This window comes from Mesorhizobium sp. 1B3 (assembly GCF_050958605.1).
In the GTDB taxonomy this organism is placed as follows: Bacteria; Pseudomonadota; Alphaproteobacteria; order Rhizobiales; family Rhizobiaceae.
In genome coordinates this window covers 228,065-284,131 of record NZ_JBJHDO010000001.1, presented here as the reverse complement: position 1 = coordinate 284,131, position 56,067 = coordinate 228,065, and the positions used below count along the sequence as shown (strand labels likewise).

Genomic DNA, 56,067 nt, shown 5'->3' with positions numbered 1-56,067 from the left:
CCTGATCGGAGACACTGTAAGTGAGACATCGAAGAGGCTTCCGTCCTTGCGCCGACGTACGGTCTCATAGCTTTCGACCCGAATCCCTCGCCGGATACGCTCTATGATACTTACTTCTTCTTCCAGTCGGTCTTCCGGAAACAGTATCGTGACCGGCATCCCGACCAACTCAGCTGCCGTATAGCCGAACAGCTGCTCCGCGGCGCGATTGACGCTGATGATCTTGCCATCCAAACCCTTGCTGATGATGGCATCCTGGGACGACTCCACAATGGCGGCCAATCGCGCGTCCAATTCCTGGCTGTGTTTGACCTCTGTGAGGTCCACCAACATGTTGACTGCGCCGATGAGTTTTCCCGACTTGTCGAATATGGGGGTAGGATAGGGCATGAACGGGACGCGGCTGCCGTCAGGACGCTCTGCAACAGCCTCAACTCCTCTGACAGGTCGTCTTTCCTTCAGCGCTATGGCCATTGGGCATTCGTCGTGCGGAAGCGGCGTGCCATCGGGCCAATAGAGCCTCCACGTCACGCACCAGATGTCGGTGCCCAACTGCGGAACTCGACCGGAGAACTCAACGCAAGCCTTGTTGAACAGCGTAATTCGTCCCTCGGCATCGGTGGTGTAAACTGCGGCAGGCAGATCATCGATCACCGCACGCAGCCAATCTTGAGTCTGGCGGAGCTCCGCCGTTGCCGAGACCCAAGCCAATAGGTCCACAGCTTGGCCCGCATCGAGCGGCTTCTTGCCATCCAGAATGATGTCCTCGGAGCATGACAAGGTTCCGTGGCCGTTCGCGGGCCCTTTCGATTGCAGGCAGCTGATAGCGCCAATGATCTGGCCCAGGTCATCCTTCAGAGCGTCGATATTGGCGAGTGCAAGGACACGTGACCCGTCAGGGCGTTCGATCACAACTTCTTGGCCATCCGGCGAGATGCCGGTTCGCAGCGCAACTGCCATTGGACATTCGTCATGGGGAAGTGGCGTGCCGTCCGGGAAATAGAGCCGAAACGATCCGCAGAATCGCTGCGTCGGATCGCCCAACTGCGGCCACTGCCCCCAAAGTTCCGCTGCGCGCCGGTTATAGCGAATGATCAAGCCGTTGGCATCGCAGACGTATGCGGCTGCCGGAAGAAGGTCGAAGAGCCATTCTGGTTGGTCAATCGCAGCTTGAGTCGTCCTTCTGTCGAAGGCACCGGCCTTGGCTATCTCTATAGAAGCGTCGCTCATCGGTACTCCCGAAGGGTGGTCATCCCGTCAGTGAACGGGTCACAAGCAAACATTTATAAGTAGCGTCTCTTGATACAAATGCCAGTCCAGAAGTGTACCCGCGGTTGGGAAGTCGGTCCTGACGAACACCGCAGACGTGGGCCTAACTTTTGGCCACGCGCGGATTGGAAAGACATACCTACGACCGCAGGACACGTGGTCGCAGCCCCGCATAAGCAGGATCTGATGCACGGTGTTGTCGAACCCGGCGCAGGCCGGCAGGCTGGCAAGCGGGCTCGGGAGGCGCCTCGGCAGGCTTACACGCGGCGCTCCAGCCTCAAAAATCCATCCCTCCTCCCGGCATCGGGGGCGTCGGGGCTTCCTTCTTCGGCTTGTCGGCGATCATCGCCTCGGTGGTCACGAGCAGGCCTGCGACGGAGGCCGCATCCTCGAGGGACGCACGAACCACCTTGGCCGGGTCGATAACCCCTTGCGCAAAGAGATCGCCGAATTCTCCGGTCTGAGCATTCCAGCCATAGGAGAAGTCGTCTCGCTCACGCAGCTTGCCAATGATGATTGAGCCGTCGGCTCCGGAATTCTCGGCGATCTGGCGAGCCGGGGTTTCGATAGCGCGCCGCACGATCTCGATGCCCACACGCTGATCCGCATTGGCGCCGTTCAGCCCATCCAGTACCTTGGCGGTTCTTAGCAAGGCAACGCCGCCGCCGGGCAGGACGCCCTCCTCGACAGCCGCGCGGGTGGCGTGCAGCGCATCATCGACACGGTCCTTCTTCTCCTTGACCTCGACCTCGGTCGAGCCGCCGACCCGGATCACCGCGACGCCGCCGGCCAGCTTCGCCAGCCGCTCCTGCAACTTCTCACGGTCGTAGTCCGACGTGGTCTCCTCGATCTGCGCCTTGATCTGCGCGATGCGGCTCTGGATCTCCTCCTTGCGGCCGGCGCCGTCCACAATGGTCGTCGTCTCCTTCTCCACTTCGATTTTCTTGGCGCGGCCCAACATCTGAAGGGTGACGTTCTCGAGCTTGATGCCGAGATCCTCCGAGATCGCCGTGCCGCCGGTCAGGATGGCGATATCTTCCAACATGGCCTTGCGGCGGTCGCCGAAGCCCGGCGCCTTGACCGCCGCCACCTTCAGCCCGCCGCGCAGCTTGTTGACCACCAGCGTCGCCAGCGCCTCGCCCTCGACGTCCTCGGCGATGATCAGCAGCGGCTTGCCCGATTGCACCACCGCCTCCAGCACCGGCAGCATGGCCTGCAGATTGGACAGCTTCTTCTCGTGGATCAGCACATAGGGCTCGTCCAACTCGACCCGCATCTTGTCCTGATTGGTGATGAAATAGGGGCTGAGATAGCCGCGATCGAACTGCATGCCCTCGACCACTTCGAGCTCGGTCTCGGCGGTCTTGGCTTCCTCGACGGTGATGACGCCCTCGTTGCCGACCTTCTGCATGGCCTCGGCCAGGAAGCGGCCGATCTCGGTGTCGCCATTGGCCGAGATGGTGCCGACCTGGGCGATCTCGTCGTTCCGGGTGACCTTCCGAGCGTTATGCTTCAATTCTTCGACGATGGCACTGACGGCAAGATCGATACCGCGCTTCAGATCCATCGGGTTCATGCCGGCGGCGACGGCCTTGGCGCCTTCCCGAACGATCGCGTGAGCAAGCACCGTGGCAGTGGTCGTTCCGTCGCCGGCCACGTCGCTCGTCCTGGACGCGACCTCACGCACCATCTGGGCGCCCATATTCTCGAACTTGTCCTGGAGCTCGATTTCCTTGGCCACGGTGACGCCGTCCTTGGTCACACGCGGGGCACCGAACGACTTCTCCAGCACTACGTTGCGGCCCTTCGGACCCAGCGTGACGCGCACCGCATTGGCCAGGATCTCGACGCCCTGCAACATCTTGTCACGGGCGTCGGAATGGAAAAGCACTTCCTTGGCAGCCATCGTCCATCTCCTTCAAACAAATCCGCTCGGCGGCAAACACTCGCCTCCCGATACGGGCATCGGCCCATCGGACAGGAACAGGCGGAGGAACGGAACGTCCCCTCGTCCTCCTTCGAGCGGGTTCCTGGAGAGGACCGGCAGGCCAGCCGATCTCGGGCAACTCCATGAGCCACCGATTGAAATCTGGTTTGTGGAGGAGAGCTTTCAAGAGGATGCCCGAAGTTTTTTCGGGCATCCTCATCCGACTGATTTGGAAGGCTTATCGCCGGGCGCGCCGAGCGTCGATCAAGTCGTCAGTGATTGTCCCGCGGCACGCCTTTGCCCTGCTGGGAAACGCGCTGGTATTTCACAGCAGGCTTGAGGACCATGCCCTCGGATAGCTGGTCGACCATGCCGCGCTGGATCTCCTGCCACGGAGTTTGGTGAGCCGGATAACGATACCCTCCGCTCTTGTCGAGTTCGGCGCGTCGGCGCTGCAGTTCCTCGTCGCTGGCCAGGATGTCGGCGCGCCCCTTCCGCAGGTCGATGCGAACGCGATCGCCATCCCTCAGGATGGCCAATCCGCCTCCGGCCGCGGCTTCGGGCGAGGCATTGAGAATGGAAGGGCTGCCAGACGTGCCGGACTGCCGCCCGTCGCCGACGCAGGGAAGTTCCGTGATGCCCTTCTTGATCAGAGCCGCCGGCGGCTGCATGTTCACGACTTCCGCGGCGCCGGGATAACCGATGGCGCCCGTCCCGCGGATGAACAGGATCGTGTTCTCGTCGATGCCGAGTGAGGGATCTTCTATGCGGCTGTGATAATCCTCGCGGCCGTCGAAAACCACGGCCTTGCCTTCGAACGCATCGGGATCGGCGGGGTTCGACAGATAACGCTCCCGGAAGGCCTTGGAGATCACGCTGGTCTTCATGATCGCGGAATCGAAAAGGTTCCCCTTCAGGTTGATGAAGCCGGCATCGGCCTTCAACGGTTCCGCCGCGGAGAATATGACGTCACGGTTTTCGGTCGGCGTATCGCGGCAATTTTCCCCGATGGACCGCCCGTTGACCGTCAGCGCGTCGGGGTGCGGCAGGAGGTCCGCCTTCATGAGTTCACTCACCACGGAGGGCACACCGCCGGCCCGGAAGAAATCTTCGCCAAGATAGGCCCCCGCCGGCTGCATGTTGACCAGGAGCGGAATCCTGTGGCCGAGGCGTTCCCAATCGTCGTTGTCGAGCGAAACGCCGAGATGACGGGCCACCGCATTCAAATGGATCGGCGCATTGGTCGAGCCGCCGATTGCCGAGTTCACAACAACGGCGTTTTCGAAGGCTTCGCGCGTCATGATGTCGGAAGGGCGGATGTCCTCTTCCACCATCTCCACGATTCGACGGCCGGTATCGTAGGCCATCTGGCCGCGTTCGCGGTACGGCGCCGGAATAGCGGCGGATCCGGGAAGCTGCATTCCGAGCGCCTCGGCCAGCGAATTCATGGTCGAAGCCGTACCCATGGTGTTGCAATAGCCGACCGAGGGGGCCGAGGCCGTCACGGCGGCCATGAACTGCTCCTCGTCGATCTCGCCTGCCGCAAGACGTTCGCGGGACTTCCAGACCACGGTACCGGAGCCGGCGCGTTCACCATGGTACCAGCCATTCAGCATCGGCCCGACGGAGAAAGCGATCGCCGGTAGGTTCACGGTGGCAGCAGCCATCAGCAGCGCCGGGGTCGTCTTGTCGCATCCGATGGTCAGCACGACCCCATCCAGCGGATAGCCGTAGAGCACTTCGACCAGCGAGAGATAGGCAAGATTGCGGTCGAGCGACGCCGTCGGGCGTTTGCCTGTCTCCTGGATCGGATGGCATGGAAACTCGAACGCAACGCCGCCGGCGGCTTCGATACCGGAACGGATGCGCTTGGCCAATTCGACATGGTGGCGGTTGCAGGGCGAAAGATCGGAGCCGGTCTGCGCTATGCCGATGATGGGCTTTCCCGACTGGAGCTCGGCCCGGGTAAGTCCGTAATTCAAATAACGCTCTATGTAGAGGGCCGTCATCTCGGGATCGTCCGGGTTGTCGAACCACTCCTGCGAGCGCAGCTTCTTTTCTTTTTTCAGAACCGACATTGAGCCCTCCACAATTGAGCATCGGACCCGATATCGGGAACTGGTTTCGGGAGATCCGGTGCGAAACAGGTGCTGGAACAGCCGCCTCTTTGATCGGTGGATTCGCCGCTCCAGCACCCGCATGGTTATGACAAGGGAAGTCCGGCCGCAAGCCTTCGAAGCTATTTGTCTGACAAATAGAGCCGGCCCCGTACCCGCACTTTGGTGCGATGGACAGCTAACTGCTTATCGGCTACGCCTTCGGGCATCGTGGAGAGGAGGATCGCATGGCGCTGGTGATCGAAGGCGAGGAAAAGATTGCTGCTCCAGTACAGAAGGTGTGGGAGGCGCTCAACGATCCCGCCGTCCTGCAGGACTGCATCCCCGGCTGCCAGAGCCTGGAGAAGAAGTCGGATACGGAACTCGCCGCCACGGTGGTCCTCAAGATCGGCCCCATCAAGGCGACTTTCAACGGCGAGGTGACGCTGAAGAACCTCAACCCGCCGCACTCCTACACCATTGCCGGTGAAGGCAAGGGCGGCATTGCCGGTTTCGCCAAGGGCGGCGCCGACGTGACGCTGTCCGCCGACGGGCCCGAGAACACGGTGCTGAAATATGCCGCCAAGGCCGAGGTGGGCGGCAAGATCGCGCAGCTCGGCAGCCGGCTCATCACCTCGACCTCGAAGAAACTCGCCGGGCAGTTCTTCTCAAGTTTCAACGAGCGCGTGAGCGGCACCTAGCGCGGGCTGCGCCCGCCGAAGACGGCCGGGCGTTTCTGCAGGAAGGCGGCAACGCCTTCCCGGTAGTCGTCCGAGCGGCCGGCTTCGCGCTGCAGTTCCCGCTCGACCCGCAACTGTTTTTCGAGCGTGTTGCCGGTGGCGGCGTGGATCGCTTTCTTTGTCAGCGCATAAGCGTGGGTCGGCCCCTTGGCAAAAGCTTCAGCCAGGGTCGTGGCTTCGTGCATGAGCTTGTCGTCTTCGACGGCGCGCCAGATAAGGCCCCAGGATGCCGCCTCCTCCGCGGCGAGCGGTGCCGCCGTAAGGGCTAGGGCCTTGGCCCGGGCTTCGCCGAGCCTCTGCGTCAGCCACCATGTGCCGCCGGCGTCCGGAATGAGACCGATTTTGGAAAATGCCTGGATGAAGGTCGCGGAGCGGGCGGCCAGGACGATATCGCAGGCAAGCGCAATGTTTGCGCCGGCTCCCGCCGCAACCCCGTTGACGGCGCAAATCACCGGCTTTTCCAAGCCGCGGATCTGGAGGACGAGAGGGTTGTAGTATACCTCGAGTGTCTCGCCAAGGTCCGGATTTTCGCCCATAAGCGTGGGATCGCGGTCGGCCAGATCCTGGCCGGCGCAAAAGCCGCGGCCAGCACCGGTCAAAACGACGGCACGGCAGCGATCGTCGGCGGCACAATCTTGGAGCGCGGTCCGCAACGCCAGATGCTGCGCTTCGTTGAAGGCGTTCAATCGTTCCGGGCGATTGAGCGTCAGGACCGCGTAACCCTCGCGACGCTCATGCTTGACGGCGGTTTCGGTCAAATTTCCCCTCCCGGAGTAGCAAGCATGATGCTGCATGCGCCTCCCGGCGCAAGCCTTTTTCCTTCTTCCCTAATGGCTACGCGCTCTTCGCTTTCACTCGAAGACGATCGCCGGACCGGCTGAAGCTGCGCCGCCACGCTCCTCCCTCAAGCGGTCCCAGACTTTCGCCGCGATTTCGCGATAGATCTTCGCCTCCGCTCCATCGGGTTTCGAGGCCACGACCGGGGCACCGGCATCCGACGTTTCGCGGATATCCATGACAAGCGGGACTTCGCCAAGGAAATGAACGCCGAGGCGCTCCGCTTCTCTGCGCGCGCCGCCATGACCGAAGATGTCGTAGCGCTTGCCGGTGTCGGGAGCGATGAAATAGCTCATGTTCTCGACGATGCCGAGCAGCGGCACGTCGACCTTCCTGAACATGTTGAGCCCTTTTCTGGCGTCTATGAGCGCAAGATCCTGCGGCGTGGAGACGATGATGGCCCCGGCAAGCGGCACCTGCTGGGCCATGGTCAGCTGCGCATCGCCGGTGCCAGGCGGCATGTCGACGACGAGCACGTCGAGATCACCCCATTCGACCTCGCGCAGCATCTGCGTCAGCGCCGACATCACCATCGGGCCGCGCCAGATCATCGGCGTCTCCTCGTCGACGAGAAAGCCCATCGACATCACCTTGAGCCCGAAATTCTCCATCGGCCTCAATGTCTTGCCGTCGGCCGTCTGCGGCCTGCCATGGATGTTGAGGAGCCGCGGCATGGACGGCCCGTAGATGTCGGCGTCGAGAACCCCGACCTTCAAACCGTTGGCTGAAAGGCCCAGCGCGATGTTCACCGCCGTCGTCGATTTGCCGACGCCGCCCTTGCCCGAAGCGACGGCAATGATCGCGGCAATGCCGGGCACGCCGCGCTTGCCGCGGCTTTCCGACGGTGGAGCGTGGGGGGTCGGCCGGGTCGCCGGCGCAGGACGAGGCTGCGGCTGCACCGCCGGACGCGGCGGTGCATTCTCCATCCCGCCGCCCTTCTTTTCAGCGGTCAGCGCTACCACGGCGCCCGTTACGCCGGGAATGGCCTTCACGACGCGCTCGGCGGCCGCGCGCAGCGGCTCCATCTCCTGTGCCCGCGCAGCCGGTACGGTGATCGAGAAGAACACCTTGCCGTCGGCTATGAAGATTTCCGACACCAGGCCGAGATCGACGATATTGCCGGTGAAGTCCGGACCATTCACCGTCTTCAGCCTTTCGATGACGGCTTGCTTGGTGACCGACATGATGCCTCGCCCAGTTCGTTTCGTGACTCCAGATAGTGCATTGTGTCGCCGGAACCAAGCACCGCTCGAGACGATCGGGACATGACAAGGTCATCGAGCATATTCGTCGCGGCAGGTCAGACTGACAGGGGCCAACTCCAATTGCGGCATGGCGTCGATCTTGATCGGTGATATCTATCGTGGCCGAGGCGCCTGCCTCCGTCGCAATGGTATGTAGGCTATTGCCTGGATCGTCGGTTTGGCCGACCTTGAATGCCGTCTCAATCGCAACCCGGCATCCATGATCGACAAGCTCGAATTTTTCATCGCTCTCGCCAAGGAAGAGCATTTCGGCCGTGCTGCCGAGCAGCTCGGCATCACTCAGCCCACCTTGTCGGCCGCCATCAAGCAACTGGAGGACCAACTCGGCGTGATGCTGGTGCGACGCGGTTCGCGTTTCCAGGGTCTGACGCCGGAAGGAGAGCAGGTGCTCGCCTGGGCGCGGCGTATTGTCGGAGATACCCGCGCCATGCGCGAGGAAATGCGCGCCGCCCGCAAGGGACTTTCCGGGCGCATCCGCATCGCAGCCATACCGACTGCCCTCGCCATGGTGGCGAAACTCACCACCCCATTTCGGGAGAAGCACCCGGGCGTGACGTTTTCCGTCCTGTCGCGCACCTCGATCGAAGTGCTCTCATTGCTCGGCAATTTCGACATCGACGCCGGCATCACCTATCTCGACAACGAGCCGCTGGGGCGCGTCACCAGCGTGCCGATCTATTCGGAGCGCTATCAGCTCATTACCGCGGCCGGCAATCCACACTCGGACAGCGCGTCCGTGACTTGGGCGGAGGTTAGCCGGCTGCCGCTCTGCCTCCTGACACCCGACATGCAGAACCGCCGGATTATCGACCAGCATCTCGCCGAAGCCGGAGTGAATGTTCGCCCGACGCTCGAATCCAATTCGATGATCGTGCTCTTCTCGCATATCCGGACCGGTAAGTGGTCGTCGATCATGCCGCTCAATCTCACGGAGACATTCGGTTTTTCGGAACCGATCCGGGCCATTCCGATCGTCAACCCCGATGCGAGCCACGTCGTGGGCCTGGTTGCGGCACGCCGCGAGCCGCATACGCCGCTGGTCTCGGCGCTTCTGGAAGAGGCAATGACGCTGGCAAACGATTTCGGGATACGCCGCTGAGTTGACCCTAAGGCAGGAGGAAATCAATAGAAAACTTCTATCGTTCCACGGAACTGGCTTATTGATCAGGCCCGTTTGCTTTGTTTTGTTAAGCACTTAGGTGCTCGTCAGGCGGCACCGTCTTCAGGGAGGGCGCTGCATGGGAATGCAGGTTGCAAGTACCGAGATCGAGACTCGCACCACCGCAGTCGTCGAGCAACTCAAAGGGCTGGAGGGTCCGTTGTTGCCGATCCTGCACGGCATCCAGGAAGAATTCGGCTACGTCCCCTCCGAGAGCCTGCCCGTCATCGCCTCGGCGCTCAATCTCTCCCGAGCCGAAGTGCACGGCGTCGTAAGCTTCTATCACGACTATCGCAGGCACCCCGCCGGGCGGCACGTCCTGAAGCTCTGTCGCGCCGAGGCCTGTCAGGCCGTCGGCGGAGATGCAATGGCCGACCGGCTGAAGCAGTTGCTCGGCATCGGCTTCCATGAGACGACCAACGACGGATCCGTGACCTTGGAGCCGGTCTATTGTCTTGGCCTTTGCGCCTGTGCCCCCTCGGCCATGCTCGATGGCGAGGTGATCGGCCGGCTCGATATGGGCAAGATCGAAGAGATCGTCGAGGCGGTCAGGGCATGACAACTACGATCTACATTCCACGCGATTCCGGCGCCCTCGCACTCGGTGCCGAAAAGGTGGCCCAAGCCGTCGAAAATGAACTCGCCGAACGCGGCCAGAAAGCGCGCATCGTCCGGACAGGGTCACGCGGTCTTTATTGGCTCGAGCCAATGATCGAAGTGCTGACGGAGACCGGCCGCATCGCCTATGGGCCAGTGCGCCCAGGAGACGTCAAATCGCTGTTCGACGCCGGTTTCCTGACGGGCGGCCAACACGAGCGCCGGCTCGGCGAGCCGGAAAACATACCGTTCCTTGCCCGACAGACACGGCTGACCTTTGCGCGGTGCGGGATCACCGATCCGCTGTCGCTCGACGACTATGCCGCCCATGGCGGCCTCGCCGGACTGAAGAAGGCAATTGCCATGGCCCCGACCGAGATCGTGGCTGAAGTCACGGATTCCGGCCTGCGTGGCCGTGGCGGCGCAGGCTTTCCGACCGGCATCAAATGGAAGACTGTTCTCGATACGGCCGCCGACCGCAAATATATCGTCTGCAATGCCGACGAAGGTGATTCCGGGACTTTCGCCGATCGCATGATCATGGAAGGCGATCCCTTCGTGCTCATCGAGGGCATGGCGATCGCCGGCATCGCCGTCGGCGCCACCAAGGGCTACATCTATATCCGCTCGGAATATCCGCATGCCGCGGCGGCGATGAATGCGGCAATCGCCATCGCCCGCAAGGCCGGCGTTCTCGGCGCGAAGGTCCTAGGCTCGTCCTATGCCTTCGACTTGGAAGTCAGGGTCGGCGCCGGCGCCTATGTCTGCGGCGAGGAAACATCGCTTCTCGAGAGCCTCGAAGGCAAGCGTGGCCTGGTGCGCGCCAAGCCGCCCCTCCCCGCGCATAAGGGCCTGTTCGGCAAACCGACCGTCATCAACAATGTGATCTCACTCGCCTCGGTGCCGATCATCCTCGCCAAGGGGGGCGCCTTCTACAAGGATTTCGGCATGGGCCGCTCGCGCGGCACCATTCCGATCCAGATCGCCGGCAACGTCAGACATGGCGGGCTATTCGAGGCGGCCTTCGGGCTGACGCTCGCAGAGATCGTCGACGATATCGGAGGCGGTACCCGGAGCGGCCGCCCGATCAAGGCGGTGCAGGTCGGCGGCCCGCTGGGCGCCTATTTTCCCCGTGCCTTGTTCGATACACCCTTCGACTACGAGGCCTTCGCGGCCAAGGACGGCCTCGTCGGCCATGCCGGCATCGTCGTCTTCGACGACACGGCTGATATGCTGAAGCAGGCGCGCTTCGCAATGGAATTCTGCGCGATCGAGAGCTGCGGCAAATGCACGCCTTGCCGACTCGGTTCCATCCGGGGCGTCGAGACTCTGGACAAGATCGCCCTCAATATCGAACCGGAGAAGCAGATCGAACTCGTCGCCGATCTTTGCGACACGATGAAGTTCGGATCCCTTTGCGCGCTGGGAGGCTTTGCGCCGTATCCGGTGATGAGCGCGATGACGCATTTTCCGGAAGACTTTCGCCCCTCGCCCATCGCCGAAGCCGCGGAATAGGAGCGGACAGCCATGAACGCCATGTTCGATACCAAGACGCTCGTCGAAGAAACCGACTACGGCACGCCGGCATCGAGGGCCGAAAAGACGGTGACGCTCGATATCGATGGCCGCGCGGTCACGGTCCCGGAGGGAACCTCGATCATGCGAGCGGCGATGGAGGCGGGCGTAGAGATCCCGAAGCTCTGCGCGACCGACATGCTCGACGCCTTCGGCTCCTGCCGCATCTGCCTCGTGGAAATCGAAGGCCGGGCAGGAACGCCGGCCTCCTGCACGACGCCGGTCGCTGAAGGATTGGTGGTGAAGACCCAGACCGACCGGCTGGACAAGATCCGGCGGGGCGTGATGGAGCTCTATATCTCCGACCATCCGCTTGGCCTGAACGACGACGGCGCCGCGCGCGAAGGCGGAGAGCTCAAGAAGATCGCCGACGCGGTGGGCCTCTCCGAAATCCGCTACGGTCTCCACGGCCGCAACCACGTCCGGGACGGCGGGCTCAATCCCGACTATGTGCCGAAGGACGAATCGAATCCTTATTTCACTTATGACGCCTCACAGTGCATCGTCTGCTCGCGCTGCGTGAGAGCGTGCGAGGAGGTCCAGGGCACCTTCGCGTTGACGATTACCGGACGCGGTTTCGAATCCCGCGTCGCGGCAGGCATGTCGGAGAATTTCATCGACTCCGAATGCGTGTCTTGCGGCGCCTGCGTTCAGGCCTGCCCGACGGATGCGCTGCGGGAAAAATCGATCTTGGAGATGGGAAGCCCCACCCATTCGGTCGTCACGACCTGCGCCTATTGCGGCGTCGGCTGTTCGTTCAAGGCGGAGATGCGCGGTGAAGAGGTCGTGCGCATGGTGCCCTACAAGGACGGCAAGGCCAATCGGGGACATTCCTGCGTCAAGGGCCGGTTCGCCTGGGGTTATACCACCCACAAGGACCGCATCCTCAACCCGATGATCCGGGAGAAGATCAGCGATCCCTGGCGGGAGGTCACCTGGGAGGAGGCGTTCCGCCATGTCGCCAACGAATTCCGTCGCCTCCAGTATCAATATGGGAGGGGCGCGATCGGCGGCATCACCTCGTCGCGCTGCACGAACGAAGAGACCTATCTCGTGCAGAAGCTGGTCCGGCAGGGTTTCGGCAACAACAATGTCGACACCTGCGCCCGCGTCTGCCACTCACCGACTGGCTATGGCCTGAAGGCGACCTTCGGCACCTCGGCCGGCACGCAGGATTTCGATTCGGTCGAACAGTCAGATGTCGTCGTGATCATCGGCGCGAACCCGACCGATGGCCACCCCGTTTTCGCGTCGCGCCTGAAGAAGCGGCTGCGTCAGGGCGCAAGACTGATCGTCATCGATCCGCGCCGTACCGATATCGTGCGATCCCCGCATGTCGAGGCGCAACATCACCTGCCGCTGAAGCCCGGCACCAATGTCGCCGTCCTGACCTCGCTCGCCCATGTTATCGTCACCGAAGGGCTCTTCGACGAGACGTTCATTCGCGAGCGTTGCGACTGGTCGGAATTCGAGGATTGGGCGGCCTTTGTGGCCGAGCCGCAGCACAGCCCGGAAGAGGTGGAGAAGGTCTCCGGCGTGCCGGCCGAGCTGATCCGCGACGCCGCGCGGCTCTATGCCACCGGCGGCAACGGGGCCATCTACTATGGCCTCGGGGTCACCGAGCACAGCCAAGGCTCGACCACCGTAATGGCCATCGCCAACCTTGCCATGCTGACAGGCAATATCGGCCGCCCGGGCGTCGGTGTGAACCCGCTGCGCGGCCAGAACAACGTGCAGGGGTCTTGCGACATGGGCTCCTTCCCGCATGAGTTGCCAGGCTACCGGCATATTTCAGACGACGCTACGCGGGCGATATATGACAGTCTCTGGGGCGTAACGCTCGATCCCGAGCCCGGCCTGCGGATCAACAACATGCTGGATGCCGCCGTCGATGGCAGCTTCATGGGCCTCTATGTCCAAGGTGAGGACATATTGCAGTCCGACCCCAACACGACGCATGTCGCGGCCGGCCTCGCGGCAATGGAATGCGTGGTGGTGCACGATCTCTTCCTGAACGAGACCGCGAACTACGCCCATGTCTTTCTGCCCGGCTCGACCTTCCTGGAAAAGAACGGCACCTTCACCAATGCCGAACGGCGCATCAACCTCGTGCGCAAGGTGATGGCGCCGAAGAACGGCTATGCCGATTGGGAAGTGACGCAGAGGCTCGCCCAGGCCATGGGGCTCGCCTGGAATTACCAGCATCCGTCCGAGATCATGGACGAGATCGCACAGACGACACCGAGCTTCGCGTCTGTTTCCTTCGAGCTTCTGGAGCGCGAAGGTTCGGTTCAATGGCCCTGCAACGAGAAGGCGCCGCTCGGCACGCCCGTCATGCATATCGGCGGCTTCGTTCGCGGCAAGGGCAAGTTCATCCGCACTGAATACATCGCAACCGACGAAAGGACCGGGCCGCGCTTCCCGTTGCTGCTGACCACCGGGCGGATCCTGTCCCAATACAATGTCGGCGCTCAGACCCGGCGCACGGAGAACGTCGTCTGGCACAAGGAAGACCGCCTGGAGATCCATCCGCACGACGCCGAGAACCGCGGCATCAAGGATGGCGACTGGGTGCGTCTCACCAGCCGGGCCGGTGAAACGACGCTCAGGGCGCTGATCACCGAACGGGTCGCGCCGGGAGTGGTCTACACAACGTTCCACCACCCGAACACGCAAGCCAATGTGATCACCACGGATTTCTCCGACTGGGCGACCAACTGCCCCGAATACAAGGTGACGGCGGTTCAGGTCGGCCTCTCCAACGGGCCGAGCGACTGGCAGGAGGAGTATGATGCGCTCGCACGACGCAGTCGCCGTATCGAGGGGCGGCTCGAGGCAGCGGAGTAACGATGGGTGCGATAGTGGGCGGCACCACCCCCCTCTGGCCTGCCGGCCATCTCCCCCTCAAGGGGGGAGATTGGCTGTCACGCATGTCTTCGCCCAGCGTCGAGAAGAAGCGCCGACACCAAAGCTGCCAATCTCCCCCCTTGAGGGGGAGATGGCCGGCAGGCCAGAGGGGGGTACTTACCGGGAAAGGGATGTGCTAGTGGCTTCTCGCCCCGCTCTCACCCGCATATCCCGCATCGCGCACCGCACCGGCGGAACGAGCATCGCGGACCGCACCGTGCCGGAGGAAGTCCCGATCGCGCTTTCCTACGCCGGCACCACACATGCGGTGATGATGGCGAGCCCGGCTGATTTCGAGGATTTCGCCCTCGGCTTCTCGCTCACGGAGGGGATCATTTCGTCTCCTGGAGAGATCGAGAGCATCGAGATGGAGGACGTCGGGGCGGGCATCGACATCCAGATCCGGCTGAAGGATGCCGCCAATACACTCTTTCGGGCCAGGCGGCGCCGGCTCGCCGGCCCGGTCGGATGCGGGCTTTGCGGCATCGAATCCATTGAGGAGGCGATGCGCTCGGTCAACGCGGTCGGCCACTCACATCTGCCGATCTCGTCCAACGATATCGTCCGCTCGGTCCGCCTGCTCACCAAGGTGCAGCCGCTCCATGCCGAGACCGGCGCGGTCCATGCTGCCGGTTTCTATGTGCCGGAGATGGGCATTGTCGCGGCACGCGAGGATGTCGGGCGTCACAACGCGTTGGACAAGCTGGCAGGCGCGCTGGCCAAGGCTGGCACGCATGGAGACATCGGCGCCGTCGTGGTCACCAGTCGTGTTTCGGTGGAGATGGTCCAGAAGACGGCCGCAATCGGCTCGCCGGTCATCATCGCCGTATCCGCGCCGACCGCACTCGCCATCCGCACGGCAGAGGCGGCAGGGATGACGCTTGTCGCCCTCGTGCGCGGCGACGAATTCGACATCTTCACCCATCCAGACCGTATTGCACCGAGGACCGCGAGAAATGCCGCCTGACGAACACAAGGCCATGAACACGGCGGAGAAACTCGTCTATATGGCGAACCAGATCGCAACCTTTTTCGAAACCATGCCGCATGACGAGGCCGCAGGCGGCGTGGCCCAGCACATCAACGATTTCTGGGATCCGCGCATGCGTCGCCAGTTCTTTGAGATCCTGGAAGCAGGCGGCATGGGGCTGAAGCCCCTGGTGTTCGACGCCGCTCCGAAGATCAGACGGCCGGCGCTCGTCGAGAAGTCAGCCGGCGCGCTTTCTTGACGGCAGTCACACTCCCCACCTCAACGCAGCTGTGTTGACCGGCGCATCCCAGAGCCTTGCCGCCTCATCGTCCAACATCGACAGCGTGATGGAGCAGCCGGCCATGTCGAGCGAGGTCACGTAGGAGCCGACCAGCGAGCGGACAACTTCGACGCCGTGCCGTTCGAAGATCCTGCGCGTGGCGTTGTACATGAGGTAGAGTTCCATGGACGGCGTGCCGCCGAAACCGTTGACGAAAAGCAGCGCCTTCCCTCGCATCTTGCCGCCGAGATCCCCTGCGATCGCCGCGCAGATCTCCTTCGCGATCTCGTCAGCGCCCTTCAGCCGGTCCCGCCTGCGGCCGGGCTCGCCATGGATGCCGACGCCGAATTCCATTTCGTCGTCACCGATCTCGAAGGTCGGCTTGCCGGCCGCTGGTACGGTACAGGAGGTCAAGGCGACGCCCATCGACCGTGTCGCGGCGTTGACCCGATCCCCCAGCGTCTTGAGTTCGGCCAGGCCCCTGCCCTCCTCGGCCGCCGCACCGACGATCTTTTCCACGACAAGCGTTCCCGCCACGCCGCGACGGCCGGTCGTGTAGAGCGAATCCTCGACCGCGACGTCGTCATTGGTGACGACCTGCATCACGCCTTCGGACATCTCGGCGGCCATGTCGAAATTCATGACATCGCCTTCGTAGTTTTTGACGATGAACAGGCAGCCGGCGCCCTGATCGACGCTTGTCGCCGCCTCCACCATCTGGTCGGGCGTCGGCGAGGTGAAGACCTGACCGGGACAGGCCGCATCGAGCATACCGTGGCCCACGAAGCCGGCATGTAGGGGTTCGTGACCGGATCCACCGCCCGAGATCAGTGCCACCTTGCCGGGCTTGAGCGTCCTGCGGCGAACGAATTTGTGGCCTTCTCCAAGGAGTAGAATGTCCGAATGCGCCGCGACGAAGCCATCCAGGCTTTCCGTCAGCATGGTATCGACTGAGTTCACGAATTTCTTCACGACGGTCCTCCCGATCGGTCCGCCGGCAAGCTTCCTATCCGCCCTTGCCGGCTATGCTGGTGATCCTGTGAATGAACTCGCTGATGGCCCTGTCGAGCGCCGCGTTCTGGCGGTCATCGCCGAGATCGGGCACGGTCAAGGAAATGTGGCGGTTCTTGCGGCCCCCCCCAGCCGGTGCCTTGCCGGGATGCGCGATCTGGTAGGCGGCGAGAAAGCCGTCACGCTCGGCCATGCCGAAATGGCAGACAGAGAAGATCAGCGGCAGGTGGCGCGCCGGGATCGGCGTCGAATAGCCAGGACTGGTGATTTGAGTGACGAAGCTGCGGTGCTTGCCGAGCGCGTCAGCCAAACGTTGACGGGTGCCGGATGGACGCTGGTCGAGGATCGCCGACAAGATACCCTTATAGGTACGAATCGCATCTTCCGAGCTGACGGCTCCGCCCTTTCGGTGCACATCGTTCACGACACGCTTTCCAATGAAACGGCCGCGATCGCCGCTTTCGCAGCAGCAAGCTGCGCCGGAGCGACGGAGAGGTCGCGCAAGCCGGCGGCCAGGAGCGCGGGAATCGCCGCGGGATCGCCACCCGCATCGCCGCACAGACTTACCGGAATGCCCCCGATATCACCGTAAGCTACGACACCGGCAATAAGCCGCTGCACCGCGGGATTTCCGATCGCGTTCAACGCCGCCACGGCACCGTTGTCGCGCGCGGCGGCCATCACATATTGAGTGAGATCGTTGGAGCCGATCGAGAAGAAGGCCGCCTCCGAAAATTCGTCCGGCGCGATCGCCGCGGCCGGGACCTCGATCATGATGCCGAGCGGTGGAGTGCCGTGATCGACACCGGCCCGCGACAACAAATCGGCTTCTTCGGTGAACAGCTCGCTCGCCTTGCGATATTCGTCGGCGATGGCGACCATCGGCAACATGACCTTCAGGTTGCCGTGGGCGGCGGCGCGTAGCAAGGCGCGGATCTGGACACGAAAGATCTCGGGCCGCGACAGGGAAAGGCGGATGCCGCGCAAGCCGAGAAAAGGATTGCCTTCGTCGACCGTATAGCCCGCGACCGGCTTGTCGCCGCCGGCATCGACGGTGCGGATGGCCACGGGCTTGCCCTTCGCCCATTCGAGCACCTTGCGGTAGGCTCGAAACTGGGTCTCCTCGTCGGGCAGCGTCGCGTCGAACAGGAACTCGGTGCGCATCAACCCCACGCCGTCGCAATGGTCTATATCGATCGCGTCGACCTCGGCTGGTTCGGCGATGTTGACATGAACCCGGATAGTCGTTCCGTCCGCCGTCACGGCGGAACGAGCCAGGAAATCGCTCGCCCGTGCCTTCGCCGCATCGAATGCGTTCGATGCGGCGCGGAAGTCCCGGAGATCCGCCTCCGCCGGCGCCAGGACGATCTTGCCGTGCTCGGCGTCGAGGAGCGCGAAGCCGGCCGCGCCGGCGAGCTTTTCGCCGAATCCGACGACCATCGGTACCCCGCGGGCACGCGCCAGCATTGCTACATGGCTGGCGGGAGAACCACGGGCCAACGCAATGCCTCCGCCCTTGCTCCAGTCGGTCCGCAGGAACAGCGTCGGCGCTATGTCATCGGCGCAGAGGATCGCGCCCGGCGGGGCAACCGTCTCGACTTGCCCGGAGAGCGTGCTCAACACGTGTTGCCTGATATCCCTGAGGTCCGCGGCCCTTGCCTTGAAGTACTCGTCGTCAGCCGTTTCGTAACCGGCGATTTCGCCATCGAGCTCCGCACCCCATGCTTCATAGGCCGTGGCGCCGGCCTGAATCGCCTCGAGCGCAGGTCCGACCAAGGCATCATCCTCCAGCATGGCAAGCTGGAACTCCAATATCGCGGCGGCCTCGCCGGGAGATGCCGCGATCAGTTCGTCGATGGCGCGGGCAGCCACGGCAACGGCTTTCCTGAGCGCTTCGGCTTCCGCTTGAGCCGAGCCCTTGGCGACGTAGCCGGCGACGGCGCGATCCGCATGGAACAGCGGACCGGCCGTGTAGCCGCCCGATGCGGCGATGCCCGCCAGCCTAAGCGGTCTTGGCATGAGCCTGGTTTCCCTCGTCGAAGTCACGTTCGACCAGTGCAGCCAAAGCTTCGACCGCCTCGCGAGCCTGCTTCCCGTCGGCGCGAAGATAAAGCTGTGTTCCTTTCGGCGCCCGTGCCGCCATCACCTTGACGATGCTTTTCGCATCGAGCCACGGCCCGGCCGGATCGGTCGCAAGCTCGATACGCCCGGGAAAGGTCTTGGCGAGCTTGATGAACTTGACCGACGGCCGCGCATGCAGGCCCGCTTCATGGGTGATCACGACCGTGGCTTGGGCTATCGACATCATTTTTCCTTCATTCACGCCGGAGCGAGCTCGTGAGCCGTCGCCACAACTTCACGCAAGGACGCGCCACCCGATGCCTCGGCCGCTGCCATCACCGCGCCTTCCACGATCGGCGCGTTGCAGATCACGATTTTCCGGGCGCGCGGCTCGCCGATCATTTCGACCGCCATCTCGCTGTTGGTCTCGGCGCCGCCGAGATCGACGAGGATCGCCACGCCGGCATCCGACCAAGCGCATTCTATGGCTCCGATGATAGCTTCCACGCTGGTGCCGAGCCCGCCCTCCGCATTGCCACCGCACCAGGCGAGCGGTACCTCCTCACCGACCATCTGCCGCACCATGTCGGCAGTGCCCTCGGCGACCTTGGGCGAGTGCGAAACGATCACGATACCGACATTAGTCATGCTTACTCCCGATTTGGCAGACCAACGCGGCGACGAGAAGCGCGGTCGAACGGGCGCCTGGATCCATATGGCCGATCGACCGGTCGCCGAGGAAGGATGCACGGCCGCGTATGGCCTTCATCGGAACGGTAGCGTCCGCCGCCGCGGCGGCCACGGACGCGATCGCATCGGCCGATTTGCCTTCGGCCAATGCCTGCTGCACGGGATACAGCACATCGAGCATCGTCTTCTGTCCGGCCTGCGACTTGCCGCGCGCGGCCACCGCATCGATGGCGCGACCGAGAGCTGCCGCGAAGCCCGCACGGTCCACGATCCCCGACAATTCCTTGCCGAGCGCCATGAACAACGTACCGAACAGCGGACCGGAGGCCCCGCCGACCGTCATCACCAGCTTGGTGCCCATTGCCTTCAGAGCGTCCGGCAGTGGTTTCGCCGCATATTGTTCCGCCTCGGCGCGGATCGCCTCGAAGCCGCGCTTCATATTCGCGCCATGATCGCCGTCGCCGATCGCCTGGTCGAGCGCGGTCAATTCGTCGGCATGGGCGGCGATGGTGTCGGCCATTGCCGTGATCAGCGCCTCGACCTTGAGGTCGCGCGTTGCCGGACTCATTTAGCGTCGCCTCCTCACGTGCCTCCCAGGCAGCTTCGAATGGCATCGCCTGGCTAGTTGTTCTCTATGCAGCAGGCTCTTGTCGGGAAGCCCGCTCTCCCGAGATCTGCTTGGCCGACTCGAATGGTCCCCAATCTCCGCACCCCTCCCTCGGGCGGCCCCACAGCCAGCGGGTGGAGCACCTGCGATGTTGAGTAATTTGTTTAGTAGTGCAATTTTCACTAAACATCGCAAGCGGAATCGTTGTTGCGCTGCAGCGACGGCCGCCCTCGCAAAGAACGGAATGCTCATGACCGCCCGTCCCATCGTCAGGTTTCCCGATCCTCGTCTCAGGCTCCCTGCGGACCCGGTCGACACGTTCGATAAGGAACTTCACCGTCTCGCGGAAGACCTGCTGGATACCATGCGCGCCGCGCCTGGCATCGGCATCACGGCTCCGCATATCGGGATTGCCAGGCGGTTGGTCGTACTCGAGCTATCAGCCTCGGAAGCCCCGCGGACCTATGTCAATCCGGCGATCGTCTGGGCGTCGGACGATATGATCCGGCACCAGGAAGGCAGCGTCTCGATGCCTGGCGTCACCCACGAGGTCGAGCGCCGTGCGAGGGTCCATGTGAAGTACTGGGATCTCGACGGCGTCGAGCGGATGGAAGAAGCGGAAGGCCTGCTCTCGGTATGCCATCAGCACGAGATCGACCAGCTTGATGGCATCTTCTGGCTCCAGCGGCTCTCCCGGATCAAGCGCGAGCGTCTGATCAAGCGCTACGAGAAGCTCCGGCGCGGCTCGTGAGGGGCGAGGACGGCCGTTGTCTCGGCCGAGCAAGTTCTGCAGGGGCTGTTTTCCCGATAGCATCGACTATCTATGTGTCGATTGGCTGGAGGAACAGGATGGCCGGCAAGACCTCCGAGAAATCGGTGAAAGTCGCAAAGCATGCCGCAGCGAAGGCGGCCAAATCTCGCGAGACCGCACCCAAGTCGGAATCCGGCAAGGTCGTCCTGCTCTCAGGCGGGAACCCTCAAATCGCCAAGGGTTATGGCGATGGTCCCGTGCAGGCTTACATCGCGGCCATGCCGGGCTGGAAAAGCGACGTCGGTCACCGCCTCGACGAGATCATCGCGCGCACTGTCCCTGGCGTACGCAAGGCGGTGAAATGGAATTCGCCCTTCTATGGAGTCCGTGATGAGGACCAAGGCTGGTTCCTCAGCTTCCATTGCTTCGCGAAATACGTGAAGGTGACCTTCTTTCGCGGCACGTCGCTGGATCCCGTTCCCGCCGGCGCATCCAAGCACGAGGATGTGCGCTACCTCGACATCTACGAGGGCCAGCTCGACCAGACTCAGTTCGCCACGTGGGTGGAGCAAGCCAGCCGGTTGCCCGGCGAACGGCTGTGAGCGGCCGGTGAGGCGTGCGGGCGCTGCTCAGGTGCCGGTGAGCGACATCAACATTGGAGACAGCCATGAACGACAAGAAGAGCGGCTCGACGGAAGCTGCGAGTCCTCCTTCCGAACTGATCGATGCGAGAATCGAGGAGCTAGGCGATTGGCGGGGCGAGATGCTCGCCCGACTGCGGGCTCTCATCAAGCAGGCCGACCCCGATGTGGTCGAGGAGTGGAAGTGGAGAGGGGTTCCGGTGTGGTCTCACGCCGGAATCATCTGCACCGGCGAGACGTACAAGAATGTGGTGAAGATGACCTTCGCCAAGGGCGCCTCGCTGGACGACCCTTCAGGCCTCTTCAACTCCAGCCTCGAAGGCAGCACCAGGCGTGCCATCGATTTTCATCAAGGCGAAAAGATTGACGAAGAGGCCCTGAAGGCACTCATTCGCGCCGCCGTGGCATTGAACACATCGGCACGAGCTGGCGCGCGTTCTGCGCAGCCTCGCAAGCAGTAGGAAGCGAGGAATCGGCAGCCCCGACGTCACCCGTTCGCCGCGATCAGCGCCTTTTCCAGCTTCCCGAGCCCTTCTTCAAGCACCTCGTCCTCGACCGTGAGCGGCACCAGGATGCGGATCGTGTTGGCGTGGACCCCACAGGACAGGAGCACAAGCCCGTCGGCGATCGCAGCCTGCGTAACACGCTTGGTGGCCTCGGCGTCGGGCTCGTTGCCGCCCCGCTTCTTGACGATATCGAAAGCGACCATCGCACCCGGTCCGCGAACGCCGGAGATCGCGACGGTGTCGTTCCTCTGGGCAGCCTTGGCGATGGCCCCCTTTACCTTCTCGCCCAGCCGGTTCGCCTTGTCGAGCAGCTTCTCCTCCTCGATCACGTCGAGCACGGCGAGCGCCGCCGCACAGGCGATCGGGCTACCGGCATAGGTGCCGCCAAGGCCACCCGGCTCGGCGGCATCCATGATTGCCGCCCTGCCGATGACCCCCGACAGCGGGAAGCCGCCGGCGAGCGACTTGGCGACGGTGACGAGATCAGGCTCGACGCCGCTCAGCTCGATGCCGAACATCTTGCCGGTACGGGCAAAGCCGGTCTGGATTTCGTCGGCAATCAGGACGATCCCATGATCGTCACAGACCTTGCGCAAGGCTTCCAGCAGCTCGACCGGCGCCGGATGAAACCCGCCCTCGCCCTGCACCGGCTCGATGATGATCGCGGCCACCTGGCCAGGCTCGATGTCGGCGCGGAACAGGAACTCGAGAGCACGCAGGCTTTCTGCAACTGTGACATCGCCCGTCGGAAACGGCAGGTGATAGATGCCGGGCATGCCGATGCCGAATTTCTTGCGGTATGGCGCGACCTTACCAGTGAGCGACATGCCCATCATCGTGCGGCCATGGAATGCACCGGTAAAGGCGATGACGCCCGGTCGACCGGTCGCCGCTCGGGCGATCTTCACCGCATTCTCGACGGCTTCCGCGCCGGTCGAGAAGAAGATGGTCTTGGCATCGCCCTTGAAAGGCGCGAGGACGTTCAGCCGCTCTGCCAGCTCGACATAGGGCTCGTAAGGCAGGACCTGGAAACAGGTATGGGTGTATTTGTCGAGCTGCTCGCGCACCGCCGCCACCACCTTCGAGTGGCGATGGCCGGTGTTCAGCACGGCGATGCCGCCGGCGAAGTCGATGTAGCGCTTGCCCTCGACATCCCACACCTCAGCGTTGTCAGCACGGTCGGCGAAAACCGGAAAGGCGTTGCCGACGCCGCGCGGAACGGCAGCGACCCGGCGGGACTGGAGCGAGGCGTTGTCGGTCATGATGGTCTCTCCAAATCGGACAAGGCTGGACGCAAGCTAATGCGACGGCCTTCCTCGGGGTAGCGCCTGCACAAGGCGAGGGACAATGCCAGTCTCGGCCTGGCCCGCATCCTCACACTGGATGCGGACTACCCATGCGCCACCATCACGTGCCGGACGGCCGTGTAATCCTCGAGCGCGTAAAGCGACATGTCCTTGCCGTAACCGGACTGCTTCAAGCCGCCATGCGGCATTTCGTTGGTGAGCATGAAATGGGTGTTGATCCACGTGCAGCCATATTGCAGCCGCGCCGCCGTCGCCATGGCGCGGCCGACATCCCTGGTCCAGACCGAGGAGGCCAGGCCGTAGTCGCTGTCATTGGCCCAGTTCACGGCTTCGTCGACGTCTGAGAAGCGTGTGACCGACACGACCGGCCCGAAGACTTCGCGCCGGACGATCTCATCCTCCTGAAGCGCGCCGGCGACGACCGTGGGCTGATAAAAAAAGCCATTGCCTTCGCCCGCCGAGCCGCCAGTGGTGATCTCGATATGCTTTTGTTCCTGGGCACGCTCGACGAAACTCGCCACGCGATCGCGCTGGCGCTTGGAGATCAGCGGCCCGATCTCGTTCTGCGTATCGTCGGCCTGGCCATATTTGATGGTCGATACGGCCGAGGAGAGATCCGCGACCAGCTTCTCGTAGATACCCTTGCCCGCGTAGACACGGCAGGCAGCCGTGCAATCCTGGCCGGCGTTGTAATAGCCGAAGGCACGCAGGCCGGTGACGACGGCATCGAGGTCGGCATCGTCGAACACGATGACGGGCGCCTTCCCGCCGAGCTCCAGATGGGTGCGCTTGACGCTCTTCGCCGCAGCCTGGAGCACCTTCTTGCCGGTGGCGACATCGCCGGTGATCGAGATCATATTGACCTTGGGGTGGTTGATCAGTGCGTTGCCGACGCTCTCGCCGCGACCGAGCACGACGTTGACCGTGCCTTCGGGCAGGATATCGGCAAGAATCCCGGCGAGCTTGAGGGCAGTGAGCGGCGTCTGCTCCGACGGTTTGAAGACAACGGTGTTGCCGCCGCCGATGGCCGGCGCCAGCTTCCACGCCATCATCATCAGGGGGTAATTCCAGGGAGCGATCGAGGCGACGAGGCCGATCGGATCGCGGCGGATCATCGAAGTGAACCCCGGCAGATACTCGCCAGCCACGGCACCTGGCAGCGTGCGCACCGCGCCTGCAAAGAACCTATAGCAGTCGACGATCGCGGGAATCTCGTCGTTGAGCACGGCATTGATCGGCTTGCCGCAATTCAGCGCTTCGAGCGCCGCGAATTCCTCGGCTTCGGCCTCGATGCGGTCGGCTATCTTCAGGAGATAGGCGGCGCGCTGTGCCGGCGTCGTGCGAGACCAGGTTTCGAAAGCCTTCTCTGCGGCGGCCACGGCCGCGTCGATCTGGACCTGGCTGGCTTCGGGAAGCATCAGAATGGTCTCGCCCGTCTTCGGATTGAGGATCGGCTCCTCGGTCTCGGTGCCCTGCTCGAATTTCGAGCCGATCAGCATTGCGGTTTCCATGGGGGATCTCCCTTTCAAACTCATTTGCCCATGCCGGCGACCTGGTCGCCATCGCGGGTCAGGTGGTAGGCGGCCAGGATCGGCAGGAGCGTGACGAGCACGACGACCATCGCCACGACATTGGTGACCGGGCGCTGGCGCGGGCGCACCAGCTCCTCGAGCATCCAGATCGGTAAGGTCTGCTGCTGGCCGGCGGTGAAGGTGGTGACGATGACCTCGTCGAAGGACAGGGCGAAAGCGAGCATGCCGCCGGCAAGCAGTGCCGTCCCGATATTGGGCAGGATCACATAACGAAAAGTCTGGAACCCGTCGGCGCCAAGATCCATCGACGCCTCGATCAGCGAGCTGGAGGTGCGTCGGAAGCGGGCGACTGCGTTGTTGTAGACCACCACCACGCAGAAGGTCGCGTGCCCGAGCACGATCGTCCAGAAAGAGAACGGGATTTCCGCCAGGCTGAAGGCGGAACGCAACGCAATGCCCGTGATGATCCCGGGAAGCGCGATCGGCAGGATGACGAGAAGCGAAATCGTTTCGCGGCCGAAGAACTTCGTGCGGCTGACCGCTGCGGCGCACAGCGTTCCGAGTACCAGGGCGATCGCCGTCGAGATGGTCGCTACCTTCACCGAAAGGGCCAGGGCCTGCCACACGTCGGGCCGGTTCCACGTAACGCCGAGCCAGGCTGTCGTGAGCCCGGGCGGTGGCCATTGATAGCTCTTCTCCTCGGTCGTGAAGGCGTACACGAAGATCAGGAGGATCGGCAGATGCAGGAAGGCGAGCCCCGCCGCCGCAGCGATTTTCAGGCCGAGCGGGGCGGTCTGGTTGCGGTCAGAGCGCATCGAAAGCCCCCATGCGCTTGGCCGCCCACAGATAGAAGCCCATGATGACGACCGGCACGACGGTGAAGGCGGCGGCGAGCGGGATGTTGCCCGCCGTGCCCTGGTGGGCATAAACGGCCTGGCCGATGAAGAGCCGCGACGTTCCGATGATCTGCGGAATGATGTAGTCGCCGAGCGTCAGCGAGAAAGTGAAGATTGAGCCGGCGACGATGCCCGGCAACGCCAGGGGAAAGATGACGTTGGAAAAGGTCTGGCGCGGCGAAGCGCCGAGATCGGCCGATGCCTCGACCAGATTGCCAGGAACGCGCTCCAGCGCCGCCTGGATCGGCAGGATCATGAAAGGCAGCCAGACGTAGACGAAGACGATGAAGGTACCGGTGAAGGAGACCGACAGGGAATTGCCTCCCACGATCGGCAGGCCAAGCCATGCATCGAGAAGCCAGGAAAGATGCAGCTTTTCGAAGATCCAGGTGAGGATGCCTTCCCTAGCCAGGATCAGTTTCCAGGCATAGATCTTGACGAGATAGCTCGACCAGAGGGGCAGCATGACGCCGAGGTAAAACAGCGCCTTCCATTTGCCGCGGGCATAACGCGCGGCATAGTAGGCGATCGGGAAGGCGACCACTGCCGAGGCGAGCGTGACCAGTGCCGCCATCGTGACCGTGCGCAGGATGATGTCCAGGTTCGACGGCAGCAGCAGTTCGCCATAGGTCTTCAGCGTGAATTCCCGGTTGATCAGGCCGGAGAATTCGTCGATCGAAAAGAAGCTCTGAAGGAGCAGCGCAAGGAGCGACCCGAGATAGATTATGCCTAACCACAATAGCGGCGGCGTCAGCATCAACAGAAGCAAGAGGGCGGGGCGACGCCAGAAGGCGTCCGATAATGCGCCGAGGAAACCGCCCTTGGCCGGCAGGATCGCCGGCGCAGCGGGTGCAGGAAGCACGGCGTCCATGCTCATGCCGGCTCGTCCATCATATGGAGCTGTTCGCGGTTGAAACCGAGCATCACGGCATCGCCCTGGTTGGGCAGAAAGCTGCCGGCCGGCACGGTGGCGTGGAGCTTCAAACCCTCTGCTTCGAGCGCTATGCGGGTCGCCGCACCGAGATAATGCAGAGATACCACGCGCGCCGGGACACCGCCTCCCTGTGCCTTTCGCATGATGCGGATCGCTTCGGGGCGCAGGCTTCCCCAGCGGCGCTGGCCGGAAAGACGCTGGACGAAATCGGGCGGCAGCACGTTCGAGGAGCCGACGAAATCCGCCACGAAACGCGAAGCAGGCCGCTGGTAGATCTCTTCCGGCGCACCGACCTGCATGATGCGGCCGTCGTTGAAGACGGCAACCCGATCCGCCATCGACAGGGCCTCGCCCTGGTCATGGGTGACGAAGACAAAGGTAATGCCAAGCGCCTTCTGCAGCGCCTTCAATTCTTCCTGCATCGCCTCGCGAAGCTTCAGATCGAGGGCGCCGAGCGGCTCGTCGAGCAGGAGGACCTTGGGTTGGTTGATGAGCGCCCTGGCAAGGGCAACGCGCTGCCGTTGGCCGCCGGAGAGCTGGCCCGGGCGCCGGCTTCCATAACCCGGCAATTGCACGAGCTTCAGCGCATCCTCGGCCGCGCGGGCCCGATCGCTCTTGCCGACGCCCTTCACCATCAGGCCATAGGCGACATTGTCGAGCACGTTCAGATGGGGAAACAGCGCATAATCCTGGAAGACCGTGTTGACGTTGCGCCGATACGGCGGGACGCCGACCGCGCTTTCCCCGAAGATCTCGATATGCCCGCCGGTCGGCTGTTCGAACCCGGCGATCAGGCGCAGGCAGGTCGTCTTGCCCGAGCCGGATGGTCCGAGCATGGCGAAGAATTCGCCCGGCCTGATGTCGAGATCAACGGAATCCACTGCCCGGACGGGGCCGAAATGGCGCGAGATTTTGCGAAAGGAAACGGCGGGGATCATGCGTTCGATCTCATATTACGTGGAGCCGCTCCCGTGGCCTTGCTTCGGCAAGGTCCGGGAGATTGAGCTCAGCGGTCGGATGGGGGTCGTTCTTGGAGCTGCTGCACCTGTTTCCACCGCATCCGACCGCCCGGCTCCCCCTGGCTGCCTCGCAGCCTTCTCCCCTTCGCAAGGGGAGAAAAACTTCCAGCACAAGCAGCGCCGCGTCAGTTCGGCGCGTGTCGATCTACCGCCCGCCGATGACGCCGATGTAGTCCGACACCCAGCGATAATAGGGGACGCATTCGCCCTGGCTTGCGCATTTCGCAACCGGCGTCTTCCAGAATTTGATCTTCTCGAAATCCTCGAAGCCGTTGGTCTTGCAGCCCTCGTCGGTAAGCAGGGCATTGCCCTTGCAGGCGGCGGGGACGGCCGGATTCGAGCCGAACCAGGCAGCCAGATCGCCCTGCACCTTCGGCGACAATGAATGCTCCATCCACATATAAGCGCAATTCGGATTGGCTGCATCGACATGCATCATGGTGGTGTCCGCCCAACCTGTCGCGCCTTCTTCGGGGATCACCGAAGCGACCGGCTGCTTCTCGGCGCCGAGCAGGTTGACCTGGAAGGGCCAGGAACCCGAAGCCACTACCCCCTCGTTCTTGAAATCGTCGATCTGGATGAAGGCGTCGTGCCAGTAGCGGCCGACCAGCGTGCGCTGCTGCCGCAGCAGTTCGAGCGCCGCCTTGTACTGATCCTCATTGAGTTCGTAGGGGTCCTTGATGCCGAGCTCCGGCTTGTGGGACATCAGGTAGTTCGCGGCATCGGCGACGTGAATCGGGCCGTCATAAGCCTGGACACGGCCTTTGTTGGACTTACCGTCGGCTAGCGTCGTCTCCTCGAAAACGACGCTCCAGCTTTTCGGCGCCTCCTTGAAGACCTTCGTATTGTACATCAGCACGTTCGGCCCCCATTGATAGGGTACGCCGTAATGAACTCCATCGACCGTGAACCACGGTGCGTCCTTCAGACGCTCGTCGACCGTCGACCAGCTCTTGATCAATTCGACGTTGACCGGTTGCACGCGCTTGCCGGCGATGAGCCGCAGCGAGGCGTCGCCGGATGCGGTGACCAGATCGAAGCCTCCTTCATTCATCAAGGCCACCATTTCGTCGGACGTGGCAGCGGTCTTGACGTTGACCTTGCAGCCCGTCGCCTTCTCGAACTCCGTAACCCAGTCGTAGTTCTTGTCGGTCTCGCCGCGCTCGATGTAACCGGCCCAAGCGATGATATTGACCTGGCCTTCCCCGGCTCCGATCTCCTTGATCTGAGCCATCGCCTGCCCGCTAACGCCCAGGGCAAGCACCAAAGCGGTGCAGGATTTCAGGAAAGATTTCATCTGACGTCTCCCATTCGCAGGGAGCCGCTCTCGATCGGCGGCTTGACCCCTTCTGAAACCTGCGCGCTTTCGCCGGCTTTCACAAATTCATTCGTCAGAAGGCCGGTATCGGTTTTCCCGATATCAGCGATGCCGGATCATCCGTTGCGACTGTGCGATGCCGATGAAGTCGCGCGCGGCCTGCGGAAGACCCGAGCCACGCCGCCACACCATGCCCACCTGCACGAATGGGAGGGAGCCCGAAACGTCGCGCGATTCGATGCGATCGCCTTCCAGCGACCATGGCCGGTAGACGAGATCGGGGAGCAGCGCCACGCCTGCGCCGGTCGCGACGAGGCTGCGCACCGCCTCGACCGAGCGCGTGCGAAAGGCGACTTGCGGGCGCGCGCCGAGCGCAGTCAGCAGCTTGCCGGTGTTCTCCTCGATTTCGTCGATGGTCAGCATGATCAACGGCTCGGCCACGATATCGTTGATCCCGATAAAGTCGGCGCTCGCCAGTCGATGACCAAGCGGCAGCCATAGCCGGTAAGGCGAGACTTCGAGGATCTCGGCCTGCAAGGCCATGCGATCGCGCAGGTTGGAGATGACCATGACGGCGACGTCGAGCTCGCCGCCGACCAGGAGGTGCTCGAGATAATCGCCATTGTCCTCGATGGCCGAGACGTCGACAGCCGGGAATCCGCGTCGATAACGGGCGAGCAGATCGGACAGCACGTAGCCCGCCACCAGCGACGTGACGCCGAGTTGCAGGCGGCCCGCGGAAGTCTCCTGGTCGCGGACGAAAGCCAGCCGCGCATCGGAGACACCGGCCAGGATCTTCGTGGCATGGCGCAGGAACTGATGTCCTTTGTGGGTTATGGAGAGGCCACGCGGATGCCGCTCGAACAGCTCTACGCCGAGGTCGCCCTCCAGTTCCTTGATCGCCTCGGTGACCGACGACTGCGAGATGGAGAGCTTCTGGGCGGCACGGGACACCGTGCCCTGCTCGGCCACAGCCACAAAGTACTGCAACTGTCGAAAGGTGAACGCCATGGGGCGAATAAACACCGCCCCCTACGGCTTGAAAAGGATTACTTCCGACCGATACGCCGAGGCATACGAAAGCGGCCCGAGGATGCCAGGCCCAGGCCGGCCAGCGTCGTGATCTCGACCGCCAGCACGATCGCCATGATGCGAAAGCCTGTTTCGGCCGGATCCCGCCCCGCCTCGCGCATCAGGTAGCCGGCCAGCAGAAAGCCGACATTCCACAAAAGGATGCCGAGGAGAGTGGCCGAGACGAAAGGCAGCAGCGGCAGATTGAGCGCGCCCGCCGCAAGCGGCAGATAATTCCGCACGGTCGGGATGAGTTGCGCCACCAGGGATGCTCGGAAACGGTTGCGGCGGTAAGCCTGTGCGAGCCTTTCGTAGGTTGCGTAGCGCAGGAACACATATTTGCCGAAACGCAGGGCAAGCGCATCGGCGCGCGCCGTGCCGAGCCTGCGCCCCATGGCGTACCAGAACATCGCCCCGATTCCGGAACCGGCGGCGGTGACGGCCAGCAGCACGGCCAGCGCCCAGCCGTCGGGCGCTGCCGTCATGCCCAGGAAAAGAAGCAGCACATGCGACGGCGGAAGCGGCAGGATCTTCTCCGTCAGGGCAAGGCCGCCGATACCGAAAAGGCCGAAACTCAATATCGCCGCTATCGGGTCTGTCATCCGAAACGCCAATCCCATCGCGCCGTTTTCATCTTCGTTATGCGATAAACCGTTGCCGGAGGGAAGTTCCGACAGGTGCGGCCGATGTGTTTCATTTACCGTTACCGGGTGGCCCAGCATGATCGAGCACTGAGCGGTTGAACGTCCGCGCTTAGACGATGATGAGTCGCCCACCGCCACTTTCGAGCGCGGCGGCAATGTCGGGCGGCGGCGCACTCTCGGTGACCAGCTCGCCGACACCTGAGAAGCCGCAGACCCGGACCAGGCCGCGCTTGCCGAATTTGCTGTGGTCCGTCACGGCGATCCTGCGCTCCCCGCGCGACAGCACCATGCGGGCGAACTCCGCTTCCTCGAGATCGTAGTCCATAATGCCGTCCAGGGCGTCGATGGCACCGACCGAAATCACCGCATGGGCGACGCTGAAGCGGCTCACGAAATCGATCGCCGAGACGCCGAAGGCCGCGCCATTGTCGCTCCTCAACTCACCGCCGGCCATGTAGACCTTGTTCCCATTGACCGTCGACAGCGTGCGCGCAATGTCGGAGGAATTGGTGACGACGGTCAGCCGGCGATGGCCGAGCAGCTCGCGCGCGAGGTAGCTCGTTGTCGTTCCAGTGTCCAGCATGACGGAGTCGCCGTCGCGTATGGTCGCCGCCACGTGCCTCGCGATAGAGCGCTTGGCGCCGGCATTCTCGCGCATGCGCCGCTCGAAAGGCGCTTCCCCGGCAAGGGCCGGCAAGCCGACCGCTCCATGCATCTTTACGATCTCGCCGTTGTCAGAGAGCGGTTTGACATCGCGTCGCACGGTTTCGAGCGACACGCCCAGTCGGCCCGCCAGGCTGGCGATGCTGATCGTCCCCTCCTCCTGAAGGAGGCGCAGGATCTCGCCGTGACGTTTTGACAGGTTCATCGTTCCGATCGCCTAGGTCTACCGTGCATGCCCGTTTCTTTCGCATCTTTTCCGAAGCAGCGCGAAAGGGCAACGTGATCCGGTCAAAAAATCACAAAATACCGCATGTTGCGCGTTGACAAGGCGGTTGACGCTGCGTGACATTGAGTGACGTGACGAACCCGCGCCTGAATGACGGGACGCACCGAGAAGTACGACTTCAGAGGGTGAGCAGGAGGTTCCACATGTCTTCGCGTGACCGCATCCACAACACCGGGCTCGGGGCCTTCGCCCTGGCCGCTTTCCTTTCCCTGACGCCGGCCGGAGCGCAGGAATCGACAGATCCGATCAAGCTGACGCTCCATGACTGGACCGGCCAGCTCATCACCACGAACATCATGGGCGAGATCCTCAAGAAGGCCGGCTACAATGTCGAATATGTCCAGGCCGATTACCTCGCGCAGTTCGCGGGGCTGGAGACCGGAGACCTGCATGTCGCGATGGAGATGTGGGAGACGACGGGGCGCGAGGCGATGGACGCAGCGACAGCAACCGGGAAGGTCGAGAATCTCGGTCCGACGGGCATGAAGGCCAAGGAGGAGTGGTGGTTTCCTGAATATATGAAGGAGAAATGCCCGGGCCTGCCCAACTGGGAGGCGCTCAAGGACGAGAAATGCGCCGAAGCCTTCTCCACGGCCGAGACCGCGCCGAAGGGGCGTTATCTCGGCGGGCCGGTAACATGGGGCGGTTTCGACGACGAGCGCGTCGAGGCGCTGGAACTGCCCTTCGAGGTGATCCACGCGGGCACCGACGCGGCGCTCTTCGCGGAACTTGAAAGTGCCTATCAGCGGCAGGCTCCCGTGCTGCTCTGGATCTACGCTCCGCACTGGGCTCCAGCAAAATACAAAGGCGAATGGGTCGCTTTCCCCGAATATACGAAGGAATGCTATGCCGACCCGAAATGGGGTTCGAATCCGGACGCGCTCTACGACTGCGGCAAGCCGCATGGCGAGATCTGGAAGGTCGGCTGGGCCGGCGTGAAGGACAAATGGCCCGGCGCCTACAAGGCCATCCAGGCCTTTACGATCAACAATGACGAGATGGGGCAGATGATCACCGAGGTCGACCTCGAGGGCAAGAAGGTCGAGGAGGTGGTCGCGGAATGGATGAGCGCCAACGAACCGCGCTGGTCGGAATGGATCGGGAAGTAGGCCGGACATCAAGGCGCCAGTGCAATGGTTGGCAGCACCCCTCTCTGTCCTGCCGGACTTGGCCCTATGCTTGGGACGTTCGTCGTTCGAAAAGCCAAATCGTTGGCTTTCGTCGCCTTCGGCGACCACTCCTCACCGCCCAGAAAGGGGGAGATCGGAGTTCAATGCTGATTTCGCCAATCCACAATGTGGAAATATCTTTCTTCGTTGCTTGGCAGGCTCCCCCTCTCCGTCTCGGCTTCGCCGAGCCACCTCTCCCCCACGCTGCGCGTAGGGGAGAGGAATCGCCGGCCGCACGCTCGGCGCCTTTCCTCTTCCCCACGCAGTGGGGGAGAGGTGGCTCGGCGAAGCCGAGACGGAGAGGGGGACCTGTCGTACGCGGCATGTTCACCTGCAGGGAGTGGCCGCCAGGCTACCGTGCTGGAAAGTGTGAATCCGATAGCCTTGAGGGGGAGATGTCCGGCAGGACAGAGGGGGGTGCCGGGGCCATGGTCATCCACCAATGACGACGCCACAGCCGAAACTCGTCTGCCGCAACCTCTGGAAAGTCTTCGGTTCCGGCGCCTCCGCCTTCCTCGCGAGGGATACCAACCCTCCGCCGGAGCGACTGACCGCTGCCGGGCTCGTCGGCGCCGTCCGCGCGGTCGGTCTCGACGTCTTCGCCGGCGAGATCTTCGTCATCATGGGCCTGTCGGGATCGGGCAAGTCGACGCTTGTGCGCTGCCTCTCCCGCCTCGTCGAGCCGACGGCCGGCGAAATATTGTTCAACGGCGAGAACCTGCTCGCCGCCAGCGATGCGCGCATGATCGAGATCCGCCGGCACCAGATGGGAATGGTGTTCCAGAATTTCGCACTGCTGCCGCATCTGACGGTGCTCGCCAATGTGGCATTCCCGCTTGAAGTCCAGGGCGTCGGTCGAACGGAGCGGGAGGCCCGGGCCGCCACCATGATCGAGCTGGTCGGGCTATCCGGCAAGGAAAACGCTTTTCCACGCGAGCTCTCCGGAGGCCAGCAGCAGCGTGTCGGCATCGCCCGCTCGCTGGCCGTCGAGCCTGAGCTTTGGTTCCTGGACGAACCGTTCTCGGCTCTCGACCCGCTCATCCGCCGCGAGATGCAGGACGAATTCGTCCGCTTGCAGTCCACGCTCAAGAAGACGATCGTCTTCATCACCCATGATTTCGACGAGGCGATCCGACTCGCCGATCGCATCGCCGTCATGCGCGACGGAGCGATCGTGCAAGCCGGCACGCCGGAAGAGATCGTGCTCGCTCCCGCCACGCCCTATGTCGCCGAATTCACTCGCAACGTCGCGAAGGCCAAAGTGGTTAGGGCCGATTCGCTGATGAAGCCGGCCAACGGCTCCCTGCCCGAAGCCGGCATAGCCGCGCGGGCGACGATCGCCGAAGCGGCGCCGCACTTCGCACCAGGCATTGAGCACCTGCGCGTGATCGACACGTCCGGCAGGACGGTCGGTCAGCTCCATCGCAACGATGTCGTCGACTTGTTGATGCGAGGCTGACGATGGCGACGCCTTATGTCCAGACGACGGAAACGATCGGCCGCCCGCTGCACCATACCGGCTTCAGACTGCCGATAGCGTGGGCGATCGCGCTCGCCGCCTTCGTCCTGCTCTGGCAGTTCGGCGAAGATCTCGTCGGCTGGGCGTTCGATTATCCAAAATCGCTAACGATCCCGGCCGCGCGCTGGATTAGCGACGTCATGAAATGGCTGCTCAACGATGCGAGCTTCGGCCTTTTCACCTTCCAGGAGCTGACGCGTTTCATCGCCGCGATGGTCGATGTTCCTTATCGGCTGGCACTCAGTCTGCTGGCGACGGGCTTTCTGTCGGGGCAGGGTTCCGGCGCCGTGCAGATGGTGCCGCCGCTTTCCTGGGTCGCGGTCATCGCCGTCGCCTCGCTGGCGGGTCTTTATGCCGGCGGGCGGCAGCTGGCGATCCTGGCCGGAGCCTGTTTCGGCTTCCTTGCGGTCTTCGGCCAATGGAACAGCGCCATGGTCACGCTCTCTTCCATCGTCGTCGCCGTGCCGCTGGGTGCCATCGGAGGCCTGCTGCTAGGCGTCGCCGCCCATCGCTGGCCACGTTTCGAGACGGTGCTGACTCCGGTGCTCGACCTGATGCAGACCATCCCGGTCTTCGCCTACCTCGTGCCGATCCTGTTCCTGTTCGGCTTCGGTCCGACGGCGGCGATCGTGGCGACGCTGATCTATGCCATGCCGCCGATGACCCGCATTACGGTGCTCGCGCTGCGCTCGGTACCGTCGGAAATCCACGATCTCGGCCGGATGATCGGTTGTACGCGACGCCAGATGACGTGGCGAGTGCTGGTTCCCTCGGCGAGGGAAAGCCTGATGGTCGGCGTCAACCAGGTCATCATGCTCTCGCTCAACATGGTCATCATCGCCTCGATGATCGGAGCGGGAGGCCTCGGTTTCGACGTGCTGGCGGCACTCCGGCGTCTCGATATCGGCGCAGGGCTGGAGGCGGGGCTCGCCATTGTGGCGCTGGCCATAGCCCTCGATCGGTTGAGCCAGGCTTTCGCCGATCGCGCCGGCGACTCTTCTGCGCATTCCCGCAGCAGCAGCTTCGCGGGGCGACATCCCTATACGCTGTCCGCCGTGGTCGTCATTGCCGTCACCGCCATCGTCGGTCTCGTCGTGCCGGCCGTACAGGCATATCCGGAAAACCTGCAGATCTCGACCGCTCCGTTCTGGTCCGATCTCGTCGCCTGGATCAACGTCAACTTCTTCGACGCGCTCGAAGCCGCCAAGAACGTGGTGCTGCTCAACATACTGGTGCCTCTCAAGCGGCTGCTTGCCAGCCTGCCCTGGCTCGGCGTCGTGGGCTTGCTTGCCTTTACCGGTTATCGTCTCGGCGGCATCAGGCTGGCGGCACTGGTCGGTCTCCTCGCGTTCCTGATCGCCGCCACCGGTCAATGGGAGAAGGCCATGGTCACGGTCTATCTGTGCGGTATCTCCGTGGTGATCGCGGCGTGTCTCGGCATCCCGATCGGCATCGCGGCAGCCGAAAGCGCCAGGCTGTGGCGCTGGGTGCAGGTGGTGATCGACACGCTTCAGACCCTGCCCTCCTTCGTCTACCTGATGCCCGCCGTGATGCTGTTCCGGGTCGGTGACTTCACCGCCATGATCGCCGTCGTCGCCTTCGCCATCGCACCGGCAATACGCTACACGGTGCTAGGCATCACGAAGATCGATCCGCGCCTCATCGAGGCAGGCCGAGCGATGGGCTGCACGCCCTGGCAACTGCTCGTCAAGATCAAGCTCAAGCTGGCGTTGCCAGAGATCATGCTCGGCATCAACCAGACCATCATGTTCGCCCTTTCCATGCTGGTCATCACGGCGCTGGTCGGCACGCGCGATCTCGGCCAGGAGGTCTATATCGCACTGACCAAGGCCGATACGGGGCGCGGCATCGTGGCCGGGCTTGCGGTCGCCTTCATCGCCATCATCGCGGACCGGCTGATCTCGGCCGGTGCCGCCCGTACGAAAGCACGTCTCGGGCTGGAGAGCGCATGAAGGACACGGACCTGAAGATCCGGTCGCTGCCGTGCTGGACGGGCCCCGTCACCATCGAACCGTTGCGCGGCGGCATCAGCAATGAGAGCTATCTCGTCACCGACGCTGTGGGCAGGCATGTCGTGCGCTTCGGCAAGGACTATCCGTTCCATCACGTCTTCCGCGACCGTGAGATCATGACGGCACAGGCCGCGCACAGGGCCGGCTTCGCCCCCGAGCTGCGATATTCGGCGCCGGGGGTGATGGTATCGGCTTATATCGGGGCAAGGACCTACAGTGCCGAGGACGTGCGTGCCGCTCCCGAACGCATCGGGCACCTGATCAAAGCCTTCCACCGGGAGATGCCACGACATGTTTCCGGCCCCGGCTTCATGTTCTGGGTCTTCCACGTCATCCGCGACTATGCGCGCACGCTCGAGCAGGGCGGCAGCCGGCTGGCGCAGGAGCTGCCGGCCTATCTCGCCCTCGCCGAAGAGCTGGAGAGAGCACAGACGCCGCTCCCTATCGTCTTCGGCCACAACGATCTGCTGCCGGCCAATTTCCTCGATGACGGCGACAGGCTCTGGCTGATCGATTTCGAATATGCAGGCTTCTCCACGGCAATGTTCGATCTTGCCGGGGCGGCCTCCAATGCGGGCATGAACGACGAGGAGTCGCTCCGGCTGCTCACCGCCTATTTCGAGCGCGAGCCCGAACCTGCCATCCGACGATCGCATGCCGCCATGCAATGTGCCTCGCTGCTGCGCGAGGCCATGTGGAGCATGGTTTCGGAACTCTATCTCACTGCGCCCGGCGTCGACTACGTGGCCTATACCGCGGAGAACCTCTTCCGCCTCGACGTCGCACTCGAGCGCTATCGCACGACCTACGGAAAGGCCGAATCATGACCCTTCCCTCCCATGCAGAGATCGTCGTGATCGGCGGCGGGATCATCGGTTGCTCCACGGCCTATCATCTGGCGCGGGACCACAAGGCCGAGGTGGTCCTGCTCGAGCAGGGGCGCCTGACTTCGGGTTCGACCTGGCACGCAGCCGGACTGGTCGGGCAACTCCGCTCCTCCGCCTCCATCACGCGCGTGCTCAAATATTCCGTCGATCTCTACAAGCGGCTCGACCAGGAGACCGGGCTCGCTACCGGCTGGAAAATGACGGGCTGCCTGAGGCTCGCCACCAACGGGGATCGCTGGACGGAATTCCGCCGGCTGGCTACCACCGCGAAAAGCTTCGGCATGGAGATGCACCTGCTTTCGCCGAGCGAAGTGAAAGCGATGTGGCCGCTGATGGAGGTGGGGGATCTCGTCGGAGCCTCATGGCTGCCGACGGATGGCCAGGCAAACCCGTCCGACATCACGCAGTCCCTGGCCAAAGGCGCGCGCCTGCACGGAGCGAAACTGTTCGAGGGCGTGCGCGTCATCGGCTTCGAGATCGAGGGCGGACACATAGCCAAGGTGAAAACCGACAAGGGCGACATCGCCTGCGACAAGGTGGTCAACTGCGCCGGCCAGTGGGCCCGGCAGCTCGGCGCCATGGCCGGCGTGAACGTGCCTTTGCAGCCGGTCAAGCACCAGTACATCGTCACCGAGAAGCTCGACGGACTCGCCACCAAAGCACCGACGATCCGCGACCCCGACCGGCGCACCTACTTCAAGGAAGAGGTCGGCGGACTGGTCATGGGTGGCTACGAGCCGAATCCTCAGGCGTGGACCATGGGTGATGTGCCCGCGGACTGGGAGTTCCGGCTGTTCGACGACGATTTCGACCATTTCGAGCAGCATATGACCCAGGCAATCGAACGGGTGCCTGCGCTCGCCCATGTCGGGGTCAAGCAGATGATCAACGGGCCGGAGAGCTTCACGCCGGACGGCAATTTCATCCTCGGCCGCGCCCCCGAATGCGCCAACATGTTCGTCGGCGCCGGCTTCAACGCCTTCGGCATAGCATCGGGCGGAGGCGCCGGCTGGGTGCTCGCACAGTGGGTGGTCGACGGCGAAGCCCCGCTCGACCTCTGGCCGGTCGACATCACCCGCTTCTCAAGCCTTCATCGCGATCGTCAATGGGTCCACGACCGCACGCTCGAGGCCTATGGCAAGCATTACACGATCGCATTCCCGCAGGAAGAATACGAAAGTGCCCGTCCGACGATCGTCTCGCCACTTTATCAGCGATTGAAAGCGCACCGCGCAGTGTTCGGTTCGAAACTCGGCTGGGAGCGACCCAACTGGTTCGCCCCCGAAGGGATGGAACCGAAGGATATCTATTCGATGGGTCGGCAGAACTGGTTCGAGCCTGTCGGCGAGGAGCATCGGCACGTTCGCGAGAAGGTCGGCATCTTCGACCAGTCGTCCTTCGCGAAATACGAGCTTGCGGGAGCGGATGCGCAGAAAGCGCTCGACTGGATCTGCGCCAACGACGTCCAGAAGCCGGTGGGGCGGCTGACCTATACCCAGTTCCTCAATCGTCGCGGTGGCATCGAGGCCGACCTCACGGTCGCCCGCCTGGCCGAGGACCGCTACTACATCGTCACCGGGACCGGCTTCCGCAGCCACGACTTCGCCTGGATCCGCAGTCAGTTGGGCCGGCATACGCAAGCAGTGCTGACCGATGTCACCGAGGATTTCGGCACGCTGTCGCTGATGGGACCGAGCGCCAGGCAGGTCCTCAAGCAAGTGACCGACGCCGATGTTTCCAACACGGCCTTTCCTTTCGCCCATGTCCGCGAGATCGAGATCGCGGGGCATCCCGTCCGGGCGCTGCGCGTCACCTACGTAGGGGAGCTCGGCTGGGAGTTGCACGTGCCGATCTCAGCGACAGGGGAGATCTTCGATGCCCTGATGACGGCAGGCGAGCCATTCGGTGTGCGGCCGGTGGGCTATCGCGCCATGGAATCGCTGCGACTGGAAAAGGGCTATCGAGCCTGGGGGGCGGACATCACACCCAACGACACGCCCTTGGAAGCCGGTCTGGGGTGGGCCGTCAAGCTGCGCAAGAATGTCGATTTCCTCGGCAGACGTGCACTGGAAGAGGCGAGGGGCACGCGTCCCAAGAAGGTCCTCGCCGCTTTCACCGTCGACGATCCAAACGTGGTGCTCGTCGGGCGTGAGACAATCCTGCGCGACGGTGAGCCTGTCGGTTACCTGACCAGCGGCGGCTACGGTTACACGATCGGCAAGAACATCGGATACGGCTATGTCCGCAATCCCGACGGGGTGGACGAGACTTATCTTGCCGCCGGTTCCTACGAGTTGGTCGCGGCAATGGATCGGATCCCTGCCAGTCTGCATCTGCAGCCGCTTTACGATCCTCCGGGAGAGCGGATCAGACAATAGCAGGCCTTGCTTGCTCGTGCGTCCTTCGAGGCTCGCTGCGCTCGCACCTCAGGATGAGGATGGGTGACGCCATGGCTCTCATCCCTAGGCGCCCCCGAACCGAGCCTAAAGGGAACTCTTCTGAGGTCGCAGCGCCGACCGCCCTCATCCTGCGGTGCGAGCGAAGCGAGCCTTAAGGACGCACCCAGCGGTATCCCTAAACTTTCCGCAACACGAGGCCGCGGCTCGGTACCGTGCCGGCCTCTCCCGGCATCGAGACGTAAGGGCTCGTCTCTTCCAGACGCGAAACGATCCGCCTGGCTTCGAGCTCGGTGATCCCCACGGCAAAGCCTCCTTCCCACAGCGTGTTCTTGACGGTCAGCACAAGTACCCCGCCCGGCCGGCAGATGCGGATCAACTCGTCGAGTCCCTCAATCCCAACATGGCCGGACGTGAACACGCCCGCCGATACGATGCCGGCATAGGTCGCGTCCGCGAATGGCAAGGGACCGCCGAGGGCAAGGCGATGGAGCGCGGCGTACGCGCCCTTGCGCGCCGCTTGAGCCAGCATGCCTTCCGAAATATCGAGCGCTTCGACATGGGGATAGCCCATGATGGCGAGCCACTCTCCGATCAGTCCGGTTCCCGCCCCTGCATCGAGCAGCGGCCCCGCGCCGCGCGGCAGATGGCGTGCCACCAACGCGAGGCAGATCGTGGGGTGCCTATAGCCGGCAACGGCCATTTCGGAATCGTAGGTTTCGGCCCAGCGGTTATAGAGTTCAGCGAGCTCCTCCGGCCGCTTCGCCGCATAGACTTGGCCGAGCGCTCCGCTGTGTTTCTCTTCGGTCATCTCACTTCCGCTGGTTGAATCTGCCTCAGCGGATGATAGCCAAATGGTCAAATTTGTGGAACCGTCCGAACGGAACATCAGAGGGGAGACCATGATCGAGGAAGAGGATGTCCGTGGGATCTTGGCTACCATTCCGCCACTGCTTGGCTACGCCGGACCTTTGGAACGGCTGGGCGGGCTGACAAACCGTGTTTATCGCGCCGGCGACGTATGTCTGCGTATCCCCGGCAAAGGCACCGAGGAATACATCGATCGAGCGAATGAAGCGGTCGCCGCACGCGAAGCAGCGACCGCCGGCGTCAGCCCGGAAGTCCTGCATTTCGACGAAGCCACGGGCGTGATGGCGACGCGATTCATCGATGGCGCCGAAACCATGTCTCCGGAGAAGTTCAAGTCGATCGAGGGTTCCCCCAGACGTGCGGGCGAGATCTTCCGCCGTCTGCATGGGTCGGGAGCCCGGTTCCCGTTCCGCTTCGAACTGTTCGCCATGATCGACGACTATCTCAAGGTCCTTTCGACCAAGGATGTCGACTTGCCCAAAGGCTATCACGACGTGGTGAGAGAGGCCGATGGGATACGCTCGGCGCTCGCGGCGCACCCCCTTCCTCTGGTGGCCTGCCATTGCGATCCGCTCTGCGAGAACTTCCTCGACAAGGGTGATCGCATGTGGCTGGTCGACTGGGAATATTCGGGCATGAACGACCCGATGTGGGATCTCGGGGATCTCTCGGTGGAGGCGAAGTTCGACGACGAACAGGACGAGGAGATGATACGCGCCTATTTCGGCAGGGAGCCGCGGCCGGGGGAAAGGGGCCGCATCGTCATTTATAAAGCCATGTGCGACCTTCTGTGGACGCTGTGGGGCCTCATTCAGCTCGCCAATGCCAATCCGGCCGACGATTTCCGCGCCTATGCCGATGGCCGTTTCGCCCGCTGCAGTGCGTTGATGGAGACCGCCGATTTTCCTCGCCATGTCGAAGCCGTACGGCGGAACTAATCGCTGTCGGCTGCTGAAGACGCAGTGGCTGGAGTGAGGCGGGTGATCCCTTGTCCCAACAGGCCCAAACGCCGTGACAGCATACGGACGAGCATGCCGGCCAATACTCCCCTTTGCCGGGCCAGCACCTCTGCGATCGATTTGTCTGCAAATGAATCGGTCAGTCGTATACGAGCTTTCCACACAACCTGGATGTTGTTATCCTTCGGTCGCTGACAGAGCATGCTCAAGGTTCGTTCAATTGTTATGATCCGGTGTTTAGCCGGGTGCTTGAAGTTCCATATGGTCTAGGCACACGATCGATTGCGGGAGAGGGATACCCGACATGCTGAAGAAATTCATCCTTGCGATACTGGCGCTTAACTTATCGATCGCGCCCGCTTTCGCTCATCTTAATCCTGCCGAGCACGGCTCTCTGCTTGCCGGCATCTCGCATCCGCTGTTCGGCCTCGACCACATACTCGCTATGGTGGCCGTCGGACTGTGGGCAGCGCTACTCGCGGCCCAAGCCAAGCAGGAATCCGCGCTATGGCTGGTTCCCCTCGCTTTCGTCGGCACCATGGTGATCGGTTTCGCCGCTGCGCTTTTCAACTTGCCGCTTCCGTTCGTCGAACCGGTGATCCTGGCATCGGTGGTGGCCATCGGCTTGCTGGCAGCCATTGCCCTGCGTGTGCCAACCTGGGCCGGTATGGTGATCGTCGCTTTCTTCGCTTTTTTCCATGGCCACGCTCATGGCGGCGAACTGGGCGCGGCTGGCGCGATCACTTTCGGAATCGGCTTTGCGCTGTCGACTGCGATGCTCCACGCCGGCGGCATCGGACTCGGGCTGCAGCTTGGACGTATCTTCGGAGGGGAGCGGGGGCGTTTGATCACCCGGTTCGTCGGCGGCATGGCAGCCGTAAGCGGGCTGTGGTTGGCGCTCGGCGCCTGAGAAAACTCGGACGGCAAGACTGCGCCAAGCTGACTTGTCGTCCACCGTTCAAGAAGTGGCAGCAGAGCCCCGCCGTACAGAACGCAACCGCATCGATGCATCGATGGGTTCTCCCTCGGCTTAGGCCGTGCAGCCTGTCAAATCTGGCCTGCTCTCTCATGCTGCTAGCATTGTGCCAGGACCCGTCATGACGCCCTGTTCACGATCCATCGGCTTCGATGAAACCGCCTCCGCGAAATCCAGGACGTTTCCGACACAAAGACATGATTGGGACGCCTATGTTTGCAAGGATATTGGCTTCAAGCCGTTACATGATGGTATTGCCTGTGATCGGCTCCTTGATCGCCTCATTAGCTTTGATTGTCTATGAGATCGCCGTGATGGCGGCCGCTATCATCGACACTGCTAGAAAAGCGGAATTTACTCCGACAGCCGCCAAGATCTATGCCGTAGGTGTGGTTGAGAGCGTCGATGTTTTTCTCATAGCGATCGCCGTATGGATCATCGGCATCGGCCTATATGCGCTGTTTGTCGACGAAACTGTAGAGCGGCCGCGCTGGTTAAAGCTTGCGGACTTAGAAGACCTGAAGGCCCACCTCGTCAGCGTTGTCATAGCGGTTCTTGCGGTCCTCTTCCTGCGTGAAGCGGTAGCTTGGGACGGCTCAAGAGATATTCTTGGATTTGGGCTCGCCGTCGCAGCCACCATTGCCGCCCTCGCCTTGTTTCTGAGGGCAAAGAATGAAGGCCAGGCCCCATGAAACCGTCACCCAACTCTGAGAAGTTCCGCGTCGCCACCAACGGGTGTGGTCGATAGCCTAAGGTATGTTCCCCGAAAATAGGAAGCGGTTTCAGGAAAAAGACATGCGCACAATCAAAGAATCTAAAGCACGTCGCCTGAATCGTTTTTCACGCGAGGTGCTGCACATTAATCGCAAGATCTTGAATAAATGAGTGTTAATTTGAGAGCGTAACGGTTTGTCGAAGTAAATTTCCGTACTTTTCGTGACGCGCCTTCGCCGCAGTTCATCGAGGATGACAGATCATGGGATTGCTTGGAATATTGATCGCGCTGGCACTCTTGATGTGGCTGGCATATCGTGGATGGAGTGTCCTACTCTTGTCCCCGGCAGCGGCGCTCCTCGCTGCGCTCATATCAGGCGAACCTCTGTTACCTCATTGGACTGCCACCTTCATGGGTGGAACGTCACGTTTTGTCGCGCAGTGGTTTCCGCTGTTCCTGCTTGGCGGCATTTTCGGGAAGCTGATGGATGACACCGGCTCCATCACTTCAATCGCCCGGTTTTTGACCGAACGGCTGGGAACCCGCCGAACGATGCTATCGGTGGTGCTAGCGTCGGCGGTTGTGACCTATGGTGGCGTCAGCGTATTCGTGGCGTTTTTCGTTCTGGTGCCGATGGCACGCGAAATGTTCAAGGCTGCGAACATCCCCGCGCGGCTGATGCCGGCGGCAATCGGACTGGGAGCCTTCACATTCACGATGTCGGCCATGCCTGGCACTCCTTCCACCAACAACGCGATCCCGATGCCATACTTCGGAACGACAACCTTTGCTGCTCCTGGCTTGGGTATCATTGCCTCGATAATCACGCTGGCTTTCGGACTGTGGTGGCTCCAACGCGCGGAGGCGAAGGCCCGGGCGGCTGGCGAAACATATGTGAGCGATAACGATACGGACGATGCGGGCGCCGTCACTGAAAAGCTCCGTGAACAGGCGACGCTAACCGGCGATTTCGACCCGGCGGAGCTGCATCACGGCAAGCGCAGCGACAACAATCCGCCGTTCATCTTCGCCGCCATGCCGCTCGTTACCGTTATCATCGTCAATTTCCTGATGGCGCTCGTCATTCTGCCCCGGATCGACTTTTCCTTCCTGGACAGCGAATCGTGGGGCATCAATGTCAGTTCGTCGATCGGCGTCTGGGCCGTTCTGATCGCGCTCGCCGCCGCGATCCTCGTCGTCATCGGCCTCAACTTCAAGCGTCTTGGCAGCCTCCGGGAAAGCCTGGATGCGGGAGCGAATTCGTCGGTACTTCCAATTCTGACCGTGGCAAGCCTCGTGGGTTTCGGCGCGGTGGTGGCCGCCCTACCCGCATTCGCTCTCGTCCGCGACGCAGTTCTGGAAATTCCAGGGGGCCCGCTTGTGTCCCTCGTCGTCGCCATGAACACGCTGGCCGCCCTTACCGGCACAGCGTCCGGCGGGATGGCGATCGCTCTCAATGCATTGGGAAGCGAGTATATGCGCATGGCCGCGGAATACGGCATCGATCCGGAATTGATGCACCGTTTGACCACAATCAGCGCGGGCACGCTCGATGCTCTACCGCACAATGGGACAGTCTTGCTCTTACTGCAAATCAGCAAGCTGACCCATGCGGAAAGTTATTTCGATATGGTCATGACAGTGATCGTCGGCGTGATCATCTCACTTGTGGCGGTTTTCATACTAGGTTCCATGTTCGGATCGTTCTAACGGCTTAGGGTTTCCAGATACCGTCGGCGATTGTCTTCGGGCGTGGTGGCCTCCGCCGGCGGCACCGGGATGAGTGCCTTGAAGCCATATTGGCCGATCAACATGAACCACGTCACGATGACGAAAGTCGACGTCAGGACCGGCATGCCGATCGGCGCCAGAAAGATCGCGACGGAGGCCCAGAGCCATGTCGTCACGACAATGCCGAAAAGCGTATAGACGAAGCTTCGGACTGTCAGGACGAGGAAGAAGCCGCCCAGAGCGATGGCTGTCAGAGCCGCGTTGTAGCCAAACAGGCCATCCCGGATCGCGCCTTCCGGCGCACCGAAGATGACGGCAACAAGGGCGGCGACAGATGCCCCGACCAGCGCCATGCCGGCGCTGATGCGCGAATTGACGGCAATGCCGAGCACGATGAGGTAGCCGCTGATCCAGTTGTCCTGGAAGAAGATCTGGCCGATGGCGTTGCCGATGCCCATGTACCATGTCGGCAGGGCATAGGCGACGTCGTAGGCATACTGATCGGGCGAGACGGGCTTGGCCAGCGGACCGGCCTCGATACTGTCGAATTTCAACACCGCGAACAGGAACAGCCATCCGACCAGAACGAAGGGCATCGTCAGCGCCGCCACTTTGTGCGGGCCCAAGAGGGTCGCGATGGTTGAAAACACCATGCTGGTCAGAGCCGCAGCGAAGACGATATAGACGATCATGTAGATCGATGGCACAGCTCCGGAGCGGAAGTCCGCGCTGGTGAAGGCAACGAGCGCGAGTGCGACCAGCGCGCCATTGAAGCCGAACAATCCATCGCGGATCAGCCCCTTGTCGGCCTTCAGAGCGATTGCCGTTACTGTACCCACCACGGCGCCCAGGATGCAAATCGAGCCGTAGATCAGCGAATTGTAGAATAAAGCACCCAGAATGATCAGGCCCGAGATCGGATTGTTCTGGAAGACGACCTGACCGACGCCGCGCAGCACCCAGTCGAAGAAGCCGAGGGTGGGATGATCCCGAAATCGATTCTGGTCCAAGGCTCCTCTCCTCGAACTTAATGTCATCGAGCCACAAACAGCAGGGAGGACTCACCCATGTCTCGCTTCACGTATTCCCGTCAGAACAGGAAATAGCGCTGCGCCATCGGCAGGACCTTGGCCGGCTCGCAGGTTATGATCTGGCCGTCGACACGCACCTCGAAATTCTGCGGGTCTACTTCGATGTTCGGTGTCAGATGGTTATGGATCATGTCCTTCTTGCGGATCGTTCGGGTGCCTCGAACGGCTACCAGCGCCTTTTCGAGCCGCAGCTTGTCGCCGATCCCGTCGTCGAGCGCGGCCTTCGAGACAAATGTCACGCCGGTGGATTTCCGCGCACGGCCCATGACGCCGTACATCGGCCGATAATGAACCGGCTGCGGCGTCGAAATCGAAGCGTTGGGATCGCCCATTGGCGCCATCGCAATCATGCCGCCAAGCAGGACGAGTGACGGTTTCACCCCGAAGAAAGCCGGGCTCCAAAGAACGAGGTCGGCCCGCTTACCCATCTCGATAGACCCAATCTCATGGGCGAAGCCGTGCGTGATGGCGGGGTTGATGGTGTATTTCGCGACATAGCGCTTGGCACGGAAATTGTCGTTGCGTTCACTGTCTTCCGGAAGCGGTCCGCGCTGGACCTTCATTTTGTGCGCCGTCTGCCAGCAGCGCAGCGTGGTCTCGCCGATGCGTCCCATCGCCTGCGAGTCCGACGACATGATGCTCAATGCGCCCAGGTCATGCAGGATATCCTCGGCGGCGATGGTCTCCTTCCGGATGCGGCTTTCGGCGAAGGCGACATCCTCCGGGATCGACGGCGAGAGGTGGTGGCATACCATGAGCATGTCGAGATGCTCGTCGATCGTGTTGACGGTATAGGGCCGCGTCGGATTGGTCGAGGACGGCAGGATATTCTCCTGGCCGCATGCCGTGATGATGTCCGGGGCATGGCCCCCACCCGCGCCTTCGGTGTGAAAGCTATGGATCGCCCGGCCTTTCATTGCCGCAAAACTGTCCTTCACGAAGCCGCTCTCGTTGAGCGTGTCCGTGTGGAGGGCGACCTGGATGTCTTCAAGGTCGGCGACAGTCAGGCAATTGTCGATCGCGGCAGGCGTGGTGCCCCAATCCTCATGCAACTTGAGGCCGACGACGCCGGCGCGTATCTGCTCGTGCAGCGGTTGCGGCAGACTGGCGTTGCCCTTGCCCAGGAGCCCTACATTGATTGGAAGGTCCTCCAATGCCTCGAGCATACGATGGATATTCCAGGGACCGGGCGTGACGGTCGTTGCCAGCGTTCCGACCGAAGGACCGGTTCCACCTCCGACCAGTGTCGTCGTTCCGCTCGCCAAGGCCTCTTCGGCCTGCTGCGGACAGATGAAGTGAATATGCGTGTCGATGGCACCGGCGGTGACGATCTTCCCCTCGCCTGCGATCACGTCCGTCCCCGGGCCGATGACGATATCGACGTTGGGCTGGATATCGGGATTTCCGGATTTGCCGATTCCGGCGATGCGGCCGTTCTTGATGCCGACATCGGCCTTCACGATGCCCCAGTGGTCGAGAATGACGACGTTGGTGATCACCAGGTCGACGACCTCGGCGGCGAGGCGCTGGCTTTGTCCCATTCCGTCGCGGATAACCTTGCCGCCACCGAAGCTGACTTCGTCGCCATAAGTCGTGCGATCATCTTCGATCTCGATCAGCAGTTCGGTATCCGCCAGTCGAATCCTGTCGCCTTTGGTGGGGCCGTAGAGATCAGCGTATGTCTTGCGCGTGATTGTCGCCATGTCTCAGTTCCCCAATTTGCCCATGACCTTCGCAACGAAGCCGTAAACGACGCGCTCCCCGGCGAGGGCGACAAGCTCCACGGTGCGCTGCTGGCCCGGCTCGAAGCGCACGGCCGTACCGGCCGGAATGTTGAGTCGGAAGCCCTTCGTCTGCTCGCGATCGAAGACCAGTGCCTCGTTGGTTTCAAAGAAGTGATAATGAGAGCCAACCTGTATCGGCCGGTCGCCGGAATTAGCCACGGCGATTTCCCGCTTGTCGCGGCCGGCATTCAGCTCGATATCGCCGTCTTCAAGGATGAACTCACCCGGGATCATGTCAGCCTCCTCACGGTATCGGATTGTGGACGGTCACCAGCTTGGTGCCGTCGGGAAAGGTCGCTTCCACCTGGACATCGTGGATCATTTCCGGGACGCCTTCCATCACGTCGGCGCGCGTAAGCAACGTTGCCCCGAATGACATGAGTTCGGCGACGCTTTTGCCGTCTCGTGCGCCTTCCAGTATGGCCCCGGAGATGTAGGCCACCGCTTCCGGATAGTTCAGCTTCAGGCCGCGCTGCTTGCGCCGCTCGGCCAGCAGAGCTGCCGTGAAAAGCAGAAGCTTGTCCTTCTCGCGTGGCGATAGTTCCATGGCGGGGATCCCTCTCTCAAACGAAGATCATGTCGCCCATATTCGGGGCGTGGAGGCTGGCTTCGACTGAAGCGCCGTCCGCAGCACGGCCCATGCGCGGGTGAAAAGCATCTTTCCCTGTTCGGCATGCGGGCCGAGGTAACGGCACACGACGACATCGTCGAGCTGGCTGACCGAAAAGAGACAGCCGCTTGTTTCTCCCGCAGCCTGGCGCACCAGTTCCGATAACCCCTCCGTCAACGGCCCGGCATAAACCATGGTGCCGAACACCGGATGCCCGGCCAGTGCGTAGGATGCGTCCTGGAGAGGTGAACCGCCCGGCAATTGAAACCGCTCGAACCATATCGGCCTGCCGTTCCGCCAGATCTCGACGCTCTGGGTAATTTTCCCGGAACGGAAGCGTTCGTTCGCCGCGGGTCGGCCGAGGCAGACAAGGTCCCAGCCAAGGTAAGCTCCTGTGTCGGCGATGGTGACCCGGGTGCTGATTTCGGTGCTCGCCCCGTCGAAGATGATGGCTTCCTGCGGAAGATACTCGCAAACCGCCCGCGGCCCGATATCGATGACGCTGTGCTGCATTCCCCTGTCGGCAACGCTTCTGTAGAACTTGGTTGCTCCGGGCGTCGTCAGCACGACGCGCGCGTCTTCAGCCAATTGAAATTCGAACTGCAGGCTGTCTCCTCCCGCGACTCCCCCGGGCGGATGCAAGAGGTAGACATGGCAGGTCCCGTCACTTTCCGGATGGAACGGCCGCTGCACGACCAGCGGCCCAAGATGACGCCTATGTGTGAGCCGGGTTAACGCTCCGGCGACCTCGAACCTTAAATCCAGTTCGGCCCGCCACCGACGTTCCGAAGTGCCGTGGAAGGACAGCGACGTCATCGCCGTTCGTCCACGACACATTGCCGGGGCCTCGTAAAAGCCGGCGCCTGCATGAGCAGTCGGTCTCCGTCAGGTCGTTGGGCGGCCGGGAACGGCCACAGCTTTGACGAGTGCCAGACTATACTTGACGCTGTGGGGAAGCAAGACAGGAGGGCCGGCGCCTGACCAGTCCTGGCATTCCGGCAGTGGGCGGCCTCAAGAACGGAAAAGCCGGCTGTATTGATCCTCGTGCCAGGCACTGGCGATAGCGACACCGATGGCGGTGTTGCCGATCTCGTCGTCTCGCAGGAATTCGGCTCGTCGGGCGCCGCGTTCGATCACTTCCACGGCATTCACCAGGATTCTCTGGCCCGCCGTCTGACCAAGCGGAACCAGCCGAACGGCTGCTGAAACCTGCCCTTCGGTCACCGCCCACATCAGTCCCTCGAGAGCCTGCGACGGAGCGATGCGCCAATGATGTGCGGCAATCGCGAAGGCGGTGGGATAACAGAGCGCGCGGCCCACATAGCGCCCTGCAGTAGCGGGCGCGAGATCGGCGAGCAGGCGAAGCAAGGCATCGCCCATCAGACGGTCCTCGGCCTGGATCTCACGGCTTTCGCGGCTCGCCCTGAGCCACGCGTCGCGGCGTAGGAGATTCTCGTCGTCGCCGGCGGCGAGTGCCGCCATCATGCGCAGGAATATCGGCGCGTCGAGCGCTGCGAAAGTGTTTTCGAGCGTGCCGAGGATCCACTCCTGGGCGGCCGCTTCGGTTGTCACCCAGCCGTGCCGAACCGCGGCTTCGAGGCCGCGCGAATAGGAAAAGCCGCCAACCGGCAGGCTTGGGCTCACAAGGCGAAGCAGGTGAAGCGATGGGATCGGATCGGCCAAGCCTTGTTTGTCCATAAATTGTCTGCCCGGGGAAGCGTCTTGCCTCATGCATGTCCGCTTGATCCACAACAGTCAACCGGCAGCATTGCATTGAGCGGCCACAACTATATGGCGCCCGTGCTCTTGGAAGATCCACCGGGCTGGCTATAGTCGGTTCCAATCCATGGGCCCATACCCCGAACGACCTTGAAGGAGCCTGCAATGCTTCGCGTCGTATCCCATCACCATGCCGGCCACTCCTCCGGCTCGCCCTTCGATGTCGTCGTGCTGGCACATGACGAAAGGCACCTGCGCCGCAAAGTTCTGGCGCTGCGAAACGGCCTGGATGTTCTGGTCGATCTGCCCGAAGCGATAGCCTTCCATCACGGCGACTTGCTGGTGCTGGAGGACGGCCGCTCGGTGGAGATCATTGCTGCGAAGGAGCAGCTCTACGAGATCAGCGGACAGAACGGTTTACATCTCATGCAATTGGCATGGCATCTCGGAAACCGCCATTTACCGGCACAGATCGAAGAAACCCGCATCGTCATCTTGCGCGACCATGTCATCAAGTCGATGCTGGAAGGGTTGGGCGCGAAGGTGAGCGAGATCGTCGAACCGTTCCAGCCGGTGCGCGGCGCCTATCACGGCACACACTCGCATGGTCATGGCCAAGGCGGACACAGCCATGATGATGGCCACCATCATCACGATCATTCCCACCAGCCAAGTCATCATCACGACTGACAGGAGTTCGCCATGACATCACCCAACGGACCGCTTCGCGTCGGTATCGGAGGGCCGGTCGGCTCCGGCAAGACCACAGTCACCGAAATGCTGTGCAAGGCCATGCGGGACCGCTATTCGGTCGCGGTCGTCACAAACGACATCTACACCAAGGAAGACGCGCTTATTCTCAACCGGCTCCAAGCGCTGCCCGAAGACCGCATCATCGGCGTCGAGACCGGCGGCTGTCCCCATACCGCTATCCGGGAGGACGCGACGATCAATCTGCAGGCAATCAGCGAAATGACCAGGCGCCATCCCGATCTCGACATCGTCTTCATCGAGTCGGGCGGAGACAACCTGGCAGCGACATTCTCGCCCGATCTCGCCGACTTGACCATCTATGTGATTTCAGTCTGCCAAGGTGAGAAGATCCCGCGCAAAGGTGGGCCAGGGATCACGCGATCCGATCTGCTGATCATCAACAAGGCAGATTTGGCACCGTATGTCGGAGCCGATCTCGACGTCATGGATCGTGACACCAAAGCTCAGCGCAACGACAAGCCATACGTATTCACCGACATGCTACGGCAGCGGGGCCTGGACGAGATCATCGGCTTCATCGAACGAGCCGGCGGCCTGGTGGTGCGTTGACAGCTAACCATCGATCGCCTTGCGACACTTCAGCACTCGTCAATGGCGCCTTGCCACAAGCCGAAAATATCGCTCCGAAAAGTATCGAGACTTAAAGCGTGTCGCTGGCAATCGGCTTCGGGTGCCACGCTTTAGGGCTTTGTTTTTGCCGCATTCTCGCGACGCCGACCGAATCCGGTCGGCTGCGAAATGCTCTAAAGCATGCCGTTTCGCGTCCAAATGCCGATAGCGGACGCTCGCCAAGCCCAAACAATGCCATGATTCCCGAATGAGTGTGCCCCGCACATTGGGGGTAAGTCTCAAGTCATGCAGGTGAAAAAACTGAAGGACGCCGATCGGCGCTGGCTGATCAAGGCGGGAAGCGCATCGCTGGTGCTGTCGCTGACGGCTTGTCAGTCGGTGCAGGACGTCGGAGAGATGGCAGCCGACGGCAAGACCGGCGAGGACTATCTCGCCACGATCCGTTCCGAACACGGCCTGCCACCGCTTCATTCCGATCCAATGCTGGAAAAGGCCGCTCTCCAGCAGGCGGCCTATATGGCCCAAAGTGGACGCATGGATCACACGACCGGCTGGGGCAAGGATTTCGCCACTCGCATGAGAGCTAACGGCATTGGCGGAGCGGCGGCGGAAAATATTGCCTATGGCGGGATGGCACCAGATGAATTGTTCACCCGCTGGATGAACTCCCCGGGCCATCGCAGGAACATGCTCGACCCCCGCTTCTCGCGCTTCGGTCTCGCCTATGCGCGCGAAGCCAAAGATACCCGCCGCCGCTACTGGGCGTTGGTTCTCGGCAGATAACCGGGTGCCCTACCGACCCTTCTCGGCCGCTCGATCGGCGACGTTTGCCCGGTTCAGATAGTAGTAGCGGCTATAGGGATAGTAGGGTCGGCCCCAATAGTCATACAGGTTGGCTCGCGCATTGGCGCTGCGGTCGAGATCGATGCGCTGCATGCATTCGGCAAAGGCGTCGTTGCGCTTCGCGAAGCCGTAGGAGCGGCATTTCGCTTCGTCGGCGGCGCGTTGTTCCTCGGCGGTCATGCAGCCGCTGACCAACGCCGTTATCGCGCCAAGGAGGAAGACTTTGCGCCACATCACCCGAATCTCCCGGCAATAAACCTGACTGCAACTGTAGAGTTTATTGCGGCGAAGGGAAGCCCCGGGCATCGTTCGAGGCGTTCCGTCCACGCCACTGGATGTGAACGACGGTACAAGCCTCGCTCATCCCGCCTTTGGAGCGACAGCGTGCATAGAAGCCAATCGATCTTTATGTCGGCACTTGGTGCCGCCGCGCGACGCTCGACGGCCTACCATCCAGCGACAGGCGCGTTTGTTGCTTCGTCTTTTCGGCCACGACCTTGCCCTTGGCGATGACGCAGAGGCGTTCGGCGCGGAGCCGGATGGCCTCGATCGGATTTCCCGCATCGAGGATGACCAGGCTCGCCCTCTTGCCCACAGCCAGTCCATGGTCGTCGAGCCCCATGATCGCGGCGTTGACGTTGGTGACCATGTCGAAACATTTTTCCATGTCGGCGGGGCTCGACATCTGTGCGACGTGCAGTCCCATGAAGGCGACGTCGAGCATGTCGGCCGTCCCGAGGGAATACCAGGGATCAAGCACGCAATCCTGACCCCAGCCCACGCGGATGCCGTGGCGCAGCATTTCCGGAACGCGGGTCAGCCCGCGCCGCTTCGGATAGGTGTCGTGGCGTCCCTGCAGCATGATGTTGATCAGCGGGTTGGCAATCGCCGAGACCTGGGCCTCCGCCATCAACGGCAGGAGCTTCGAGACGTAATAATTGTCCATGGAATGCATGGAAGTGAGATGCGATCCCGCCACCCTGCCCTGTAGTCCGAGGCGCTGCGTCTCGTAGGCAAGTTGTTCGATATGACGCGAATGCGGATCGTCCGTCTCGTCGCAATGCATGTCGACCATGAGGCCGCGGTCTGCGGCGATCTCGCAAAGCTCGGTGACGGAGCGCCGGCCGTCTTCCATTGTGCGTTCGAAATGCGGGATGCCGCCGACGACATCGACGCCCATATCGAGCGCTCGTATCGTGTTCTCCCGCGCCGTCGGGAAGCGATAGAGGCCATCCTGGGGGAAAGCGACGAGTTGGAGATCGAGATAGGGCGCGACCTCCTTCTTTATCTCGAGCAGCGCCTCGACGGCGAGCAGCCGGTCGTCGCAGACGTCGACATGGGTGCGGATGGCGAGCAAGCCCATCGACACGGCCCAGTCGCAATAGTCGAGTGCGCGCTGCCGCACCGCTTCATGCGTGAGGAGGGGCTTCAATTCGCCCCACAGCGCAATGCCTTCCAACAGGGTACCAGACTTGTTGATGCGGGGCAGCCCGAGGGAAAGCGTAGCGTCCATGTGGAAATGCGGGTCGACGAAGGGCGGCGAAACGAGATCGCCGGCCGCGTCGATTACCCGGCCCGCGTCGGCATCGATCCTGGGTTCGATCGCCGCGATCCTGTCTCCCTTGATGCCGATATCCGCGGCTCGGCCATCCGGCAGCGTGCCGCCCCTGAGGAGAATGTCGAAGCTCATCTTTCGCCTTTCTGGTAGGGGGTCATCAGCGCTTTCGGATAGGTAGCGCGGCGCGCCACCAGGATCAGCGCCAGGATCGACAGCGCGTAGGGCATCATCAGGAAGACCTGATAGGGCACGACGCCGCCAGATAGCTGCTGCAGCCTGATCTGATAGGCATCGAAGGCCGCGAACAGAATGGCGCCGAGCAGCGCCTTGCCCGGACGCCACGAACCGAAGACGACCAGCGCGATGCAGATCCAGCCGCGGCCGTTGATCATCTCGAAGAAGAAGGAGTTGAAGGCCGACATGGTCAGGAACGCACCGCCGACCGCCATCAACGCGCTTCCTGTCACGACCGCGCCAATGCGCATGCCGGTGACACTGATGCCTTGCGCCTCGACAGCGGCCGGATTCTCGCCCACCGCTCGAATCGCCAGGCCGAGCGGTGTGCGATAGAGCGCCCAGGCCACCACGCCCACAGTGACGAAGGCCAGATAGGTCAGTGGTGTCTGCGAGAACAAGGCCTCGCCGAGCACCGGGATGTTCGAGAGGCCCGGAATCGGCCAGGGCTGGAACGGCTCGATCTTCGGCGGCGACGTAACTTCCGGCAGCGCCAGCCGATAGGTGAAATAGGTGAGGCTTGTCGCAAGCAGCGTGATGCCGATGCCGACCACATGCTGGGACAGGCCCAGCGGCACGGTGAGCGTGGCGTGGAGCAGGCCGAACATGCCGCCTGCCAGCGCCGCGACGAGCACGCCTGTCCACAGATCTCCGCCCGAATAGACGGTGAACCAGCCGGCGAAGGCGCCCACGGTCATGATGCCTTCGATGCCGAGATTGAGGACGCCTGCGCGCTCGCAGATCAGCTCGCCCATCGTGGCAAAGATCAGCGGTGACGCGATGCGGATCGCGGCGACCCAGAAGGATGCGGTGAAGAGTATCTCGAGCGCGTCCATCTAGAGGTGCTCCGCGCTTGGGCGCCAGGCTTCTTCTCGACGGCTCTTGCATGCGGGCCAGTCCCCCTCACCCGGCCTCCGCTTCGCTCGGCCGACCTCTCCCCAAGGGGAGAGGAAATCTGCAACGTTTGCGATTCCTGGACCACCAGCTTGGCGCCGGCGGAGAAAACCTCCTCTCCCCTTGGGGAGAGGTCGGCCGAGCGAAGCGGAGGCCGGGTGAGGGGGAGCTTGACGCTCCGAGCGGTAGAAATTCGAAAGCAAGGACATCATTTCCACCTCACCCGGAAACGCGTGAGCAGGATGGCCGTCACCATCGTGAGGAGTGCGGTCGCGGTCATGACGTCGGCGATGTAGCTCGGCACGCCGGCCGACCGGCTCATCGCGTCGGCACCGACGAAGATACCGGCGACGAAGATGGCGGAAACCACCACACCCAGCGGATTGAGCATGGCGAGCATGGCGACAACGATACCGGAATAGCCGTAGCCGGGTGACAGATCGAGGGTGAGATTGCCCTTCAACCCCGCGACCTCGGAAAAGCCGGCGAGGGCCGCGAGCCCACCCGAGAGCAGGGCCGTCTTGGCAAGCACGGCATCGACGGGAATGCCGGCGAAACGCGCCGCCTCGCGGTTGTGGCCCACAGCGCGCATTTCGTAGCCCAAAGCCGTCTTCTTCATTACCAACCAGACTGCCAGGGCAGAAAAAAGGGCGAGGACGAAGCCATAATGCAGGCGCTTGCCCCGAATGATGCGCGGCAGTTGTGCATCGGCGATGACCTTGGGTGATTGCGGCCAGCCCAGCCCCATCGGATCCTTGAGCGGTCCCTCGAGCAGCATGGAGACGAAGAGCAGCACGATGAAATTGAGAAGCAATGTCGTGACCACCTCGTCGACGCCGAAGCGCGTCTTGAGGACCGCTGGCCCGAGCAGAAGCAGCGCCCCGACCGCCATCGCGGAAATGGCGATCGCAGGCAGAAGCAGGACCGAAGGCAAGGGCAGCGCCCCGGTACCAAGGACCACGGTGACCACGGCGCCGATATAGAGTTGGGCCTCGGCTCCGATGTTCCAGAGCTTCGCCCGGAAAGCCACCGCTACGGCCAGACCGGTGAAGATCAGCGGCGTCGCGCGGGTCAGCATCTCGAGTGCCGCGAACTGTGACCCGGCGGCGCCTTTCAGCACGAGGTAGAAGACCGAGAATGGGGACGCACCCGCGGCGAGCACCAGCAACGCCGTGA

53 protein-coding genes (2 of these 53 only partly in view) are annotated in these 56,067 nt (G+C 62.6%); 22 read left to right on the top strand and 31 right to left on the bottom strand.

The genetic code is table 11. The annotated features are described in order from the left end of the window. The 3 genes from ACCO56_RS01305 to ACCO56_RS01295 all read right to left on the bottom strand — a co-directional run. Positions 1-1,230 carry the 5' portion of a PAS domain S-box protein gene (locus tag ACCO56_RS01305; RefSeq protein ID WP_433636884.1) on the bottom strand. It extends 687 nt beyond the left edge of the window, so 1,230 of the gene's 1,917 nt are visible here — the first part of the coding sequence; its start codon is at positions 1,228-1,230; the stop codon falls past the left edge of the window. Between the two features lie 316 nt (positions 1,231-1,546). Further along, complete coding sequence (gene groL / locus ACCO56_RS01300; RefSeq protein WP_433636883.1) at positions 1,547-3,175, bottom strand: chaperonin GroEL; 1,629 nt, start codon at positions 3,173-3,175, stop codon at positions 1,547-1,549. Between the two features lie 293 nt (positions 3,176-3,468). Then, positions 3,469-5,274, bottom strand: a complete 1,806-nt coding sequence (locus tag ACCO56_RS01295; RefSeq protein WP_433636882.1) for an IlvD/Edd family dehydratase — start codon at positions 5,272-5,274, stop codon at positions 3,469-3,471. Between the two features lie 266 nt (positions 5,275-5,540). On the opposite strand from ACCO56_RS01295, the gene ACCO56_RS01290 reads away from it, so the two are divergent. Further along, the gene (locus tag ACCO56_RS01290; RefSeq protein ID WP_433636881.1) at positions 5,541-5,993 is read left to right on the top strand and encodes an SRPBCC family protein; all 453 of its coding nucleotides are present in this window, start codon (positions 5,541-5,543) and stop codon (positions 5,991-5,993) included. On the opposite strand, the gene paaG is transcribed toward ACCO56_RS01290, so the two are convergent. Together paaG and ACCO56_RS01280 are read right to left on the bottom strand one after the other, a co-directional pair. Next, complete coding sequence (gene paaG / locus ACCO56_RS01285; protein WP_433636878.1) at positions 5,990-6,790, bottom strand: 2-(1,2-epoxy-1,2-dihydrophenyl)acetyl-CoA isomerase PaaG; 801 nt, start codon at positions 6,788-6,790, stop codon at positions 5,990-5,992. The genes ACCO56_RS01290 and paaG overlap by 4 nt on opposite strands. Positions 6,791-6,883: 93 nt before the next feature. Continuing rightward, positions 6,884-8,053: a P-loop NTPase gene (locus ACCO56_RS01280; RefSeq protein ID WP_433636875.1), complete on the bottom strand. Its 1,170-nt coding sequence runs from the start codon at positions 8,051-8,053 to the stop codon at positions 6,884-6,886. Between the two features lie 280 nt (positions 8,054-8,333). On the opposite strand from ACCO56_RS01280, the gene ACCO56_RS01275 reads away from it, so the two are divergent. From ACCO56_RS01275 to ACCO56_RS01250, 6 genes are all read left to right on the top strand, one after another. Continuing rightward, positions 8,334-9,233: a LysR family transcriptional regulator gene (locus ACCO56_RS01275; protein WP_433638286.1), complete on the top strand. Its 900-nt coding sequence runs from the start codon at positions 8,334-8,336 to the stop codon at positions 9,231-9,233. 139 nt (positions 9,234-9,372) lie between these two features. Continuing rightward, on the top strand, positions 9,373-9,852 hold the full coding sequence (locus ACCO56_RS01270; protein WP_433636873.1) for a formate dehydrogenase subunit gamma: 480 nt from the start codon (positions 9,373-9,375) through the stop codon (positions 9,850-9,852). Further along, positions 9,849-11,405 carry a formate dehydrogenase beta subunit gene (locus tag ACCO56_RS01265; RefSeq protein WP_433636871.1) on the top strand — a complete coding sequence of 519 codons (1,557 nt, stop codon included), beginning with the start codon at positions 9,849-9,851 and terminating at the stop codon, positions 11,403-11,405. The genes ACCO56_RS01270 and ACCO56_RS01265 overlap by 4 nt, the downstream gene beginning before the upstream one ends. 21 nt (positions 11,406-11,426) lie before the next feature. Next, on the top strand, positions 11,427-14,312 hold the full coding sequence (gene fdhF / locus ACCO56_RS01260; protein ID WP_433638284.1) for a formate dehydrogenase subunit alpha: 2,886 nt from the start codon (positions 11,427-11,429) through the stop codon (positions 14,310-14,312). Between the two features lie 151 nt (positions 14,313-14,463). Continuing rightward, positions 14,464-15,339, top strand: a complete 876-nt coding sequence (fdhD, locus tag ACCO56_RS01255) for a formate dehydrogenase accessory sulfurtransferase FdhD (RefSeq protein ID WP_433636869.1) — start codon at positions 14,464-14,466, stop codon at positions 15,337-15,339. Beyond that, positions 15,329-15,601, top strand: a complete 273-nt coding sequence (locus ACCO56_RS01250) for a formate dehydrogenase subunit delta (protein WP_433636867.1) — start codon at positions 15,329-15,331, stop codon at positions 15,599-15,601. The genes fdhD and ACCO56_RS01250 overlap by 11 nt, the downstream gene beginning before the upstream one ends. A gap of 6 nt (positions 15,602-15,607) precedes the next feature. Here ACCO56_RS01250 and dhaK read toward each other — a convergent pair whose 3' ends face one another. From dhaK to dhaL, 6 genes are read right to left on the bottom strand one after another with little or no spacing between them, the layout of a single operon-like run. Continuing rightward, positions 15,608-16,594 carry a dihydroxyacetone kinase subunit DhaK gene (gene dhaK, locus ACCO56_RS01245; RefSeq protein ID WP_433636866.1) on the bottom strand — a complete coding sequence of 329 codons (987 nt, stop codon included), beginning with the start codon at positions 16,592-16,594 and terminating at the stop codon, positions 15,608-15,610. A gap of 34 nt (positions 16,595-16,628) precedes the next feature. Continuing rightward, positions 16,629-17,048, bottom strand: coding sequence for a hypothetical protein (locus tag ACCO56_RS01240; RefSeq protein WP_433638283.1), 420 nt, complete (start codon positions 17,046-17,048; stop codon positions 16,629-16,631). Positions 17,049-17,053: 5 nt separating this feature from the next. Continuing rightward, positions 17,054-18,652, bottom strand: a complete 1,599-nt coding sequence (gene ptsP / locus ACCO56_RS01235) for a phosphoenolpyruvate--protein phosphotransferase (protein ID WP_433636865.1) — start codon at positions 18,650-18,652, stop codon at positions 17,054-17,056. After that, on the bottom strand, positions 18,636-18,941 hold the full coding sequence (locus ACCO56_RS01230; protein ID WP_433636863.1) for an HPr family phosphocarrier protein: 306 nt from the start codon (positions 18,939-18,941) through the stop codon (positions 18,636-18,638). The genes ptsP and ACCO56_RS01230 overlap by 17 nt, the downstream gene beginning before the upstream one ends. A gap of 11 nt (positions 18,942-18,952) precedes the next feature. Next, positions 18,953-19,342 carry a dihydroxyacetone kinase phosphoryl donor subunit DhaM gene (gene dhaM / locus ACCO56_RS01225; RefSeq protein ID WP_433636861.1) on the bottom strand — a complete coding sequence of 130 codons (390 nt, stop codon included), beginning with the start codon at positions 19,340-19,342 and terminating at the stop codon, positions 18,953-18,955. Further along, positions 19,335-19,952, bottom strand: coding sequence for a dihydroxyacetone kinase subunit DhaL (gene dhaL / locus ACCO56_RS01220; RefSeq protein WP_433636858.1), 618 nt, complete (start codon positions 19,950-19,952; stop codon positions 19,335-19,337). Before dhaL ends, dhaM begins: the two co-directional genes overlap by 8 nt. A 289-nt stretch (positions 19,953-20,241) precedes the next feature. Between dhaL and ACCO56_RS01215 the strand changes: the two genes are divergently transcribed. The 3 genes from ACCO56_RS01215 (at position 20,242) to ACCO56_RS01205 (ending at position 21,844) form a co-directional block, all read left to right on the top strand. Continuing rightward, positions 20,242-20,742, top strand: coding sequence for a peptide deformylase (locus ACCO56_RS01215; protein ID WP_433636856.1), 501 nt, complete (start codon positions 20,242-20,244; stop codon positions 20,740-20,742). A 98-nt stretch (positions 20,743-20,840) separates the two neighbouring features. Further along, the gene (locus tag ACCO56_RS01210; RefSeq protein ID WP_433636853.1) at positions 20,841-21,344 is read left to right on the top strand and encodes a DUF1801 domain-containing protein; all 504 of its coding nucleotides are present in this window, start codon (positions 20,841-20,843) and stop codon (positions 21,342-21,344) included. Between the two features lie 65 nt (positions 21,345-21,409). Next, entirely contained in the window at positions 21,410-21,844 is a 435-nt protein-coding gene (locus ACCO56_RS01205; protein WP_433636852.1) for a DUF1801 domain-containing protein, read from the top strand. 26 nt (positions 21,845-21,870) lie between these two features. Here ACCO56_RS01205 and gabT read toward each other — a convergent pair whose 3' ends face one another. From gabT to ACCO56_RS01160, 9 genes are all read right to left on the bottom strand, one after another. After that, entirely contained in the window at positions 21,871-23,151 is a 1,281-nt protein-coding gene (gabT, locus tag ACCO56_RS01200) for a 4-aminobutyrate--2-oxoglutarate transaminase (protein ID WP_433636851.1), read from the bottom strand. Between the two features lie 128 nt (positions 23,152-23,279). Continuing rightward, positions 23,280-24,707 carry a gamma-aminobutyraldehyde dehydrogenase gene (locus ACCO56_RS01195; RefSeq protein WP_433636850.1) on the bottom strand — a complete coding sequence of 476 codons (1,428 nt, stop codon included), beginning with the start codon at positions 24,705-24,707 and terminating at the stop codon, positions 23,280-23,282. Between the two features lie 20 nt (positions 24,708-24,727). Further along, the gene (locus tag ACCO56_RS01190) at positions 24,728-25,543 is read right to left on the bottom strand and encodes an ABC transporter permease (protein WP_433636848.1); all 816 of its coding nucleotides are present in this window, start codon (positions 25,541-25,543) and stop codon (positions 24,728-24,730) included. Beyond that, the gene (locus tag ACCO56_RS01185; RefSeq protein ID WP_433636846.1) at positions 25,533-26,501 is read right to left on the bottom strand and encodes an ABC transporter permease; all 969 of its coding nucleotides are present in this window, start codon (positions 26,499-26,501) and stop codon (positions 25,533-25,535) included. Before ACCO56_RS01185 ends, ACCO56_RS01190 begins: the two co-directional genes overlap by 11 nt. Beyond that, positions 26,498-27,496 carry an ABC transporter ATP-binding protein gene (locus ACCO56_RS01180; protein WP_433636844.1) on the bottom strand — a complete coding sequence of 333 codons (999 nt, stop codon included), beginning with the start codon at positions 27,494-27,496 and terminating at the stop codon, positions 26,498-26,500. Before ACCO56_RS01180 ends, ACCO56_RS01185 begins: the two co-directional genes overlap by 4 nt. A gap of 226 nt (positions 27,497-27,722) precedes the next feature. Beyond that, positions 27,723-28,874 carry an ABC transporter substrate-binding protein gene (locus ACCO56_RS01175; RefSeq protein WP_433636843.1) on the bottom strand — a complete coding sequence of 384 codons (1,152 nt, stop codon included), beginning with the start codon at positions 28,872-28,874 and terminating at the stop codon, positions 27,723-27,725. 123 nt (positions 28,875-28,997) lie between these two features. After that, on the bottom strand, positions 28,998-29,906 hold the full coding sequence (locus ACCO56_RS01170) for a LysR family transcriptional regulator (RefSeq protein WP_433636841.1): 909 nt from the start codon (positions 29,904-29,906) through the stop codon (positions 28,998-29,000). Between the two features lie 38 nt (positions 29,907-29,944). Next, positions 29,945-30,568, bottom strand: coding sequence for a DedA family protein (locus ACCO56_RS01165; protein ID WP_433636838.1), 624 nt, complete (start codon positions 30,566-30,568; stop codon positions 29,945-29,947). Positions 30,569-30,719: 151 nt separating this feature from the next. Then, positions 30,720-31,478 (bottom strand): DeoR/GlpR family DNA-binding transcription regulator, encoded by a 759-nt coding sequence (locus ACCO56_RS01160; RefSeq protein ID WP_433636836.1) that lies wholly within the window; start codon positions 31,476-31,478, stop codon positions 30,720-30,722. A gap of 224 nt (positions 31,479-31,702) precedes the next feature. On the opposite strand from ACCO56_RS01160, the gene ACCO56_RS01155 reads away from it, so the two are divergent. From ACCO56_RS01155 to ACCO56_RS01135, 5 genes are all read left to right on the top strand, one after another. Then, on the top strand, positions 31,703-32,668 hold the full coding sequence (locus ACCO56_RS01155) for an ABC transporter substrate-binding protein (RefSeq protein ID WP_433636833.1): 966 nt from the start codon (positions 31,703-31,705) through the stop codon (positions 32,666-32,668). 502 nt (positions 32,669-33,170) lie between these two features. Continuing rightward, positions 33,171-34,187, top strand: coding sequence for a quaternary amine ABC transporter ATP-binding protein (locus tag ACCO56_RS01150; RefSeq protein WP_433636830.1), 1,017 nt, complete (start codon positions 33,171-33,173; stop codon positions 34,185-34,187). Between the two features lie 2 nt (positions 34,188-34,189). Further along, positions 34,190-36,220: an ABC transporter permease gene (locus ACCO56_RS01145; RefSeq protein ID WP_433636828.1), complete on the top strand. Its 2,031-nt coding sequence runs from the start codon at positions 34,190-34,192 to the stop codon at positions 36,218-36,220. Next, positions 36,217-37,107 (top strand): phosphotransferase, encoded by an 891-nt coding sequence (locus ACCO56_RS01140; RefSeq protein WP_433636826.1) that lies wholly within the window; start codon positions 36,217-36,219, stop codon positions 37,105-37,107. Before ACCO56_RS01145 ends, ACCO56_RS01140 begins: the two co-directional genes overlap by 4 nt. Next, on the top strand, positions 37,104-39,545 hold the full coding sequence (locus ACCO56_RS01135; RefSeq protein WP_433636823.1) for a GcvT family protein: 2,442 nt from the start codon (positions 37,104-37,106) through the stop codon (positions 39,543-39,545). Before ACCO56_RS01140 ends, ACCO56_RS01135 begins: the two co-directional genes overlap by 4 nt. A gap of 196 nt (positions 39,546-39,741) precedes the next feature. On the opposite strand, the gene ACCO56_RS01130 is transcribed toward ACCO56_RS01135, so the two are convergent. Beyond that, entirely contained in the window at positions 39,742-40,374 is a 633-nt protein-coding gene (locus ACCO56_RS01130) for a class I SAM-dependent DNA methyltransferase (protein WP_433636820.1), read from the bottom strand. A gap of 91 nt (positions 40,375-40,465) precedes the next feature. On the opposite strand from ACCO56_RS01130, the gene ACCO56_RS01125 reads away from it, so the two are divergent. From ACCO56_RS01125 to ACCO56_RS01110, 4 genes are all read left to right on the top strand, one after another. Further along, positions 40,466-41,371, top strand: a complete 906-nt coding sequence (locus ACCO56_RS01125) for a phosphotransferase (protein ID WP_433638281.1) — start codon at positions 40,466-40,468, stop codon at positions 41,369-41,371. Positions 41,372-41,696: 325 nt separating this feature from the next. Next, a complete protein-coding gene (locus ACCO56_RS01120) occupies positions 41,697-42,302 on the top strand; it encodes a HupE/UreJ family protein (protein ID WP_433636818.1) in 606 nt (201 codons plus the stop codon). 218 nt (positions 42,303-42,520) lie between these two features. Next, complete coding sequence (locus ACCO56_RS01115; protein WP_433636816.1) at positions 42,521-43,060, top strand: YqhA family protein; 540 nt, start codon at positions 42,521-42,523, stop codon at positions 43,058-43,060. Positions 43,061-43,344: 284 nt separating this feature from the next. Next, entirely contained in the window at positions 43,345-44,793 is a 1,449-nt protein-coding gene (locus ACCO56_RS01110; RefSeq protein ID WP_433636814.1) for a GntP family permease, read from the top strand. On the opposite strand, the gene ACCO56_RS01105 is transcribed toward ACCO56_RS01110, so the two are convergent. The 6 genes from ACCO56_RS01105 to ACCO56_RS01080 form a co-directional block, all read right to left on the bottom strand. Further along, entirely contained in the window at positions 44,790-45,824 is a 1,035-nt protein-coding gene (locus ACCO56_RS01105; RefSeq protein ID WP_433636812.1) for an urea transporter, read from the bottom strand. The genes ACCO56_RS01110 and ACCO56_RS01105 overlap by 4 nt on opposite strands. Before the next feature lie 80 nt (positions 45,825-45,904). Then, the gene (gene ureC, locus ACCO56_RS01100; RefSeq protein WP_433636810.1) at positions 45,905-47,608 is read right to left on the bottom strand and encodes an urease subunit alpha; all 1,704 of its coding nucleotides are present in this window, start codon (positions 47,606-47,608) and stop codon (positions 45,905-45,907) included. A 3-nt stretch (positions 47,609-47,611) separates the two neighbouring features. Further along, a complete protein-coding gene (locus tag ACCO56_RS01095) occupies positions 47,612-47,923 on the bottom strand; it encodes an urease subunit beta (protein WP_433636808.1) in 312 nt (103 codons plus the stop codon). 10 nt (positions 47,924-47,933) lie between these two features. Continuing rightward, a complete protein-coding gene (gene ureA, locus ACCO56_RS01090; RefSeq protein ID WP_433636806.1) occupies positions 47,934-48,236 on the bottom strand; it encodes an urease subunit gamma in 303 nt (100 codons plus the stop codon). Positions 48,237-48,263: 27 nt separating this feature from the next. Next, on the bottom strand, positions 48,264-49,115 hold the full coding sequence (locus ACCO56_RS01085; RefSeq protein WP_433636804.1) for an urease accessory protein UreD: 852 nt from the start codon (positions 49,113-49,115) through the stop codon (positions 48,264-48,266). Between the two features lie 195 nt (positions 49,116-49,310). Continuing rightward, positions 49,311-49,997, bottom strand: coding sequence for an urease accessory protein UreF (locus ACCO56_RS01080; RefSeq protein WP_433636802.1), 687 nt, complete (start codon positions 49,995-49,997; stop codon positions 49,311-49,313). A gap of 186 nt (positions 49,998-50,183) precedes the next feature. Between ACCO56_RS01080 and ACCO56_RS01075 the strand changes: the two genes are divergently transcribed. The 3 genes from ACCO56_RS01075 (at position 50,184) to ACCO56_RS01065 (ending at position 52,145) form a co-directional block, all read left to right on the top strand. Beyond that, positions 50,184-50,708, top strand: a complete 525-nt coding sequence (locus ACCO56_RS01075) for an urease accessory protein UreE (protein WP_433636800.1) — start codon at positions 50,184-50,186, stop codon at positions 50,706-50,708. A 12-nt stretch (positions 50,709-50,720) separates the two neighbouring features. Then, complete coding sequence (gene ureG, locus ACCO56_RS01070; protein WP_433636798.1) at positions 50,721-51,341, top strand: urease accessory protein UreG; 621 nt, start codon at positions 50,721-50,723, stop codon at positions 51,339-51,341. 306 nt (positions 51,342-51,647) lie between these two features. Next, positions 51,648-52,145, top strand: coding sequence for a CAP domain-containing protein (locus ACCO56_RS01065; protein WP_433636796.1), 498 nt, complete (start codon positions 51,648-51,650; stop codon positions 52,143-52,145). A 9-nt stretch (positions 52,146-52,154) separates the two neighbouring features. On the opposite strand, the gene ACCO56_RS01060 is transcribed toward ACCO56_RS01065, so the two are convergent. The 4 genes from ACCO56_RS01060 to ACCO56_RS01045 all read right to left on the bottom strand — a co-directional run. Further along, a complete protein-coding gene (locus ACCO56_RS01060) occupies positions 52,155-52,439 on the bottom strand; it encodes a hypothetical protein (protein WP_433638279.1) in 285 nt (94 codons plus the stop codon). Positions 52,440-52,611: 172 nt separating this feature from the next. Further along, a complete protein-coding gene (locus ACCO56_RS01055; RefSeq protein ID WP_433636794.1) occupies positions 52,612-53,895 on the bottom strand; it encodes an amidohydrolase family protein in 1,284 nt (427 codons plus the stop codon). After that, entirely contained in the window at positions 53,892-54,833 is a 942-nt protein-coding gene (locus tag ACCO56_RS01050) for an ABC transporter permease (RefSeq protein WP_433636792.1), read from the bottom strand. The genes ACCO56_RS01055 and ACCO56_RS01050 overlap by 4 nt, the downstream gene beginning before the upstream one ends. A 266-nt stretch (positions 54,834-55,099) precedes the next feature. Continuing rightward, positions 55,100-56,067, bottom strand: the 3' portion of a protein-coding gene (locus ACCO56_RS01045) for an ABC transporter permease (protein ID WP_433636790.1). Its footprint extends 82 nt past the window's final position; the window shows 968 of its 1,050 coding nt (coding positions 83-1,050); its start codon lies beyond the right edge, outside the window; its stop codon occupies positions 55,100-55,102.

Excerpts from the sequence above, each read along its gene's own strand:
- fdhF (WP_433638284.1), top strand. The coding sequence starts at position 11,427 with ATGTTCGATACCAAGACGCTCGTCGAAGAAACCGACTACGGCACGCCG.
- ACCO56_RS01160 (WP_433636836.1), bottom strand. The coding sequence starts at position 31,478 with ATGAACCTGTCAAAACGTCACGGCGAGATCCTGCGCCTCCTTCAGGAG.
- ACCO56_RS01135 (WP_433636823.1), top strand. The coding sequence starts at position 37,104 with ATGACCCTTCCCTCCCATGCAGAGATCGTCGTGATCGGCGGCGGGATC.
- ACCO56_RS01290 (WP_433636881.1), top strand. The coding sequence starts at position 5,541 with ATGGCGCTGGTGATCGAAGGCGAGGAAAAGATTGCTGCTCCAGTACAG.
- ACCO56_RS01145 (WP_433636828.1), top strand. The coding sequence starts at position 34,190 with ATGGCGACGCCTTATGTCCAGACGACGGAAACGATCGGCCGCCCGCTG.
- ACCO56_RS01060 (WP_433638279.1), bottom strand. The coding sequence starts at position 52,439 with ATGTGGCGCAAAGTCTTCCTCCTTGGCGCGATAACGGCGTTGGTCAGC.
- ACCO56_RS01055 (WP_433636794.1), bottom strand. The coding sequence starts at position 53,895 with ATGAGCTTCGACATTCTCCTCAGGGGCGGCACGCTGCCGGATGGCCGA.
- ACCO56_RS01050 (WP_433636792.1), bottom strand. The coding sequence starts at position 54,833 with ATGGACGCGCTCGAGATACTCTTCACCGCATCCTTCTGGGTCGCCGCG.
- ACCO56_RS01165 (WP_433636838.1), bottom strand. The coding sequence starts at position 30,568 with ATGACAGACCCGATAGCGGCGATATTGAGTTTCGGCCTTTTCGGTATC.
- ACCO56_RS01150 (WP_433636830.1), top strand. The coding sequence starts at position 33,171 with ATGACGACGCCACAGCCGAAACTCGTCTGCCGCAACCTCTGGAAAGTC.
- ACCO56_RS01170 (WP_433636841.1), bottom strand. The coding sequence starts at position 29,906 with ATGGCGTTCACCTTTCGACAGTTGCAGTACTTTGTGGCTGTGGCCGAG.
- ACCO56_RS01080 (WP_433636802.1), bottom strand. The coding sequence starts at position 49,997 with ATGGACAAACAAGGCTTGGCCGATCCGATCCCATCGCTTCACCTGCTT.
- ureC (WP_433636810.1), bottom strand. The coding sequence starts at position 47,608 with ATGGCGACAATCACGCGCAAGACATACGCTGATCTCTACGGCCCCACC.
- ureA (WP_433636806.1), bottom strand. The coding sequence starts at position 48,236 with ATGGAACTATCGCCACGCGAGAAGGACAAGCTTCTGCTTTTCACGGCA.
- ACCO56_RS01155 (WP_433636833.1), top strand. The coding sequence starts at position 31,703 with ATGTCTTCGCGTGACCGCATCCACAACACCGGGCTCGGGGCCTTCGCC.
- ACCO56_RS01140 (WP_433636826.1), top strand. The coding sequence starts at position 36,217 with ATGAAGGACACGGACCTGAAGATCCGGTCGCTGCCGTGCTGGACGGGC.
- ACCO56_RS01075 (WP_433636800.1), top strand. The coding sequence starts at position 50,184 with ATGCTTCGCGTCGTATCCCATCACCATGCCGGCCACTCCTCCGGCTCG.
- ACCO56_RS01175 (WP_433636843.1), bottom strand. The coding sequence starts at position 28,874 with ATGAAATCTTTCCTGAAATCCTGCACCGCTTTGGTGCTTGCCCTGGGC.
- ACCO56_RS01085 (WP_433636804.1), bottom strand. The coding sequence starts at position 49,115 with ATGACGTCGCTGTCCTTCCACGGCACTTCGGAACGTCGGTGGCGGGCC.
- dhaM (WP_433636861.1), bottom strand. The coding sequence starts at position 19,342 with ATGACTAATGTCGGTATCGTGATCGTTTCGCACTCGCCCAAGGTCGCC.
- ACCO56_RS01295 (WP_433636882.1), bottom strand. The coding sequence starts at position 5,274 with ATGTCGGTTCTGAAAAAAGAAAAGAAGCTGCGCTCGCAGGAGTGGTTC.
- dhaL (WP_433636858.1), bottom strand. The coding sequence starts at position 19,952 with ATGAGTCCGGCAACGCGCGACCTCAAGGTCGAGGCGCTGATCACGGCA.
- ACCO56_RS01265 (WP_433636871.1), top strand. The coding sequence starts at position 9,849 with ATGACAACTACGATCTACATTCCACGCGATTCCGGCGCCCTCGCACTC.
- ACCO56_RS01195 (WP_433636850.1), bottom strand. The coding sequence starts at position 24,707 with ATGGAAACCGCAATGCTGATCGGCTCGAAATTCGAGCAGGGCACCGAG.
- ACCO56_RS01110 (WP_433636814.1), top strand. The coding sequence starts at position 43,345 with ATGGGATTGCTTGGAATATTGATCGCGCTGGCACTCTTGATGTGGCTG.
- ACCO56_RS01130 (WP_433636820.1), bottom strand. The coding sequence starts at position 40,374 with ATGACCGAAGAGAAACACAGCGGAGCGCTCGGCCAAGTCTATGCGGCG.
- ptsP (WP_433636865.1), bottom strand. The coding sequence starts at position 18,652 with ATGCCAAGACCGCTTAGGCTGGCGGGCATCGCCGCATCGGGCGGCTAC.
- ACCO56_RS01230 (WP_433636863.1), bottom strand. The coding sequence starts at position 18,941 with ATGATGTCGATAGCCCAAGCCACGGTCGTGATCACCCATGAAGCGGGC.
- ACCO56_RS01065 (WP_433636796.1), top strand. The coding sequence starts at position 51,648 with ATGCAGGTGAAAAAACTGAAGGACGCCGATCGGCGCTGGCTGATCAAG.
- ACCO56_RS01180 (WP_433636844.1), bottom strand. The coding sequence starts at position 27,496 with ATGATCCCCGCCGTTTCCTTTCGCAAAATCTCGCGCCATTTCGGCCCC.
- ACCO56_RS01095 (WP_433636808.1), bottom strand. The coding sequence starts at position 47,923 with ATGATCCCGGGTGAGTTCATCCTTGAAGACGGCGATATCGAGCTGAAT.
- ACCO56_RS01215 (WP_433636856.1), top strand. The coding sequence starts at position 20,242 with ATGACCGCCCGTCCCATCGTCAGGTTTCCCGATCCTCGTCTCAGGCTC.
- ACCO56_RS01185 (WP_433636846.1), bottom strand. The coding sequence starts at position 26,501 with ATGAGCATGGACGCCGTGCTTCCTGCACCCGCTGCGCCGGCGATCCTG.
- ACCO56_RS01250 (WP_433636867.1), top strand. The coding sequence starts at position 15,329 with ATGCCGCCTGACGAACACAAGGCCATGAACACGGCGGAGAAACTCGTC.
- ACCO56_RS01205 (WP_433636852.1), top strand. The coding sequence starts at position 21,410 with ATGAACGACAAGAAGAGCGGCTCGACGGAAGCTGCGAGTCCTCCTTCC.
- ACCO56_RS01120 (WP_433636818.1), top strand. The coding sequence starts at position 41,697 with ATGCTGAAGAAATTCATCCTTGCGATACTGGCGCTTAACTTATCGATC.
- ACCO56_RS01115 (WP_433636816.1), top strand. The coding sequence starts at position 42,521 with ATGAAACCGCCTCCGCGAAATCCAGGACGTTTCCGACACAAAGACATG.
- ACCO56_RS01125 (WP_433638281.1), top strand. The coding sequence starts at position 40,466 with ATGATCGAGGAAGAGGATGTCCGTGGGATCTTGGCTACCATTCCGCCA.
- ACCO56_RS01210 (WP_433636853.1), top strand. The coding sequence starts at position 20,841 with ATGGCCGGCAAGACCTCCGAGAAATCGGTGAAAGTCGCAAAGCATGCC.
- ACCO56_RS01270 (WP_433636873.1), top strand. The coding sequence starts at position 9,373 with ATGGGAATGCAGGTTGCAAGTACCGAGATCGAGACTCGCACCACCGCA.
- fdhD (WP_433636869.1), top strand. The coding sequence starts at position 14,464 with ATGGCCGGCAGGCCAGAGGGGGGTACTTACCGGGAAAGGGATGTGCTA.
- ureG (WP_433636798.1), top strand. The coding sequence starts at position 50,721 with ATGACATCACCCAACGGACCGCTTCGCGTCGGTATCGGAGGGCCGGTC.
- ACCO56_RS01275 (WP_433638286.1), top strand. The coding sequence starts at position 8,334 with ATGATCGACAAGCTCGAATTTTTCATCGCTCTCGCCAAGGAAGAGCAT.
- groL (WP_433636883.1), bottom strand. The coding sequence starts at position 3,175 with ATGGCTGCCAAGGAAGTGCTTTTCCATTCCGACGCCCGTGACAAGATG.
- ACCO56_RS01190 (WP_433636848.1), bottom strand. The coding sequence starts at position 25,543 with ATGCGCTCTGACCGCAACCAGACCGCCCCGCTCGGCCTGAAAATCGCT.
- gabT (WP_433636851.1), bottom strand. The coding sequence starts at position 23,151 with ATGACCGACAACGCCTCGCTCCAGTCCCGCCGGGTCGCTGCCGTTCCG.
- ACCO56_RS01280 (WP_433636875.1), bottom strand. The coding sequence starts at position 8,053 with ATGTCGGTCACCAAGCAAGCCGTCATCGAAAGGCTGAAGACGGTGAAT.